This window comes from Streptomyces sp. NPDC059895, assembly GCF_042731035.1.
Classification (GTDB): Bacteria; Actinomycetota; Actinomycetes; order Streptomycetales; family Streptomycetaceae; genus Streptomyces.
In genome coordinates, this window is sequence record NZ_JBHWKO010000003.1 from 112958 (window position 1) to 170628 (window position 57671).

Consider the following 57671-nt stretch of genomic DNA (forward strand, 5'->3'; position numbering starts at 1 on the left):
CCGGCTCGCCCGGATGGCGAAGCTGGTGGAGGACGCGCAGAACGGCAAGGCCGAGGTGCAGCGCCTCGCCGACCGCGTCGCCGGGATCTTCGTCCCCGTGGTGCTGCTGCTGGCGTCCGCCACCTTCGGCGCCTGGCTCGGCCTCACCGGCGACACCGTCGCCGCGTTCACGGCGGCCGTCGCGGTCCTGATCATCGCCTGCCCGTGCGCCCTCGGTCTGGCCACCCCGACCGCGCTGCTGGTCGGCACGGGCCGGGGCGCGCAGCTCGGCATCCTCATCAAGGGCCCCGAGGTGCTGGAGAGCACCCGCCGCGTCGACACCGTCGTCCTCGACAAGACGGGCACCGTCACCACCGGCCGGATGACCCTCCAGGAGGTGCACACCGCCGACGGCACCGACGAGAAGGAGCTGCTGCGGCTCGCGGGCGCCCTGGAGCACGCCTCCGAGCATCCGGTCGCCCGCGCGGTGGCCGCGGGCGCCGAGGAGCGCACCGGGCGGCTGCCGGCGGTCGAGCACTTCGAGAACGTGCCCGGACGCGGCGTGCGCGGACGGGTGGAGGGCCGTGAGGTGGCCGTGGGGCGGCTCGCCGAGCACACCGGCGAGCCGCTGCCGCCCGAGCTGGCCCGCGCCAAGGAGGAGGCCGAGCGGGACGGCCGTACCGCGGTCGTCGTCGGGTGGGACGGGGCGGTGCGCGGCCTGCTGGCCGTGGCCGACGCGGTCAAGGAGACCAGCGCCGAGGCGGTGCGCGAGCTGCGCGCGCTGGGGCTCGACCCGGTGCTGCTGACCGGCGACAACCGGGCGGTGGCCGAGGCGGTGGCCGCCCGGGTCGGCATCGACGAGGTGGTCGCCGAGGTGCTGCCCGAGGACAAGGTCGCCGTCGTACGGCGGCTCCAGGGCGAGGGACGGGTCGTCGCGATGGTCGGCGACGGGGTCAACGACGCGGCCGCGCTCGCCACCGCCGACCTCGGCCTGGCCCTGGGGACGGGGACCGACGCGGCGATCGAGGCGGGCGACCTGACGCTGGTGCGCGGGGATCTGCGGGCGGCCGCGGACGCCATCCGGCTGTCCCGGCGGACCCTGTCGACGATCAAGGGCAATCTGGTGTGGGCCTTCGGGTACAACGTGGCCGCGCTGCCGCTGGCCGCCGCGGGCCTGCTGAACCCGATGCTCGCCGGCGCCGCGATGGCCCTCTCGTCGGTCTTCGTGGTGACGAACAGTCTGCGGTTGCGGACGTTCCGCTGACACGCGGTGAGGGGCGCCGGAAGTTACCGCCGGTTAGGCGAAGGTGAAACAACAACTCCCCTGGAGTCCGGAGCGTGCCTCACATAAGCTCTTCACAAGGCTCGCGCATCATCCTTACGCCCGGGCCTCGATCGCTGTATCCGGACGCGTGCGTATCCGACGGGACATATGCGCGAGACACAGATCACAGTGACGTGAACGTAACCATCGAAGGGGTTCGACGGTCTAAGTTGACGATGTCAGCAAGCGTCTTGGGGGGCGCGAACTGGCATCTGGGGATGTCTTGGGGGACCTCCTCAGAGATGCGTTGCCGGGGCACGTACACCGGGAAGCTTTGAGCGGCCCTCCCGGCGTGCGTTGTCCCGGCAGATCGCACACGGCGGGAGGACGGCGGGCCCGCCCGTCATCGCTCACCACCCGCCGGCTCGACACAACCGCATATGGCATCAGCGAATTCAGGCGCTGTGTCCTCACAGACGCCCGGCCGGATCCCGTGGGGGGAATCCGCACCGGGACATGGGAAGGCGCCCTGGTCGTCGGCCCGTGGGGGGACCGGCGCACCAGGGCGCCTTCTCTCATGCCTTGTGCTCGAGCTGTGGTGCCTTGTGCTCGAGCTGTCGCGCCTTGTGCCCAGTGGCGTGAGCCCCGTCAGCAGTGGCGTGAGCCCCGCGACAGGGGGCGCCGAACGGCCGGCGCCCCCACCCGGGCAGGGGTCAGCGCTCCTCGACCGGGACGAAGTCGCGCTCGACCACGCCCGTGTAGATCTGGCGGGGGCGGCCGATGCGGGAGCCCGGCTCCTTGATCATCTCGTGCCACTGGGCGATCCAGCCCGGCAGGCGGCCGAGGGCGAACAGGACCGTGAACATCTCGGTCGGGAAGCCCATGGCCCGGTAGATCAGGCCGGTGTAGAAGTCGACGTTCGGGTAGAGGTTGCGCTGGACGAAGTACTCGTCGGAGAGCGCGTGCTCCTCCAGCTTCAGCGCGATGTCCAGCAGCTCGTCGGACTTGCCGAGGGCGGACAGCACGTCGTGCGCGGCAGCCTTGATGATCTTGGCGCGCGGGTCGAAGGACTTGTACACCCGGTGGCCGAAGCCCATCAGGCGGACGCCGTCCTCCTTGTTCTTCACCTTGCGGATGAAGGAGTCGACGTCACCGCCGTTGGCCTGGATGCCCTCGAGCATCTCCAGCACCGACTGGTTGGCGCCACCGTGCAGCGGGCCCCACAGGGCGTTGATGCCGGCGGAGATCGAGGCGAACATGTTCGCCTGCGAGGAGCCCACCAGACGCACGGTGGAGGTCGAACAGTTCTGCTCGTGGTCGGCGTGCAGGATGAGCAGCTTGTCCAGGGCGGAGACGACGACCGGGTCGAGCTCGTACTCCTGGGCCGGGACCGAGAAGGTCATGCGCAGGAAGTTCTCGACGTAGCCGAGGTCGTTGCGCGGGTAGACGAACGGGTGACCGATCGACTTCTTGTACGCGTACGCGGCGATCGTCGGAAGCTTGGCGAGCAGCCGGATCGTCGAGAGGTTGCGCTGCTTCTCGTCGAACGGGTTGTGGCTGTCCTGGTAGAAGGTGGACAGCGCGGAGACGACCGAGGACAGCATGGCCATCGGGTGGGCGTCGCGCGGGAAGCCGCGGTAGAAGTTCTTGACGTCCTCGTGCAGCAGGGTGTGCTGCGTGATGTCGTTCTTGAAGACGCTCAGCTCGTCGACGGTCGGCAGCTCGCCGTTGATGAGCAGGTAGGCGACCTCCAGGAAGGTGGAGCGCTCCGCCAGCTGCTCGATCGGGTACCCGCGGTACCGGAGGATGCCCTGCTCGCCGTCCAGGTAGGTGATCGCGGATTTATAGGCGGCGGTGTTGCCGTACCCGCTGTCCAGGGTCACGAGACCGGTCTGGGCGCGGAGCTTCCCGATGTCGAAGCCCTTGTCGCCGACGGTGCTGTCGATCACCGGGTAGGTGTACTCGCCGTCGCCGTACCGCACTACTACAGAGTTGTCGCTCACGTCATCCCTCACCGACGTTGTGCCTCTTCTTCGAGGTTGCCCTGACTGTCTCTACCATCCCCCATTTGGCGCAGGAGAGTGCACTCGGGGTCGACCATTGGGCTTGTCGGCGGCACTGAGTGCCGCCAGCCTGCTCATCCTGCCGCCTTCATCACGGTTGCGGAAGTGCTCTGTGACCTTCACGACTCATTTGATCGATCATTTTTTACGATGCCGCGGGCGCCGGAGGCCGAAGGGGAGTTCAGGAGCCCGAGAGGCGGAAGTCGAGAGCCGTGCAGCGCCGCCCCGCGGACACCGTGCGCACCGCCTGCCCGATCGCCTTGCGTGAGCCCACGAGGACCACCAGCCTCTTCGCGCGGGTCACCGCCGTATACAGGAGATTGCGCTGGAGCATCATCCACGCGCCCGTCGTGACGGGAATCACCACGGCGGGATACTCACTGCCCTGCGAGCGGTGGATCGTCACCGCGTACGCGTGGGCCAGTTCGTCCAGTTCGTCGAACTCGTACGGCACCTCCTCGTCCTCGTCGGTCAGCACCGTCAGACGCTGGTCGACCGGATCGAGCGAGGTGACCACGCCCACGGTGCCGTTGAAGACGCCGTTCTTCCCCTTGTCGTAATTGTTGCGGATCTGGGTCACCTTGTCGCCGACGCGGAAGACGCGGCCGCCGAACCGCTTCTCGGGCAGGTCGGGGCGGCCGGGGGTGACGGCCTGCTGGAGGAGCCCGTTGAGGGTGCCGGCTCCGGCGGGGCCGCGGTGCATGGGGGCGAGGACCTGGACGTCCCGGCGCGGGTCCAGGCCGAACTTCGCCGGGATCCGCCGGGCGGCGACGTCGACGGTGAGCCGGCCGGCCGCCTCCGTGTCCTCCTCCACGAAGAGGAAGAAGTCCCTCATGCCGTCGGTAACCGGGTGCTGCCCGGCGTTGATCCGGTGGGCGTTCGTCACCACGCCCGACTGCTGGGCCTGGCGGAACACGCGGGTGAGGCGGACCGCGGGGACCGGGCTGCCGTCGGCGAGCAGGTCGCGCAGGACCTCGCCCGCGCCGACGCTGGGCAACTGGTCCACGTCACCGACGAAGAGCAGATGGGCGCCGGGGGGCACGGCCTTGACGAGCTTGTTGGCCAGCAGCAGGTCCAGCATGGACGCCTCGTCCACGACGACCAGGTCGGCGTCGAGCGGGCGGTCGCGGTCGTAGGCCGCGTCGCCGCCGGGCTTCAGCTCCAGCAGGCGGTGGACGGTCGAGGCCTCGGCGCCGGTCAGTTCGGCCAGCCGCTTGGCGGCCCGGCCGGTGGGGGCCGCCAGGACGACCTTGGCCTTCCGGGCGCGGGCCAGCTCCACGATCGAGCGGACCGTGAAGGACTTGCCGCAGCCGGGGCCTCCGGTGAGCACGGCGACCTTCTCGGTGAGCGCCAGCCGGACGGCGGCCTCCTGCTCGGGCGCGAGGTCGGCGCCGGTACGGCCCTTCAGCCAGGCCAGCGCCTTGTCCCAGGCCACGTCGCGGAAGCCCGGCATACGGTCCTCGCCGGTGCGCAGCAGTCGGGTCACCTGGGCGGCGAGGGAGAGTTCGGCGCGGTGGAAGGGGACCAGGTAGACGGCCGTGACCGGCTCCCCGCCGTCCGGTCCGGGCACCTTCTCCCGTACGACGCCGGGGTCCTCGCCCTCCTCCGGGGGCGCCGCGAGGTCGGCGAGGCACTCGATGACGAGCCCGGTGTCCACCTGGAGCAGCTTGACCGCGTCGGCGATCAGCCGCTCCTCGGGCAGATAGCAGTGCCCCTGGTCGGCGGACTGCGACAGGGCGTACTGGAGGCCGGCCTTGACGCGCTCGGGGCTGTCATGCGGGATGCCGACGGATCGGGCGATCCGGTCGGCGGTGAGGAAGCCGATGCCCCAGACGTCGGCCGCCAGCCGGTACGGCTGGTTCTTGACGACCGAGATCGAGGCGTCGCCGTACTTCTTGTAGATGCGCACCGCGATGGACGTCGACACCTCGACGGTCTGGAGGAAGAGCATGACCTCCTTGATCGCCTTCTGTTCCTCCCAGGCGTCGGCGATCTTCTTCGTGCGCTTGGGGCCGAGGCCGGGGACCTCGATCAGCCGCTTCGGCTCCTCCTCGATGATGGTGAGGGTGTCCACGCCGAAGTGCTGGGTGATGCGGTCGGCGAAGACCGGGCCGATGCCCTTGACCAGGCCCGAGCCGAGGTAGCGGCGGATGCCCTGGACGGTGGCGGGCAGGACCGTCGTGTAGTTCTCCACCGTGAACTGCTTGCCGTACTGCGGGTGGGATCCCCAGCGGCCCTCCATGCGCAGGGACTCGCCGACCTGGGCGCCGAGCAGCGCGCCGACCACCGTGAGGAGGTCGGCGGCGCCTCTGCCGGTGTCGACCCTGGCGACCGTGTAGCCGTTCTCCTCGTTGGCGTAGGTGATCCGCTCCAGGACGCCTTCGAGCACCGCGAGCCGCCGCTCCCCCGCCTGCGCGGAGGTCCCCGCCTGATCGGTCATGCCCCGACGCTACAGCGGGGGTCTGACATCACGATCCGGCCCCGGGGTCTTGGGCGCCCAGGAGTCGTTCCCCACGCCGGAGGAGGTCGAGGCCCGGTGAAAGAAGGCCGGGTCTGCTGGAGCGGCACTTCACCCGGTTGGCGTACGTCTCCCACGAAGAACCGAAGGTGCTGTCGGCGGGCGCACGGCTGGTGGTCCGCACGGGCGAGGCACGGGCGAGGCACGGCCGGACGCGCAGGTGCTGATGCGGTGCGGGGTGTTCTTCCGAATCGCTGACCTGCTGAAACGCGCGGAATGCTTCGAGGGGCCCGGTCCGTCGACCAGGCCCCTCGGCTTGCCCCCTCCAACTGTCGAAACCCCCCGAGATCCCCCCGGATCCCCCTCCAAGAGTCCCGACGCCCTGTACGACACGCGGGGGCCGGGAAGGGTTGCACGGCTTCAGGAAATTTCCCGACGGGCGATATGCCCGACATGTGACTCATGATGTGGTCGTCCCCTCCCCCTCCCCCCGAGGAGTACGACCATGTCCGAGACGACCGAGCGCGAGATCGGCCCGATCGGGATCGGCGATCCGCTCGCCGCACCCACCCACCCGATCGACGTCCCCGAGCACGACGTGTGGGACCAGGACATCGACAAGGGCTTCGCCTGGGTCTTCTACGCCGGTGACGATCGCCGCCTCACCCGGCCGGTGATCATCGCCGACGGCTTCAACCACGGCAGGAGCGAACTCGACAAGCTCTACCAGTTCCTGGACGGCGAGGACTATCCCTTCCTCACCGAACTCCGCCGCAGCGGCCGGGACGTGATCCTGCTCGGCTTCGACGAGCGCACCGCGTCCATCCTCGAGAACTCGAAGGCGGCCGAGGCCACCATCCGCAAGGCCATCGAACGCCGCGACGGGAACGAGCGGCTGGTCGTCGGCGGCTTCAGCATGGGCGGGCTCATCACCCGCTACACGCTCGCCCGGATGGAGACCGACTTCCCAGAGGACGAGCACCAGACGGGCGTGTACTTCTCGTTCGACACCCCGCACCGGGGCGCCACCATCCCCGTGGGCGTCCAGGCGTTCTCGTACCTGCTGTACCCGTTCGGCCAGAACGAGTTCGCGCTCCAGATGAACAGCCCGGCGGCGCGGGAGATGCTCTGGCAGCACTACGACAACGCCACGGGGAAGATCGACGTGGCCCCGGAGCGCAAGGAACTGCTGGACGAGCTCGACCGGGTCGGCAACTGGCCGCAGATCCCGCGGCGGATCGGTGTGGCCAACGGCCGGGCCGACGGCGTCGGACTGCCCTCCGTCAAACCCGGCGACGTCGCGCTGCGGCTGCTGACGCTCTTCGGCGGCACCACCTTCTACACCCAGGCCCAGGGCGACGCGACGTCCGCCTTCCTGCGCCGGCACATCCCGCCGGTCGAGAAGACGATCACGACCGAGGGCTTCCCGGAGCTGGACGGCGCTCCGGGCGGCACCCTCCCGACGTACGGGATCCTCGACGAGGCGATCAGGGAGAAGAAGGGCAAGACCGAGCTGCACCACCCGGAGATCTGTTTCGTGCCCTCGGTCAGCGCGGTCGACATCCGCGACTTCGCCAACCAGCGGGACCTGTACGCGCCGGTCGACGAACTGAACCCGTCCGACAGCGGGTTGCACAAGTTCCTCTGCTCGCCGACCACGACACCGCACACCCTCCCGACCGAGGAGCTGTGCACCTGGCTGCTGCGGGAGTTCGACGCCTGACCCCTCTCGGCAACGCCGTCCGCCCGCTCACCCGAGGCGGACGGCGTCCCCCGGGTCGGCACACTCCCCGCCGCCCCGTACCTCCGCCTCCGGGGCCGCGCCGCCCACCCCCAGCCGTGCTCCCCGGCTCTCCGCGACCCGCCTGACGTCCCGCAGGGACTCCGTGAGCCGGCGGGCAAGATACGTCAGTTCGCCGCTGGACACCCCGTGCTCCGCCAGGAGCGCGTCGGCGTGGTGGAGGAGCTCGTCGGCCATGCGGAGCTGGATGCCCTCGATCTCGTCGGCGAGGCGCGAGACACGGCCCGTGCCGTCGCCGACGACGTAGCAGGGTTTGCCTTCGGGGGTCGGCCAGGGCAGCAGCCGTGCGTCCTTCACTCTCCGCCCCCTTCACGGGGAAGGAACAGGGAGCCGACCCCCACTCCGAGCGGCCTGGCCGGTGGGGTCGGAGGGCAGGCGGGCGGAGGTGGTTCCACCCGGCGGCACCTGGACCGCAGGGCGAGGAACATCCGGAACGGCCTGAGTGACCTGGCGAACACAGACATCAACCTGCCTTCTTTCGGTTGCGCTCTGTTGTGAATACCTCACAGAGTGCGGTCGCCCGCCGCTACGCTTCCAGTGCCTGAGGATTGACAGAACGCACGTCAAGTTGGGGGTCGGCAGGATGACGAAGCCTCGAACGCCCCGCACGCAGCGGGAGAAGTACGGCGAGGAACTGAGGCTGCGGCGGACCACCGCGGGCCTCACCCAGGAGGAACTCGGCGACCAGGTCGTGTGCTCGCCCACACTGATCAGCCACTTCGAGGCCGGGAGACGGCTGCCGAAGCCGGATGACGCACAGCGGATCGACCGGGCGCTGGGGACGGACGGGTTCTTCGTGCGCTGGCTGGAAGACCTGGAGTCGAAGTACGCGGACCACTTCGCGGCCGCGGCCGAGCTGGAGCAACAGGCCACGCTGATCCAGCAGTTCGCGCTCTCGCTGGTACCGGGCGTGTTCCAGACGGACGGCTACGCGCGCGCCGTGTTCCGCGCGTACCGGCCGAACCACACGTCGGAGGAACTTGACGAAGCCGTCGTCATCCGAACAAAGCGTGCCCGGATTCTCGACGGGCCGTTGAACCCGGTCGTCTGGACGCTGCTCGACGAATCCGTGCTGCGGCGCTGTGTGGGCGGTCCGGAGGTCATGGCCGAGCAGTTGCACAAGATCGCGGATACGGCCGAGGCGGGGCGGGTGCGGCTGCATGTGCTTCCGTACGGCGTCGGAGCACACGCGCTTCAACAGAGTTACCTCACGCTCATGAGCTTCGAGGACGCCGCCCCGGTGGCCTACGTCGAAGCCTTTCTCACCGGCCACTTGATGGATGACCCGGCACTGGTGGCAGCCAGCCAGACCGCCTACGCTCTAGCGCTGGGCGATGCTTTGTCGCACCAGGAGTCAGTGGCCCTCGTCAGAGCAGCAGCGGAGGAACACACACATGGTCAGCAGTGAGCACACGGTCTCCGACTCGTCCACGCTCACCGGGTGGTACAAGTCCAGCTACAGCGGCGGCGACCAGGGTGATTGCCTGGAAGTCGCCCGCGGCCACGCCGACGTGCCCGTCCGTGACAGCAAGGCACCCAGTGGTCCGGTGCTGGTCTTCTCGGCGGGCGGCTGGGCCGCGTTCGTCGAGGCCGTGCGGGACGGGCGGGTCAGTAGCTGAGGCCCCGGAAGTGCAGGAACGCGGCCCGCAGTTCGGCATCGAGGAGGAGGCCGAGGACCTCCTCCTCCCCCGCGAACAAGGCATCGGCCGCCGGATGGCCGGACTGGTGGAACATGGCGACCAGTACATCGACGAGGGGGCGGTTCCAGGAGACCTGGACGATCTCCTTCGCCTTGTCGCGTTGCCCCTTGTCCATGGCCAGGCGCCACAGCTCGATGGAGTGCCTGGCCGTCGCGTAGGCGTCCCTGCGTCCCTTGACCAGGACCGCTCTCGCGTTGAGGCCGAACACCTCGATGCAGGCCCGTCCCCGGTCGGTCAGGCCCCGGTACGTTCCGAGCGGGAGCACCAGCCGTAGGTGGTCCAAGGGGTCCTCGGCTGTCGGGTCCACGAGCAGAGGGCTGCCGTCGGCTCCGGTGGGGAAGAGGTTCCGCTTCTGGTTGCTGTTGCAGAACGAGCAGGCGAGCAGATGGTTGAGCCAGTCGAAGGTACGCAGCGGAGCGAGGCTCTTCGGCTCGAAGTGGTCGATGTCGGTGCCCTGGCCGTCACCGCAGTACATGCAGCGTTCGCGGCCGGGAGCCATCTCCGCAAGCCCGGCGACGAGGGCGGGGCGGACCTGCCGGCGGTTCGCCCAGAGTTCCTTCGCCCTGTCCTTGCGTTCCTTGTCCGTGGCCTGCTGCCGGATGTCGTCGGTGTAGCCCTTCAGCAGCTCCGTCGTGACCGACGACAGGAGCGCACGCCGAAGCCGGATCACTCCTCTTCGGCCTTCGGGCCATCGGCGATCTCCTCCGCGATCCGGTGGAAGTGCGCATTCATCTCGTCCAGACGGGCCGACGGCGAGCTGGCGAGCCGCTCCTTCAGTTCCCGGTAGCGGGCGAGCGACTCGGAGGACGCGGCGCCGTCGTAGATCTCCGCCTCCAGCTCCACGAACTCGGCCCTCGTCTGCTCGGCCCGCTCGGAGTAGGGGGTGTCGAGACCGAACAGGTCGGAGAGAACGGCGTCGTCGCCACTGCCGTACACCACCCGGTCGTAGAGGTCCTGATCGATGACCTCGGGTGGGCGCTCATCGTCCACGCCGGGCATACGGATCAGGCCGCCGGGATCCGCAGCCTGGCAGATGTAGGGGCTGTGCGTGGTGACGATGAACTGGATGCGGGGGAAGTGGGCGGTCAGCCAGGGGCCGATACGGCGCTGCCAGGAGACGTGCAGATGGATGTCGATCTCGTCGATGATGACGACGCCGGGTGTCATCAGCGTCAGCAGACCGTCTCTGACCTCCAAGAGGTCGGACTCCCACAGGTCGGCGCCGAACGCGTCGTGCAACTGCTTGAGGATGTCGACGACAAGGGCCGCCACCGTGCGGAATCCGTCGCTCATCTCCCGCAGCGGGAAGCGGCTGCCGTGCCGCTCCACCCACATGCCGTCGGAGTCGACGTCGACGATCCGGTACCCGTCCGGCAGCAGTCCGTCCCCGAGGAGGGCCAGCGCGAACCTCTTCAGCCCGGCCGCACCCAGTCGGCCTTCCAGCGCGCGCAGATGCTGCTCGATCAGCCAGGCGACACCCTCGGCGAGCGAGGCGTCCTCGTGGAAGAGGCTCGCATGCCGGGCCACGGGCCCGGACGTCAGCATCAGCCGCTGCACCTCGCCGGAGCCACCGGCCATGCGCCGGAACGGCCCGTAGGCAGCACTGAACCAGCCCGCCGGATTGTCCGCCCACGGGCCACGACGGGCGATGCTGGTCTGAGCCTTGGTGTACCTGATCTCGTGCAGCCCGGGGAGGACACCCCTGCGGGTGGGAACCTTGCCCGCCATCCCGTCGCGGGGCGTGGTCCAGCGGAGTCCGGCCCGGACCACGCCGGCGGGCGGGCGGCCCTGCGAGAACCGGTCGTGCTTCGCGTCCCGGGTGATCTCGACCTCGACCTGACCCGCGACGCTCTGCTCCGTCACCCAGTTCTCGAACCCCGGTACCAGGCCTCGTGCCACCGCGGGCCCGCTGAGCGCGAGTGCCATGGCCCGCAGCAACGTCGTCTTGCCCGAGCCGTTGCGACCGGCGAGCACCGTCCACCCTGCGTGGCTGCCGTCAGGACGGGTCAGGGTGAGGTCGACCTCGCGGGGGCCGTGGAAGAACTTGATGTCCTTCACGGTGATCCGGCTGACGTACATGGGCGTGGCATCCGTTCGTTCGGGTGTCGCGCCCGATCCTACGGCCGTGGCCTGCCCGTGCGTGGCGGGGCCGGGCAGGCCGCGGCCGTTGAGGACGCCCTCCAGGAGGGGGTGGTCCAGTCGGCGAGCTGGAAGGTGTGGATGCGGCCGCCGACGCCCGCCCGCGCGATCTGCTCGGGGGCCCGGTCCGTCGACCGGGCCCCCTCGGGCTCTCCCCTCCGTGCCGGACCTCCCGTGATCCCCCCAGATCCATCTTCGAGAGCCCCGACACCCAGTACGACTCGCGTCGGCCGGACGGGTCGTACGGTCTCCCGGGATTTTTTCTCCGCACCCCGACGGGTGCGCCGCGCGGCCGGGATGTTGGAGAATCGCCGCAGGTGACGGGGGCCGCCGGGCCCGCCGTCCCGCCCCGAGGACGCCTGCCCCACCCCGGATCGGACGGGGTGGGGCAGGTTCACGCCGGGGCGGCGCGGGGCTCAACGCCGGTCTCGGCGCCGGGCGTTGGTTCAGCGGACGGTGACGGAGACCGCCTTGGACGCGGTCTTGCCGTTCACGACGCGCAGGGTCTGCACGCCCTTCTTGGTGAACTTGTCGGTGAGCTTGTAGGCGCTCTTGCTGACCGTGGCGGTCTTGGCGACGGCGACCCACTTGGTGCCCTGCTTGGTCTGGAGCGTGACCTTGCTGCCGTCCTTCAGGCCGGTGGTCTTGCCGGAGAGGGTGACGACCTGGCCGACCTTGACCTGGGGGGCGCTCGCCTGGAGCGTGATGGTGGGGGTGGCGGCCTTCGGGGCGGCCACGGCGGCGCCGGCGCCCGCGGCGACCAGCGCGGCGGACACCACGGAGACGGTGGCGAGACGTGCGTTCATAGCAAACTCCTTGGTTTTCATCTGTTTCTCGAGAGGAATTAGAGAACCATCCAGCAAATCCCTCTCTCAGCTTCCTCTCATGGAAGAGCAAGCCGAATCCACGCATTTCCGAGCGCGTGGCTCTTCCCTGCGGTGGACCCGATCCTACAGACACGACCAGCGGAGATACGGTTCCCGGAGGCCCGGATAAACTCGAATAGACAGCTGAATCACAGGTAAGTTTCTCGTTACACGCACTCTGATCTGCGGTAATAAGGAACACCTGTGTAAAGGCGACTCTCACCTTCGGATCCGGGCATGGAACCGCCCCGCCCGGACGACGCTTGCGGGGCGAGGCGGGGCGGAACGTGCGGAGGTCTGGCCGGGCCCTCGTCGGTGGACAGCCGGTCGTCGTACGCGAACGCCGTAGGCGTCAGGGACGAGGGTTCGCCGTGCCCGTCGCGGGCTTGAGGTGGTTCCTGAGGGTCTGGAGTGCCTTCCACGACTCGGGGTCGGTTCCGTCCCCGAGGGGGTAGTGGAGCGCCGGACGGGCGGGTGAGCCGAGTTGGCGCGGCCGGGTCGCGAGGGGTGGGCGGCCGGCCCGGGAGAGGCCGGTCTCGCCCGCGTCGCGTGGCCCCAGGGTGAAGGAGACCGGGAGGGGCGGTCCCTCCAGGTGCGGCGGCAGGGTCAGGTCGGCGCGGGCGGCGCGGACGGTGGTGAGCATCGTCGCCAGGCCGTGTTCCGTGACGAGGGTCGCGGCGAGGGACTCCAGGGCGTCCAACGGCATGTCCTGCGGCCGGTCGTAGCCGAGCGTGAGGGTGACCTCCTCGGCGACGCCTGCCGTCGTGCGGGTGACGCGGTGCGTGGCGATGGCCGGACGGTCGGGGCCGCCCACGGCGAGGAGCCGGGTGGGGGCGGGGGCGCGGTCGCGGGCGAGGTCGGTCAACCGGTGCGGGGACCACGGTAGATTGATCGGCTCGGCGGTGCCCCAGCCGACGGGCGGAGCGCCGGTGAGATGTCGCCACGCCGCTTCCAGTGAGCGGCCGAGGACGAGCCGCTCGTCGGGCGCGTGCACCGTACGGAACGAGACGGTGAGCTGCCGCTGCGGGGTGGACGCGGCTCCTGCGGCGAAGGCGTCGGCATGGGGGTCGCCGGTCGGCAGGAACGTACCGCTGCGCCAGGCCAGTCGCACTCCGGACAGACCGTCGTAGTAACCGCCCTGCGGATCCTGTACCACCCAGCGGTTGGGCATCCCGCCCAGTGCGGCGCGCAGGGGCAGGGTGAGGCGGACGTGCGGCGGCGTGACGAGGTGGAGGGCGCGGTTCGACTGTGCCGTGGTGCGCAGGACGTCGGAGAGCCAGGCCGTGAGCGGGAGGAGCGGGCGGTCGGAGAGGACTACGGCTGTCGAGTCGGTCAGGACGTCGACGACCGGGAAGTCCTGGGTGCCGGGTGACTCGTCGGGGACGGTGACTCGGGTTGTATGGGCTGTTCCGGGTGGCCAGGTCGTTCCGCCGAGAAGCGTGGTCAGGCGTCCGCACACGGATCCCGCCAGCGGCTCCGCCTCGGGGGTCGCCGTGGAGGCGCGTACCTCTGTCCACCAGTACGGCGCCTGGGGAGCGGCGCTCTCGACCCCCAGAAGACGCTCCGCCTCACCTGACACATGGACGAGCAGCGGAGCCTCCACCGACACCAGCGGGCGCCCAGCAGTCGTGCGCAGATGGATGACGGCGCCCTCATCGGTGGCGGTCAGTTCCAGGTCGGGGCCGCCGGCGTGCAGAGCGGCCAGCAATGACGCCTGGTCTGGCATTTTCGGGGTGAGGGCGATGACGTCCTTGGTCATGCGGGGGCCTCCGTCGTGTCAGGCGTCGTGGACGACAGTTTTCCGGCTGTCAAGGCCGGCCGGTCAGGTCAGGGCCCATGCCGTTCTCGTCCGCATCCGGATCCGCGACGCCTTCGACGGTCGCCATACCGAAATACGTCCGCTCGCCCGGCTCAGGAGGCGTTCCGAACATGGCGGTGAGGTCTTTCAGCGCGGCAGTCAGTCGCGGTGCGTTCCTCAGGTGGATCTCCGGATGAGGACGGCCAGCAAAGTCGTAGCGACCCCAGATGTCGTGGTGCACGGAGAGCTCGGCCGACAAACCGGTGGGAGCGGTGGAGAAGGAAAGGTCGACGAGTCGGTACTCGTTCCGGGGCCGGTCTTCCGCGTCGATCCAGGTTCCCGTACCGAGCACGCTGACGTCCGAGATGTCAGCGGTGAGGTGAGCGGCGGGACGACTGCCCCTCACACGTGCCGGGAGACCTGGATCGCCGAGTGACCGCGCGGCAAGATCGAGGGTGGTCGTGACACCTGTGGTCCCGGTACCTGCGACGCTCCAGACGTACGACAGGCGAACCGGGACGAGAAGCTCGTGCCGGATCAGCACTTCACTCGTCCGAGCCGCCAGCGAGAGAGCCGACTCCAGGCCCGGTGCGCCGAAGTCGTACAGATCCCAGAACCACGAAGCGCACTCCCGGGGTGCGCGCATCAAAGTCGACATGGCATTTTCTGCGGAACCCGAGATTCAGTTGAGAACGTGAACAGACGCGCCGCGATTATTGAGCCACGATTCAAGCGCAGCCCCTTCCAGCCTTCGACGTGAACCCGCCACGTCAACGTACGCCGGCCCGTACAGGGTCCCGGAGAGACCTGTCACGACGGTACTCTCATCCAGAATCACTTCAAAAGATGTGTTCTGCACCGAGGCATCTCCCAGATCGGCTCCCTCAAGAGAGACGTTGAGCAGGGATGCGCCATGGAGACATGCAGCGCGAAAGGAAGCCGAGCGTGCGTTGACATCAGCCAGTTCGGCGCTTCCGAGATCCGATTCGAACAGCACAGCGGCCTGCATACTCGCCCCATCCAGCACAGCCTTCACAAGGGAGGCCCGGCTGAAGTCAGCTCGGTCAAGCACCGCATGCTCCAATCGGGCACGGTACAGGTCGGCACCGACCAGAACGGCGTCAGTGAGGCGACTTCCGATGAAGAGCCCCATGGCCAGGTCAGCCTCGGTGAGATCAGCGCCGGCGGCATCAAGACCGGAGAGATCGACCGTCGTGTCCTCCTGACCGCTCCAGGCGCTCAGCTCCGCAGCGGCATCGGGGGCAGACGGCATCACACGCACGCTACGGCGCACATCACGGATACCAGACAACTCGATCACTCCAACCGTGCTCGTCGATGATCGCCTTGACATCATCGATCGCCGCTTGATTCGCATTACGCATATCGAGAATGACGACACGCTGCTTGGTCTCGATCTGATCGGCGAGCTTCCGGACCCAGGTTCCGTTGTTCGCCGGATCGTACGCCCCCTTGAACGGAAGCGACTTGTCGCGAACATTATTCAAAGGCGGCCAGTCAGAGTGCACGCCCTTTATGTCGTAGAAGATTCCCGTACTCGGCGAGTAAAGATCTCCCTGATTCGCTCCGGGCGGTCTTTGGATATCCGAAGGAACCTTGCCCGAATCGCGCAGATCGAGAGCAACCCGCGCCTCGTCCATCTCCGATGGTTTGACCTTCCCCTTGTGATCGGGGTCCTGCTTCATCTCATCGAAGTCGTCGCGATAGCGCTCGGCAAGCTCATGAAGATGTTCGTCATGGAGCGTACGCTCCCCTGGAGTCATCTCTGCGGGCGGTGCGGCACCGTCCCCGTGCCCGGTGCCGTGTCCATTCGGCGTGTGGTCTACAGAGGATGCCGTGTCGTGGCCACCGCCTGTTGCGTTGCTGCCCGCGGAACTTCTTCCCGGACTTTGACCAGTGGCGTCACCGGTCTCGCCAGAGTGGTGGGAGCTCCCACCCCCCGTACCTGAGGCATGGTGACCGTCCGCACCGGTAGCTTCTGTCCTGGCGTGCGCATGGACCGGTTGGGAGTCTCTGCCCGACACGGCTCCGTTTTCCACGGCGGAGCGGTCGTCCGCCGAGAGTTCATGCGTCGCCTCCCCGGCATGCTGGCGAAGGCTGCCATCGGCATCCAGGACATGGCCGTCCTCGGTCAGATAGACGATGTCGCCCTTGGCGTCAACGTAAGGGATTGCGTTGTCCGGGATCTCCGGAGAGCGGAGGGCGTCCGCCCGTTCCAGGAGGTCGAGCGTGGTGCCGGAGTGGAGGTTCTTCAGGGTGCGGAAGGTGTCGCCGACCTTGCCGAGGGCGAAGGTGCCCGCCTTGCCGACGTAGGTCATCGGGTCGACGGCCCGGCCGATCCTGCCCGCTGTCGACAGGGCGCGGGCTGCCGCGGACGTCTTGGCGGCGCCGGATGCCGCCGCGCCCGTGCCCTCGGTGCCCAGGGCCGTCAGTACGTTGAAGGTGACGGCACCGGCGGCGCGGGACGGGTTGGTCTTCCAGGTGTCCCAGGCGACAAGGCCCTTGACGGTCTGCTTGTAGGCGGTGCGGGAGTCCCGCAGCCAGGAGGGGAGCTTCTCCTCCGGCAGCAGCCACCAGGTGCCGAGGGTGGCGCTGGTCAGGGCCGACGCCGTGGCGAGCTGGGCCAGGCTCTTCCATGCCTCGCCCGCCGCGTCCGAGCCGTCCGCGCCGAACAGGGTCCCCACTCCGTGCACGGTGGCCATCACGCCGTCGGTCCAGAAGCCGTCCCAGACCTGTCCGGCCTCGTGGGTCAGCCACTCCCAGCCCTCGTACTCCCGCTCCGCCGGGGCGCCCCACGGCGTCTCCGGCGCGTGGTCCAGGTCGTCGGCGCGGTAGCCGTACATGTGCTCGCCGTGCGAGCCGTCGTCGACGGTGGTCTTCGAGCCGCCGACCAAGGCGGTGATCTTGTTGTGGCAGGCGCGTTCGGCGGCCTGGAAGGCGGCGACCGTGTGGTTGACGTCCCGCCAGAGTTCGTTGTTGCGGTCGACCTTGTCCTGGTCCTCGCGCCAGTCGTCGTCCCCGGACAACGACTGGACGAACGCCGTGGCGTCCACCTTGAGCGTCGCCAACCGGTCTATGAGGGGCTGGACCTCGGCGCTGTAGTCGGACAGCGCCGAGGCCACCTTCTCCAGGTCGTCGGCGAACGCGTCCGCCTTCGCCTTCACCGGCTGCGTGGAGGACAGCAGATCGCCGGCCTCCGGGGCCCGGTAGACGGCGGACAGGCCCTGGAAGGTGGTGTGCACGTCCGCGCCGGACGCCCGGAACTGGGCCGCGTTCGCGGTCAGCAACATCACGTCGGTGTCCAGGGTGGACAGGTCCCCGATGAAGTGCGGTATTCCGGACGGGTCGATCAGCGTTGCCCCGTCGCTCACTTACCGGCCCCCGGCAGGTCGACCTTCGGCTCCTTGGCCGCTTCCCGTTGTGCCGTGGCCGCCATCGCCAGGTCGCCCTCGACATAGTGCCCGGTGGCCTCCGCGGCGCCGTTGAGGGACTTGGCCGCGCGTTCCGCCAAGTACAGAAGATCATGGCTCCAGTGCTGGAGGAACTCGCCCAGTGCCGCCCCCACCAGCCCGGCCGTGCTGCTGTACGGCCCGTACTGGCTGGTGATCGTCCCCGCCGCCGAGGCCGCCTCCTCCAGGTTCCCCTGCATCGCCTGGCCCGTGTCCGACAGGTTCTTCGCCGCCGTGCCCGTGTTCTGAAGCACGCCGCGCACCCCGACGACGTCGATGTCCCAGCCCGTCACACCGCTCCCCGTTGCCTGTGATGCCCGCCGCACGTCGAACGTATTATCGCATGAGCGGTTGCAAAGTGATGGAACGTCAGGCGGCCGCCGGATGTTTTGCGCCATCCGGCGGCCGTCCGTGTTCCCGGGGATCCGGAGTCAGAGAACGTGCTGGGTGAACCTCTCCGCCGTTTCCGCCAGTACCTCGCGGCCCTCCCGGGCCCACAGCCCCTCGTTGAACAGTTCGACCTCGATCGCGCCCGTGTACCCGGCCGCCTCCACGTACGCCTTCCACTCGCGCATGTCGATCGCGCCGTCGCCGATCTGGCCGCGGCCGTTGAGGACGCCCTCCGGGAGGGGGGTGGTCCAGTCGGCGAGCTGGAAGGTGTGGATGCGGCCGCCGGCGCCCGCCCGCGCGATCTGCTCGGGAGCGGCGTCGTCCCACCAGATGTGGTACGTGTCCACGGTCACGCCGACCTGTTGCGCGGGGAAGCGTTCCGCGAGGTCCAGGGCCTGGGCGAGGGTGGAGACCACGCAGCGGTCGGAGGCGAACATGGGGTGGAGGGGCTCGATGGCCAGCTTCACGCCGTGTTCCTCCGCGTACGGGCCCAGCTCGGCCAGCGCGTCGGCGATGCGCTCGCGCGCCGCGCGCAGGTCCTTCGAACCGGCCGGGAGGCCGCCCGAGACCAGGACCAGCACCTCGGTGCCGAGGGTCGCCGCCTCGTCGACCGCCCGGCGGTTGTCCTCCAGCGCCCTGGCCCGCTCCTCCGGGTCGATCGCCGTGAGGAAGCCGCCGCGGCACAGCGTCGTCACCGTCAGGCCCGCGTCGCGGACCAGCTTCGCGGTCTCCTCCACGCCGAACGCCTGCACCGGCTCGCGCCACAGGCCGACGTTGCCGACGCCCAGGTCGCGGCAGGCGTCGACCAGTTCGGGCAGGGACAGCTGCTTCACCGTCATCTGGTTGATGGAGAAGCGGGACAGGTCCGGGTCGCTCACTGGGTCACTCCGTACAGGGCGAGCAGGGTCTTCATCCGCTCCTCGGCCAGCTTCGGGTCGGGGAACAGGCCCAGGCCGTCGGCGAGTTCGTAGGCGCGGGCGAAGTGCGGGAGGGAGCGGGCCGACTGGAGGCCGCCGACCATCGTGAAGTGGCTCTGGTGGCCCGCCAGCCAGGCCAGGAAGACCACGCCCGTCTTGTAGAAGCGGGTGGGCGCCTGGAACAGGTGGCGGGAGAGCTCGACGGTGGGGTCCAGCAGCTCCCGGAAGCCGGCCGTGTTCCCCGTGTCGAGGACGCGGACCGCTTCGGCCGCCAGGGGGCCCAGCGGGTCGAAGATGCCGAGCAGGGCGTGGCTGAAGCCCTTCTCGTCGCCCGCGATCAGCTCGGGGTAGTTGAAGTCGTCGCCGGTGTAGCAGCGGACCCCGTCGGGCAGCCGACGGCGCAGGTCGATCTCGCGCTGCGCGTCCAGGAGGGAGACCTTGATGCCGTCGACCTTGTCCGGGTGCGCGGCGATGACCTCCAGGAAGGTGTCGGTGGCCGCGTCGAGGTCGCTCGACCCCCAGTAGCCCTCCAGGGCCGGGTCGAACATGGGACCGAGCCAGTGCAGGACGACCGGCTCGGAGGCCTGGCGCAGGAGGTGGCCGTAGACGTCCAGGTAGTCCTCGGGGCCGTTCGCCGTCGCGGCCAGCGCGCGGGAGGCCATGAGGATCGCCTGGGCACCCGACGCCTCGACGAGGGCGAGCTGCTCCTCGTAGGCGGAGCGGACCTCGGCGAGGGTGCCGGAGACGATCTGGTCGGTGCCCACGCCGCAGGCGATGCGGCCGCCGACGGCCTTCGCCTCGGCGGCGCTGCGGCGGATCAGCTCGGCCGCGCCCGCCCAGTCCAGGCCCATGCCGCGCTGGGCGGTGTCCATCGCCTCGGCGACGCCGAGTCCGTGGGACCACAGGTGGCGGCGGAAGGCGAGGGTGGCGTCCCAGTCGACGGCGGCGGCCGAGTCGGGGGTCGTGTCCGCGAAGGGGTCGGCGACGACATGGGCCGCCGAGAAGACCGTGCGGGAGGTGAAGGGGGCGCCCGTGGTGAGGGCGAGCGGCTCGGTACGGGGCTCGTACGTGCGCAGGGCCCCCGTGGCGTCGGGGAGTCGGATGGTCACAGCGCGATCTCCGGGACGTCGAGGCGGCGGCCCTCGGCGGAGGACTTCAGGCCCAGCTCGGCGAGCTGGACGCCCCGGGCGCCGGCCAGCAGGTCCCAGTGGTAGGGGGCGCCGGCGTAGACGTGCTTGAGGAACAGCTCCCACTGGGCCTTGAAGCCGTTGTCGAACTCGCCGTTGTCGGGGACCTCCTGCCACTGGTCGCGGAAGACCTCGGTGGCGGGGATGTCCGGGTTCCAGACCGGCTTGGGGGTGGCGCTGCGGTGCTGGACGCGGCAGTTGCGCAGGCCGGCGACGGCGGAGCCCTCGGTGCCGTCCACCTGGAACTCGACGAGTTCGTCGCGGTTGACGCGCACGGCCCAGGAGGAGTTGATCTGGGCGATCGCGCCGCCCTCCAGCTCGAAGATGCCGTAGGCGGCGTCGTCGGCGGTGGCGTCGTAGGGCTTGCCGTTCTCGTCCCAGCGCTGCGGGACGTGCGTGGCGGTGAGGGCCTGGACGGACTTCACACGGCCGAACAGCTCGTGCAGGACGTACTCCCAGTGCGGGAACATGTCGACGACGATGCCGCCGCCGTCCTCCGCGCGGTAGTTCCAGGAGGGGCGCTGGGCGTCCTGCCAGTCGCCCTCGAAGACCCAGTAGCCGAACTCGCCGCGCACGGAGAGGATCCGGCCGAAGAAGCCGCCGTCGATGAGCCGCTTCAGCTTGAGCAGGCCCGGCAGGAACAGCTTGTCCTGGACGACGCCGTGCTTGACGCCGGCCTCGTCCGCCAGCCGGGCGAGCTCCAGGGCTCCCTCCAGGCCGGTCGCGGTGGGCTTCTCGGTGTAGATGTGCTTGCCGGCCGCGATCGCCTTCCTGATCGCCTCCTCGCGGGCGGAGGTCACCTGGGCGTCGAAGTAGATGTCCACCGTCCCGTCGGCGAGGACCGCGTCCAGGTCCGTCGAGACGTGCTCCAGGCCGTGCCGTTCGGCGAGCGCCCGCAGCGCGTGCTCGCGGCGGCCGACCAGGACCGGCTCCGGCCACAGCACGGTGCCGTCGCCGAGGTCGAGGCCGCCCTGTTCACGGATGGCCAGGAGGGAGCGGACCAGGTGCTGGCGGTAGCCCATGCGTCCGGTCACGCCGTTCATGGCGATACGCACCGTCTTGCGTGTCACGTCGGTCCCTTCGTAGGCGTCGTACGCAGCGTTCGTGGGCGCTCGTACGCGGTTGTGCGCGCCGCGTCCGCCTCGTCACTGATCAGCGTCACAGCAAGCGCTTTCTATCTAGTGAGAAGCTAGCCTCTGAGCAGTGGTCCGGACAAGACCGTGTCCATCCCGAGTTGTTCGAGGAAGCGAACGGCGGAGGTCCACGGCCTTAAGGTCTGCTCGACCCGCCGCGTCCCGCTCGGAACCGTGGCCGCGGCCGGCCTGTCTACCAGGACGTACGACGACGTACGACGAGATGTGCGACCGGAGGACGACGAGATGACGGTGACCCTGGCGGACGTGGCGGCCCGAGCGCAGGTCTCCCCCGCGACGGTGTCGCGCGTACTGAACGGCAACTACCCCGTGGCCGCGTCCACCCGCGAGCGGGTGCTGCGGGCGGTGGACGAACTGGACTACGTACTCAACGGTCCCGCCAGCGCGCTGGCCGCGGCCACGTCCGACCTGGTCGGCATCCTGGTCAACGACATCGCCGACCCCTTCTTCGGGATCATGGCGAGCGCGATCCAGTCGGAGATCGGGGGACCGGGCGGCAGAGCCGGCGGTGAACGGCTCGCGGTGGTGTGCAACACCGGGGGCTCACCGGAGCGGGAGCTGACGTACCTGACCCTGTTGCAGCGGCAGCGGGCCGCGGCCGTGGTGCTCACCGGCGGCGCCGTGGAGGACGAGCCGCACGTGTCGGCGGTGGCGGCGAAGCTGCGCAGGCTGGAGGAGGCGGGCACGCGGGTGGTGCTGTGCGGGCGCCCGCCCGCGCCCGACACCGGTGCGATCGCGCTGACCTTCGACAACCGGGGCGGCGGACGGGAGCTGACCGAGCATCTCCTCGGGCTCGGGCACCGCCGGCTCGGCTACATCGCCGGCCCCGAGGAGCGGACCACCACCCGGCACCGGCTGGAGGGCCACCGCGCGGCGCTGGCGGCCGCCGGCATCGAGGAGGACCCGCGCTGGACCGTCCACGGCCGCTACGACCGGCGGGCCGGCTACGAGGCGACCCTGGAACTGCTGCGCCGGGACCCGTCCCTGACGGCGGTCGTCGCGGCGAACGACTCCGTCGCGCTGGGCGCCTGCGCGGCGCTGCGGGAGTCGGGGCTGCGCATCCCGGAGGACGTCTCCGTGGCCGGCTTCGACGACCTCCCCTTCAGCATCGACGTGGTGCCCGCCCTCACGACGGTGCGGCTGCCGCTGGCGGAGGCGGGGGCACGGGCCGGGCGCATCGCCATGGGGCGGGAGGAACCGCCGCCCGGGGGGATCGCCACGGTCCGGGGGGAGTTGATGGTGCGGGGGTCTTCCGGGGGGCCTCGGGAGTAGGGGGCTTGGGGGTTCGGGGGTTCGGGGGTCGGGGGTTCGGGGGTTCGGGGGCGGGAGATCAGGGGCTCGGGGCTCCGGGGGCGGGAGATCAGGAACTCGGGGGCTCGGGGGGCGGGAGATCAAGGGCTCGGGGCTCCGGGAGCGGGAGATCAGGAACTCGGGGGCTCGGGGGGCGGGAGATCAGAGGCTCGGGGGGCGGGAACTCGGAGCCTCGGAGGCGGGGGATCGGGCCCGGGCGCCTCGGGCGGTGGCGGGCGGTCCCGGTCCCGTCCCGTGCGGACGGGGTGCCGGGCGAGGGCTGATCTGATCGACGATCTGATCGACGATCTGATCGACGAGTCGGTGCTCGTGCTCCTGGGGATACCCGTGGTGCCCGGCGGCGGCGAGTAGGGTCCCCGGGTATGAAGCTCGCGTTCTCCACCCTCGGTGTTCCCGGTCTGCCGCTCCCCGACGTGCTGCGGCTCGCGTCCGCGCACGGCTACCACGGCGTCGAACTGCGCGCCCACCCGGAGGAGCCGGTGCACGCCGGCCTGTCCCCGGCGCAACGGGCCGAAGCCGCCGCCCTGTTCCGGGCGGCCGGCGTGGAGGTCCTGGGACTGGCCGGGTACGCGCGCGTGGCCGCGCCCGGTGAGGACGGGCCCGTGATCGAGGAGGTGCGCGAGCTCGTCGGCCTCGCCCACGACCTCGGCGCGCCCTTCGTCCGCGTCTTCCCGGGTGCCGGCGCGGAGCAGTCCCCCGCCGAGGCGGACGCCGTCGCCGCCCGGCGCCTCGGGACCGCCGCCGAGTACGCCGCCGACCTCGGCGTCCGCATCCTGCTGGAGACCCACGACTCCCATCGCACCGGTGCCGCCGCGACGCGCGTCCTCGGTCTCGTCGGGCATCGGCAGGCCGGTGCGCTGTGGGACGTGATGCACACCTGGCTCGGCGGCGAGCAGCCGCTCGACACGTACGCGGCACTCGCGCCGTACCTCGGATACGTGCAGGTCAAGGACATCGCCTCGACCGAGGACACCACCCCGCTGGCACTGGGCGCGGGGGTGCTGCCGCTCGCCGAGTGCGTGGAGGTCCTCACGCGGCACGGGTGGGACGGGTGGCTGTGCTGGGAGTACGAGAAGCGGTGGTACGAGACCGCCGAGCCGTTGGAGGGGCTGCTGGACGCCGGGCGCGAACACCTCGGGCGGCTGCTGAACGAGTCGGCGTGAGCGCGGGGCGGCCGTGACCGGCGGTAGGGCGGCCGTGATCGGCGCAGGACGGCCGTGACCGGCGGCAGGGCGGCCGTGATCGGCGCAGGACGGCCGTGACCGGCGGCAGGGCGGCCGTGACCGGCGGAGGACGGCGATGAGCGGCGGACGAGCCGGCCGTGGTGGGCCGGCGGGCCCGTAATCGGCTGGCGGACCGGCCCGATCGCGGGTTAGCGTCCGCGCCGTGAGACAACCCGCCGCGCAACCCGCCGTGTCCTCGGCGTCATGAGTCTCGGCCGGACTCTCCTCGACGTCCGCCCGATCCGTACCTCCCCCGTCTTCCGGCGGCTGCTGATCGGGCGCACGGTGTCCACGCTCGGCGGCTTCATGACCATGGTCACCGTCATGTACCAGGTGTGGGAGACGACCCACAGCGCGGTCTGGAGCGGTGCCGTCGGGCTGGCGCAGGCGGTGCCGATGGTCGGCTTCGGGCTGTTCGCCGGGGCGTGGGCCGACCGGGCCGACCGGCGCCGCGTCTACCTGCTGGCCACCGTCGGGCAGGCGGTGTGCTCGCTGCTGCTGGCGGTGCAGGGCTTCACCGGGCACGTTCCGTTGGCCGGCGTGCTGGGGCTGGTCGCGGTGCAGTCGTCGTTCGGGGCGATCGGCGCGCCGGCGGCGGGGGTCTTCGTGCCGCGGCTGCTGCCCGAGGACCAGGTGGCCGCCGGTCTGGCCCTGAACCAGGTCACCGGCCAGGCGATGATGCTGCTCGGCCCGGCCGTCGCCGGCGTGGTGCTCGGCTGGTGGGGCATCGGCGTCTGCTACCTGCTGGACGCCCTGAGCTTCGGCCTGGCCTTCTACGGCGCCTTCGGGCTGCCCGCGCTGCCGCCCGAGGGCGAGCTGTCCCGGTCCGGACTGCACGGCGTCCTGGACGGCCTGCGGTTCCTGACCGGGCACCGGGTGGTGCGGGGCGCGCTGCTCACGGACCTGGCCGCGACCGTGCTGGCGATGCCCGCCGGCCTCTTCCCCCTGGTGAACGCCGAACGCTTCGGCGGTGACCCGCACACCCTGGGCCTGTTCCTGTCGGCGCTCGCGGTGGGCGGGGTGGCCGCGACCGCGTTCTCCGGGCCGGTCACCCGGCTCGCCCGCCCGGGGCCGGTGATGCTGTGCGCCTCCGGCACGTGGGGGGCGGCCCTCGCCCTGTTCGGTGTGACGACGAACGCGTGGGCGGGCCTCGGGACGCTGGTCCTGGCCGGTGCGGCGGACGCGGTGGCCGTCCTGTCCCGGACGACGATCGTCCAGACCCGCACCCCGGACGCGCTGCTGGGCCGGGTGACGGCGGCCGAGACGATCGTCGGCCAGGCGGGACCGCACCTGGGCAACCTGCGCGCCGGCGTCGTGGCCGGCCGGACCTCGGGCGCGACCGCCCTGGTGACGGGCGGACTGCTGTGCCTGCTGGCGGTGGCGTGGGTGGCGGCGACGACACCGCAGCTGCGGAACCGGCGGGGGGCGCGGGGGCGTGCTCCGGCGCCCGGGGGACCGGGGCCGGAGGAGACGTCGGGAGCCTAGCCAGGTCCTGGGTTCAGGGGGCTCGCCCACGTCTCCGTCACGCCTCCGCCGTGCGCGTCCTGAACTTCGTGTCCTCGTCCAGGCACCACTCCAGCACCGCCGGCCAGGAGCCGTACCCGGCGTCCAGGTCGAGGTGGGCGGCGCCGGGCAGCGGTTCCGCGGTCAGGGCGAGGAGGTCGCCGTAGGCGGACTGGGCGCCCTCCGGGCAGTACGGGTCGTCGTCGCCGGCGACCAGGCGGGCCGGGGTGGGGAGGGTGAGGGTGTCGAGCGGGGGGAGGGCGAACCCGGCGACCTCCGGGTGGCGGGCGAGGACGGAGGCGGACGGGGGCGCCACCAGCAGGACGCGGTCGACGGCGCCGGTTCCCGGCAGGCCGCGGGCCACGGCGTGCAGCCAGAGCACGGCCGAGAGGCTGTGGGCGATCACGACCCGTTCGCCCCGGGGATCGAGTCCGCCGAGGTGCCGGGCCAGGCTGTCCAGCCAGACCTCCAGGACGGGGTCGTCCGCGTCGGGCAGTTGCGGATAGGTGACGGCGTGGCCGTGTTCGGTCAGCCGGTCGGCGAGCCAGTGCTGCCAGTGGTCCCGGGGGCGGTGGTTCTGCCAGCCGTGGAGGATGAGGTACGAGCGCGCGGTCTCGGTCATGGGCTGCATGATTCCCAGGACCCGCGGCCGAGGTCCAGCCGGTCTCCGCACGGGGGCGTTCGGCAGCCGCGGGACACGGCGGACGGGGGTGCGGCGCGGGGCGAACGGGAGGAGCCGCCGGTAGGCCGACCGTGACCGGAACGCACCGGCGTGCCCGCGAGGACCGGCCCCTCCCACGGGGAACTCACCCGGCGATGTCCTTGCGCACCTGTGCGAACGCCTCGTGGAAACCGGGGAACGTCTTGCGGACGCACCCCGGGTCGTCGAACGAGATACCGGGCGCGCGCAGGCCGGTGACCGCGAAGGACATCACGATGCGGTGGTCGCCGTAGGACGTGATCTCCGTGCCGGGCGCGACCGGACCGGGCTGGATCTCGATCCAGTCGGGGCCCGTGGTCACGGCCACGCCCAGCCGCCGGAGGTTCTCGGCGCAGGCGTCCAGGCGGTCGCACTCCTTCACGCGCGTGTTGGCCACGTCTTCGATCCGGACGGGACCGGACGCGAAGGGGGCGATCGCGGCCAGGGTCGGCATGGTGTCGGAGATGTCCCGCATGGCGACGGTGAGGCCGTTCAGCCCGCCGGTGCCCTTCACCGTCGTGCGGTCGGCCCCGACGGTGACCTGCGCGCCCATCCGCCGCAGGACGTCCACGAAGCCGAGGTCGCCCTGGAGGGCCCCCTTGCCGAGACCGGGCACGGTGACCTCGCCGCCCGGCGTCATGGCGGCCGCCGCGAAGAAGTAGCTCGCCGTCGAGGCGTCCGGCTCGATGGCGTACGTCGTCGCGCGGTAGCCGCCCGGCGGTACGACGAAGACGTCCCCCTCGCGGGCGACCTCCACCCCGAACGCCCGCATCATCGCGATCGTGATCTCGACGTACGGCGCCGACACCAGGTCGGTGACCCTGATGCGCAGGCCGGTGCGGGTCAGCGGGCCGAGCAGGAGCAGGGCGGTCAGGTACTGGGAGGACTGGCCGGCGTCCAGGACGACGTCCCCGCCCTCCACGCCGGCCGCCGCGACGGTCAGCGGGTGGTGGCCCTCCGCCTCCTCGTGCCGCAGGTCGACCCCCAGGTCGCGCAGGGCGCGGGTGAGCGGCAGCAGGGGCCTGCGGCGCATCTGGGGGGAGGCGTCGAAGCGGTAGGTGCCGTGGCCGGCGGCGGCGAGGGTGGGCAGGAAACGGGCGGTGGTGGCGCCGTCACGGCAGTAGACGTCGGCCTCCGCGACCGCCGGGCCCTCGGGGCGGCCGTCGACCCGCCAGGCGTCCGGGGCGCGTCCCACGCGGTAGCCGAGCCGGGTCAGGCCCTCGGCGAAGCCCTCCGTGTCGTCGGAGCGCAGGGGCCGCTGGAGGGTGGTGACACCGTCGGCCGCCGCCGCGAGGAACAGGGCACGGGCGGTGATGGACTTGGAACCGGGAATGTCGACGAGGGCCATGCCCGCCATGATCCCGCGCCCGCGCCACGCCCTGCGGGCGCGTCCACGGGGTGGACGACGTGTCCGGCGCCCCGCCCGGCCGGGTGGGGAGCGGCCGTCACCACCGCCGCGTCACCGCCGCCCCACTTCCGCGGCACTCGCCACCGGCGCCCCGGTCCCGTCGGCCCCGACCGGCCCCTCACCCCCGGCCCCGTCGGCCCCGACCGGCCCCTCACCCCCTGCCCCCCCTGCCCCGTCGGCCCCGTCGGCCCCGACCGGCCCGTCGCCCCCCGCCCCGTCGGCCCCGTCGGCCCCGACCGGCCCGTCGCCCCCGGCTCCCTCCGCCCCTCCGGGGCCACGGCCCCGCCCGGCCGGTGCCAGTGACGTCAGTGCCACGCCGCCCACCAGCAGCGTCGCCGCGCACCAGCGCAGGCCGGTCACCGGCTCGTCGAGGAACAGGGCGGCCGAGGACATGCCGAAGACGGGGACGAGGAGGGAGAAGGGGGCCACCGTCGAGGCCGGGTGGCGGTGGGGCTGGCTGCTCCACCGCCACCCGTCCCGCACCTGTCGGTGCACCTCGTCGCCAAGGGCGTCGTGGACCTGGCCGTGGCGCACGACTGGGACATCGCGCCGCTGCCCGCCCCGGCGGGCGTCGAGCAGGCCGTGATCGGGGACGACCTGTGCGACCTGATCGTCCCCGAGGACCATCCCTTCGCCGGACGGACGGCCGTACGGCGGGAGGAGCTGGGCGGCGAGCGGTGGATCTGCCAGCCGCCGGGCCGGGTCTGCCACGACTGGCTGGTGCGCACCCTGCGCGCGGCCGGGCACGAACCGGACCTGGTCCACCAGGCCGAGGAGAACCCGACCCTGGTCGCCCTGGTCGCCGCCGGCCTCGGCGTCGCCCTCGTCCCCCGGCTCGGACGCGGCCCGCTGCCGCCCGGCGCCGTCGGGGTGCCGCTCGACCCGATGCCCGTACGGCGGCTGTACGCGCTGTGGCGCGCCGGCGCGGCACGGCGGCCGGCGATCGCGGAGACGGTCCGGGTGCTCCGGGAGCGGTGGCCGGAGGTGTCGGCGCACGGGCAGTGAGAGCGCACGGGCGGTGGGCCCGAAGCCGCCGGCGCGGTCCGGGAGGCCACCCCACCGGCCCCGTCCGTCCCTCCCCGTCGCTCCCGCCCCGACTTCCCGGGATCCCGGTGCGAACGGGAACCCCGGCCGCCCCCCGCTCGTCCAACCCGCAAGCTGTCGGAGAGTCACCTCGGTGCGGTGTCGGCCCTCGCTGCTGGCTGCGATCGCTGACCACCCTCTCCGCCGTACCGCGGCCGGCAGCACGCCGCCATCGGCGCGCCCCCCTCCAATGCGCCGATGGCGGCCCCTCGGGCGGGTACCGTGCGCCACCGGAACCGTTTCCGGAAGGAGCGCCCATGCCCTCCAGACGCATGCCCTCCAGACGTACCGTCCTCGCCGCCACCGCCGGTCTCACCGCGGCCCTCACCGCGAGCGGGACCGCCCACGCGGACGACCGCCGCCTGCGCGCCCTGGTCTCCCGGATGACCCTGGAGGAGAAGGTCGGCCAGGTCTTCGTCAGCCGCGTGCACGGCCACTCGGCGACCGCCCCCGACCAGGCCGACGCCGACGCCAACCTCAGGGAGCTGGGCGTCCGGACGGCGGCCGAGCTGGTCGCCCGTTACCGCGTCGGCGGGATCATCTACTTCACCTGGGCGCACAACACCCGCGACCCCCGGCAGATCGCCGCCCTCTCCGACGGCATCCAGCGGGCCGCGCTGGAGCAGCCGCGCGGGCTGCCGGTGCTGGTCTCCACCGACCAGGAGCACGGGATCGTGTGCCGCATCGGCAGGCCCGCCACTCTCTTCCCGGGCGCGATGGCGATCGGAGCGGGTGAGCGGGGACGCGAGGCGCTCCCCCGGGCGGACGCCGACACGGCACGGACGGACGCCGGTGCGGCACGGACGGACGCCGGTGCGGCACGGACGGACGCCGGTCCGGCACGGACGGACGCCGGTCCGGCACGGACGGACGCCGGTCCGGCACGGACGGACGCCGACACCGCACGGACGGACGCCGGTGCGGGCGCCGACGCCCGTGCCCTCGGCCGCCTCGCGGGACGTGAGCTGCGGGCCATGGGCGTCCACCAGAACTACTCCCCCGTCGCCGACGTGAACGTCGACCCGGCCAACCCGGTCATCGGCGTCCGCTCCTTCGGCGCCGATCCGCAGGCGGTGGCCGCGCTGACGGCGGCGGAGATCGACGGCTACCGGTCGGCCGGGGTCGCGGCGACCGCCAAGCACTTCCCCGGGCACGGCGACACCGCCGTCGACAGTCACCACGGCTTCCCCGTCATCACCCACTCCCGCCAGATGTGGGAGGAGCTGGACGCGGTGCCGTTCCGGGCGGCGATCGCGGCCGGCGTGGACGCGGTCATGACCGCGCACATCCTGCACCCGGCCCTCGACGACTCGGGCGACCCGGCCACCCTCTCCCCCGCGGTCGTCACCGGCCTGCTCCGTGAGCGGCTCGGCTTCGACGGGGTCGTGGTCACCGACGCGCTCGACATGGCGGGCGTCCGCACGAAGTACGGCGACGACCGGGTGCCCGTGCTCGCGCTGAAGGCGGGCGTCGACCAGCTCCTCAACCCGCCCGACCTGGACGTCGCCTGGAACGCCGTCCTGAGGGCCGTACGGGAGGGGGAGCTGACCGAGGAGCGGCTGGAGGAGTCGGTCCTGCGGATCCTGCGCCTGAAGGACAGGCTCGGCCTGCTCACCGACCCGTACACCGACCCGGACGTCGTCGCGCGCACCGTCGGCGCGCCCGCCCACCTCGCGGCGGCCGACCGCATCGCCGAGCGGACGACGACCCTGCTCGTCAACGACGGCCCGCTGCTGCCCCTCTCCCCGGGGACCCACCCCCGGATCCTGGTCACCGGCGCCGATCCGGCCTCCCCCTCGGGCACCACGGGCCCGCCCACCGCCGTCCTCGCCGCCGCCCTCACCGGCCTCGGCTTCACGGCGACCGCCCTGTCCACGGGCACGGCCCCGTCCGACGCGGCCGTCGAACGGGCCGTGTCGGCGGCGGGCGGCGCGGACGCGGTGGTGGTGGGGACGTACGACGTCACCGCGACGAGCCCGCAGCGGACGCTGGTGGAGCGGCTGCTGGCGACCGGGCGGCCGGTGGTGGCCGTGGCGCTCCGCAACCCGTACGACGTGGCCCACCTGCCCTCCGTACGGGCCTGGCTGGCCGCCTACTCGTGGACCGACGTCGAACTGCGGGCCGCCGCCCGGGTGATCGCGGGAGCCGTGCGGCCGTGCGGGGCGCTGCCGGTGCCGGTGCGGCGGGCGGACGATCCGGCGCGGGTGCTGTATCCGATCGGCCACGGCCTGACGTACCCGCCCCACGCCTGACACCGGGCGGCACACCGGCCGTACCCGGCCCACGCCTGACACGGGCGGCACACCGGCCGTACCCGGCCCCGGACGGTGTCCGCCGCGCTCCCTGCCCCCCGGCGGACACCCGTCGTGTGAACGCCTGATGTCGTCCGGGCCCGAGACGGGGGCGGTGAGCGCGGGCGCGGCCGTAAGGTGGGCCGATGCGTGCGGGGATCGGGCTCAGGGAGGTGGCGCAGCGCGCCGGGGTGTCCATGCGGACCGTCTCCAACGTGGTCCGCGGCACCGGGCGTTTCTCCGAGGCCACGCAGGTGCGGGTGCTGCGGGCGGTCGAGGAGCTGGGCTACCGGCCCAACACCGCCGCTCGGCGGCTGCGCACCGGCCGCAGCGGGGTGCTGCTGCTCGCCGTGCCCGAGCTGACCATGCCGTACTTCGCCGAGCTCGCCGGGCATCTGCTGCGGGAGGCGGCCGAGCACGGCTGCATACTGCTGGTGGAGGCCACCGGGGGCGATCCGGAGGTCGAGCTGGAGATCGCGCTCGGCCGGACCGATCCGCTGGTGGACGGGGTGATCCTCAGCCCGCTCGCGCTGGACGACCGGGCCGCCGCCCGGGCCGGAACGACCGCGCCGGTCGTGCTGCTCGGCGAACGGGTGCACGACCTGCCCTGCCCGCACGTCACCATCGACAACACCGGCGCGGCCCGGGCGGCGACGGTCCACCTGCTGGCCCGCGGGCGCCGCCGGATCGCGGTGATCGGCCGCCAGACCGTGCCGCACGCGGCGACCTCGGCGACCCGCATGGCCGGCTACCGGCAGGCTTTGGAGCAGGCCGGCCTGCGCTACGACGAGGAACTCGCGCCGCCCGTCGCCGCCTACCACCGGGCCGACGGCGCCGCCGCGACCCGCCTCCTGCTCGACCTGCCCGAGCCGCCCGACGCGGTGTTCTGCTTCGCCGACGCCCTCGCCCAGGGCGTCCTGCACGCCGCGCGGGAACGGGGACTGACCGTGCCGGACGACCTCGCGGTCGTCGGGTTCGACGATGTCGAGGAGGCCCGCTACACCGCTCCCCCGCTCACCACCGTCGCCCCGGACAAGCCGGAGCTGGCCCGGCTGGCGGTGTCCGCGCTGCTGGACCGGATCGGGGGCCGGGCGGCGCCGCCGGTGCTGCCGGCCGGGCACCGGCTGGTCGTACGGGACAGCTCCTAGAACCGCGCGTACGGTCTAGCCCCGTACCGCCCCCGCCGTCAGCCCCGACACGAAGTGGCGTTGGAGCAGGACGTACACCACGACCACCGGGGCCGAGGCGATGACGACGCCGGCGAACAGCAGCGGGTACTGGGTGAGGAACTCGCCCTGGAAGTCCAGCAGGGCCAGCGGGAGCGTGCGGTGCTCCGCGGAGCGGACGAACAGCAGCGGGTAGAGCAGGTCGTTCCAGTCCATGACGAACAGGAAGATGGCGGTGGTGGCGAGGGCGGGGCGGGTGAGGGGCAGGGCGATCGAGCGGAAGGCCCTCAAGGGGCCCGCGCCGTCCAGTTCGGCCGCCTCGTACAGCTCCTGGGGGATCGAGCGCAGGAAGCCGCCCAGGATGAACACGGCCGTCGGCAGGGTCATCGTCGTGTCCACCAGGACCAGGCCGAGCAGGCTGTCGGTGAGGCCGAGGCGGTCGAAGAGGACGTACTGCGGGACGATCGCCGCCTGCGCCGGGACGGCCAGGCCCGCCACCAGCACACCGAAGACGATCCAGCCGGCGCGGCCCGGCACCCGCGCGCAGAAGAACGCGGCCGGGCTCGCCACGGCGAGGGTCAGCGCGACCGCGCCCGCCGTGACGGCCAGGCTGTTGACGAAGGCCGGTCCGAGGCCGCCCTCGTCGACCGCGCGGCGGTAGTTGTCGAGGGTCGGCGAGGACGGCGGCGACAGCGGGGAGTCGAAGAGCTGCGGCAGGGTCTTGAAGGTGCCGAACAGCACGACCAGCAGCGGGAGGACGACGGCGCCGGCGCCCAGGGTGAGGACGGCGATCCGCAGGGTCTTGGTCATGTGGCCCTCCGCAGCGTCCGCCGCTGCACCCAGGTGAGCAACGCGATCAGCGCCATGAACACCAGGGACTGGGCGGCCGCGTAGCCGAACTGGTTGTTGGAGAAGGTCGTGTAGACCCGGGTGGAGAGCAGGTCGAGGGCGGGTCCGGGAGGGTTGCCGCCCAGGCCCAGCACCAGGTCGAAGGCCTTGAAGGACTGCACGGTGGTGTAGGCGACGACGATGCCCGTGGCGGGCGCCACCAACGGCCAGGTCACGTACCGGAAGCGGGCCCAGCGGCCGGCCCCGTCCAGCTCGGCCGCCTCGTACAGCTCCCGCGGGATCGCCTGGAGCCCGGCGACGAAGACGACCATCATCTGGCCCGCGTGGAACCAGACCTGGGTGAGCGCCAGCCAGAACACGGCGGTGTCCGGGTCGCCCAGGTACACGGACTGCCAGGAGTCCAGCCCGACCGCTCTGAGCGCCGAGTTGAGCAGCCCGCCGTCCGGGTCGTACACGAACCGCCACACGAAGGCCACCGCCACCGAGGACAGCACGGTGGGCAGGAAGAACAGCGCCCTCAGCAGGGTCGACGCCTTCGTCGTGCGGACCAGGTACAGGGCCAGGAGCAGCGCCAGGGCCGTCTGGGCGAGGACGACGGTGACCGTCAGCTTGAGGTTGTTCTCGGCCGCGTTGCGGAACACGTCGTCGCCGGTGGCGAGTTCGGTGAAGTTGCGCAGGCCCACGTCGTGGTAGCCGGCGCTGTAGCCGTCCCAGTCCGTCAGCGCGTACTGCACCGCCTGGACGGTGGGGTAGGCGAAGAAGAACAGGTAGAGGGCGAGCGCGGGCACCGGGAAGAACCACAGTGCCCGCGCCGCGCGCCGGCTACGACCGCTTCTGGTCGATGACACGCTGGGCCTCCTCGGCCGCCTGGGCCGGCTTCTTGCCGCCGACGACCGCGACGGTCGTGTTCTCGACCGCCGTGCGGATGTCGAGGTTCAGGAACTGGAAGCGCGGGGCGAGCAGGGTCTTCCGGGTCAGCCAGGGCGCGACGGCCTTGAGGTCGGTGTTGGTGTACTCGACGCCCTGGACGGTGACGTGCTGGCCGGTGCCGTTGGCGTAGGTGCCGGCGTTGGCCGGGTCGCTGAGGAACTCCAGGAAGGCGTAGGCGGCCGGCTGCACCGTGGACGCGCTGTTCACCCCGAGGACGAAGGTGGTGTTGAAGACGCCCTCGTACTTCGCCTGCGCGGCCGTGGTGGTGATCGGGGCGACGAGGTCGAAGGGGAACGTCGCGCCGAGCGCGCGCACCCCGGCCATCTGGAAGGAGCCGGTGGCCAGCAGACCCGCCCTGCCCTGGGCGAAGAGCTGGGCGACGGCGTCGGTGGTGGAGCCGGTGGCGCGGGCCTGGAGGTACGGGGTCAGCTCGGCGTACTGCTCCAGCGTCTTGACGAACCAGTCGTCGGTGACCTTGTACGCGCCCGACTCGATCTTCGCGAAGGCGTCGTCGGAGGGCGCGTTGTTCATGACCATGGTGTTGAGCAGCTGGCCCGCGTTGGCCGAGTCGCCGCCCGGCCAGGCGAGCGGGGTGTAGCCCTTGGCCTTCAGGTCGTCCAGGAGCTGGAGGAAGCCGTCCCAGTCCTTCGGGGCGCTGCCGTGGCCGGCCTTGTCGAGGGCGTCGGTGTTGGCGAGCGGCATGTTGAAGACGAGCTGGTAGGGCAGCCCGTACTGGACGCCCTGGGCGGCGCCCGGTCCGATCAGGCTCGCCTGGTAGCGGGCGAGGACACCGGTGCCGGTCAGCGGGGCGTACACGCCCGCCTTGACCATCTGTTCGAACTGGGCGCCCCGGAACGCGGTGAACAGGTCTCCGGTCTTCGATCCCTGGATGCGGCGCAGGGCGGTGGACTGGTAGTCGGCGGACGGGGAGATGTCCTGCTCGACGCCCGCGTCCGGGTACTTCTTCACGAACGCCTCGATCAGGCCGGCGAGGACCGCCTTGTCCTCGGCCCGCCAGTGGGCGAAGGAGACGGTGCCCTTCGGGGTGCCGGAGGTGGCGAGGGCGGAGGGGGAGGCGCTGGAGGCCGTGGATCCGGAGCCCGAGCCCGGTCCGGCGCACGCGGCGGCGGCGAGGCCGAGTCCGGCGGCGCCGAACAGGCGGAGGGCGGCTCTTCTGTCGAGGTACGAGGGCATGGCGGGGTCCTTGCGTCGGGGTGAACGGGGATCAGGCGGCGACGAGGTGACGGCTGAGCAGCGGGCGGACGCACTCGCCGAAGCGGATCGCCTCCTCCAGGTGCGGCTGGCCGGAGAGGATGAAGTGCTCGATGCCGAGGGAGGCGTACTCCTCGATGCGCTCGGCGACCTGCTCGTGGCTGCCGACCAGGGCGGTGCCGGCGCCGGGGCGGACCAGGCCGAAGCCGGCCCACAGGTTGGGGTGGATCTCCAGGCGGTCGGTGCGGCCGCCGCTGAGCGCGGCCATCGCGCGCTGCCCGGCCGACTCGGAGGCGGCGAACCGCTCGTGCGCGGCGCTGATCGCCGCCGGGTCGAGGGTCTCCAGGATGCGGTCGGCCTCCGCCCACGCCTCCTTGGCGGTGTCCCGGCTGATGACGTGCAGCCGGATCCCGTACGACAGCTCCCGGCCCTGGGCGGCGGCGAGTTCACGCACCCGGGCGATCTTCCTCGCGACCGCCGCCGGGGGTTCGCCCCAGGTGAGGTACGTGTCCGCGTGGCGGGCGGCGACGGGCAGCGCGGCGTCCGACGACCCGCCGAAGAAGACGGGCGGGCGGGTCAGCGGCGGCCGGCGCAGACGTCCGCCCGCGACCCGGTAGTGGGCGCCCTCGAAGTCGTACGGCTCGCCCGTCCACGCGGTGCGCAGCAGGTGGAGGAACTCGTCGGTGCGGGCGTAGCGCTCGTCGTGGCCGAGGAAGTCGCCGTAGGCGCGCTGCTCGTCGGCGTCGGAGCCGGTGACGATGTTCAACAACAGGCGTCCGCCGGACAGGCGTTGGTAGGTGGCGGCCATCTGGGCGGCGAGCGGCGGGGCGATGACGCCGGGGCGGAAGGCGACCAGGAACTTCAGACGGGTGGTCTGGGGGACGAGGGCGGCGGTGGTGAGCCAGGAGTCCTCGCAGTCGCTGCCGGTCGGGGTCAGGACGGCCTCGAACCCGGCGGACTCGGCGGCCCGCGCGACCTGGGCGAGGTAGTCGAGTGTGGGCGGGCGGGCCGTGGAGCGGGACTGGAGGGAGTCGCGGGCGGTCACGCCGACGACGGTGCGGTCGTCGCCGGTGGTGGGCAGGAACCAGTGCGTACGCACGGTCATGGAGCTCTCCAGCGGGAGAAGGTGCAACGTTGCATCACGCCGACGGGAGGACGTCCCGGGCGCGGCTCAGCACAGGAGGGAGGAGAAGGAGGAGGAAGGGAAAGGCGCCGGTGGGAGGGCGCGCGGGTCAGCTACACAGCGCGGTGGCGACCCTGAGCAGGTCGACGTGCGCGCGCTTCACGAGCTCGACACCGGATTCCATGGGCCGGGACTATACACACCGTCGGCCGATGACACGACGGCCGACCGGCATGCGAGCCGGCCGGCCGTCGTGGGCAGTCGTCGTGGGCAGTGGTCGCGGTCAGCGGTCGTGGTCAGCGGTCGTGGTCAGCGGGAGGTCACGGCCGCAGCGCGGGCTCGCGTTCCACGTCCCGCGCGTCCAGCTTCGCGTCGAACGCCGCCAGCGGCTGGGCCCGTTCGACGGCGGAGGGCGAGACGCCGGCCCACTCCAGGATGCGGGCGGTGGCGAGGGCCTTCTCCTCGGGGACGAGGCCGGCGACGTTCGCGCCGTGGTTCATGCCGGGCGCCGTGAGGACGTACGAGTCCTCGGCGCCCTTGCCGAGACGGAACGGCTCGGCGCCCCACGGGTCGTTCTGGCCGTAGACGAAGAGCATGTGGCGGGCGTTGTGCCGCACCCAGGTGTCGACGTCGCGCATCGCCCGCGGCTGGAAGCTCATCGGGATGTCGCGGGGGACGAAGGCGCGCGGGGGCTGGTAGCCGTAGCGGATGTACTCCTTCTCGATGTGCGGGAAGTGGATGGTGGGGGCGCCGAGTTGGGTGCCCGCCTGGTAGTAGTACGGCGTGTACGGCGACAGGCCCTGGTCGGTGTAGAAGGAGAACCCGGAGATCGTGTCGATCGAGGTCCAGATCTCGTCGTCGGTCGCGCGCCCGGCGTCCGCCGGGATCGTGTCGCAGTCCGACAGCAGGCTGTACTGCCAGAAGCCCCAGACGTAGTCGAGGACGACGGCCTCGTAGGCGCGGTCGAGGCTGCCGACGGTTGCGAAGGTGAAGCCCTCGGCCGCGGCGTACGCGGCGTACCTGCGCTCCAGGGGTTCGCGGCGCACGAGTGCCTCGCGCTGCACGGCCTCGAGGCGGTCGCGGCACTCCTCGGTGCCGACGCCGGCGAAGAAGCGGTCGTAGGCCGAGTCCTCGGTGTCGACGACGTCGTTGGGGGCGACGTACGCGACGACGCCGTCCATGTCGTCGGGGTAGAAGCGCTCGTAGTAGGTGGCGGTCATGCCGCCCTTGGAGCCGCCCGTGGAGATCCAGTTCTCGGGGTAGACGCTCTTCAGCGCCCGGAAGACGCGGTGCTGGTCGCTCGCGGCCTGCCAGATGTCCAGCTTGGACCAGTCGGCGGGGTCGGGGCGGGAGGGGGTGAAGAAGCGGTACTCCATGGAGACCTGGTTGCCGTCCACGATCTGGGTGGGCTCGCGGCGGCTGGGCGTGGTGGAGACGTGGTAGCCGCCGGTGTAGAAGACCGTCGGGCGGCTGACGTCCTTGTGCAGCACGGTGATCCGCTGCTGGAAGGTGCCCGCGGAGGGGCGCCGGTGGTCGATCGGCTGGGTGTAGGTCAGGACGAAGTAGCGGTAGCCGGGGTACGGCTTCTCCTCGGTCAGGCTCATGCCCGGTACGGAGAGCAGCCGGTCCTTGATGTCCGTGGCGTCCGGCACGGCGGCGGTGGCCGCCCCGGCCGTGCCGCTCAGCGTGCCGATGAGCACGGTGAGCGCCAGCAGCCATCTCAGCGCGATGCGCATGCGCGTACACCCTTCCCTGTGAGACAGATGTGCGCCGGAAGCTATCGGAGCAACACCCTTCACACCAGAGGGGGTTGACGCGTGCGCCGGTCAGCGCGTCAGTACGTCAGCGCTTCAGTACGTCAGCGCGTCAGTACGTCAGCACAGGAGCCAGCCCGAGCCGACCGAGGCGCGCCCGGCCGAGCCGTGCGGACGCACGGCGTACGCCGGATGGTCGCGGACCCGGGCGCCGTCAGAGCGCCGTGCCGACGGGCTCCCCCACGAAGGTCCGCCACAGCCGCGCGTACCGGCCGCCCCGGGCCAGCAGTTCCTCGTGCGTGCCGTCCTCGGCGATCCGGCCGCGGTCCATCACCACCACCCGGTCGGCGCGGGCCGCGGTGGTCAGGCGGTGGGCGACGACGAGGGTCGTGCGGCGGCCCGCGAGGCGGTCGGTGGCCTGGTTGACCTGGGCCTCGGTCGCCAGGTCCAGGGCGGCCGTGGCCTCGTCCAGCAGCAGGACGTCGGGGTCGACGAGTTCGGCGCGGGCCAGCGCGATCAGCTGGCGCTGCCCCGCCGAGAGGTTGCGGCCCCGCTCGGCGACCTCGTGGAGGTAGCCGCCCTCCAGCGTCGCGATCATCTCGTGCGCGCCGACCGCGCGGGCGGCCGCCTCCACCTCGGCGTCGGTGGCGTCGGGGCGGCCGTAGGCGATGGCGTCGCGGACGGTGCCGGGGAAGAGGTACGCCTCCTGCGGGACGACGCCCAGGCGGTGGCGGTACGACGTGAGGTCGAGGCGGCGCAGGTCACGGCCGTCGACCAGCACCCGCCCGGAGGCGGGGTCGTAGAAGCGGGCCACCAGCTTCACCAGGGTCGACTTGCCCGCGCCGGTCTCCCCCACGAACGCGACGGTCTGACCGGCGGGGATCCGCAGCTCGATCCCGGTCAGCGCCTCCTCGGGCCCGTCGGCGGAGCCGTACCGGAAGTGCACGTCCTCGAAGACGATCTCGCCGCGCAGGGAGGTGACCTCCAGCGGGTCGTCGGCGGACCGCGTGGACGTCGGCACCCGCAGCAGCTCCTGGATGCGGCCCAGCGAGACCGTGGCCTGCTGGTAGCCGTCGAAGACCTGGGAGAGCTGCTGGACGGGGGCGAAGAACAGGTCGATGTACAGCAGGTACGCCACCAGCGCGCCCGTCGTCAGGGTCGCCGCGTCGACCCGGCCCGCGCCCGCGATCAGGACGCCCGCCGCGGCCAGCGACGACAGGAACTGCACGAACGGGAAGTAGACCGAGATCAGCCGCTGGCCCCGGATCCGTGCCCTGCGGTAGCTGTCGCTGCGCTCGGCGAACCGGCGCCCGCCGTCCCGCTCGCGCCGGAAGGCCTGCACGATCCGCAGCCCGGCCACCGACTCCTGGAGGTCGGCGTTGACCGCCGAGACCCGTTCCCGGGCGAGTTCGTACGCCTTCACGCTGGCCCGGCGGAAGAAGTACGTGGCGACGACGAGCGGGGGCAGCGTCGCGAAGACGACGAGGGCGAGCTGGAGGTCGATCACCAGCAGGGCGGCCATGATGCCGAAGAAGGTGACGACCGAGACGAACGCGGTGACCAGGCCGGTCTGGAGGAACGTCGACAGCGCGTCGACGTCCGTCGTCATCCGCGTCATGATCCGGCCGGTCAGCTCCCGCTCGTAGTAGTCGAGGCCGAGCCGCTGGAGCTGGGCGAAGATCTTCAGGCGCAGCGTGTACAGGACCCGTTCGCCGGTGCGGCCGGTCATCCGGATCTCGCCGGTCTGCGCGGCCCACTGCACCAGGACGGCGAGCAGCGCCAGCAGGGACGCCGCCCAGACGGCGGCCGTCGCCGCGCGGGTGACGCCGTCGTCGATGCCGTGCCGGATCATCACCGGCAGCAGCAGGCCCATGCCCGCGTCGACGGCGACGAGGCCGAGGCTGACCAGGAGGGGCCGGCCGAAGCCGCGCAGGAGGCGGCGCAGGCCGTAGGAGTCCTCGGGGGTGACCGCGCGGAGCTCGTCGACGTCGGGGGTGTCGGTCGCGGGCGGGAGGGCGTCGACCCGGGCGAGGAGCTCCGGGGTGGCCGGTGTGCCGGACAGGGCCGTGTCCTTCGGCGCGCGGTCGCCGGTCCACAGGCGGGGGGTGACGCCGCGCTCGGCGTCGAACTCGGCGTCCAGCTCGTCCCGGACGGAGGTGTCCTCGCGGGGCGCGGCGGGCCGGGCGTGTCCGGGCGAGACGCCGCCCAGCTCGTCGGGGTCGGTGAGGAGGCGGCGGTAGAGCGCCGACCGCTCCTGGAGCTCCTCGTGGGTGCCGAGGTCGGCGAGCCGGCCGCCGTCCAGGACGGCGATGCGGTCGGCGAGGTTGAGGGTGGAGCGGCGGTGGGCGATCAGGAGGGTGGTGCGGCCCTCCATGACGCGGGCGAGGGCCTCGTGGATCTCGTGTTCGACGCGGGCGTCGACCGCCGAGGTCGCGTCGTCGAGGACGAGCAGGCGCGGGTCGGTGAGGAGGGCCCGGGCGAGGGCGATGCGCTGGCGCTGGCCGCCGGAGAGGGTCAGGCCCTGCTCGCCGACCTCGGTGGCGTAGCCCTCGGGCAGCTCGGCGATGAACCGGTCGGCCTGGGCGGCGCGGGCCGCCGCCTCGATCTCCTCGTCGGTGGCGTCGGGGCGGCCGTAGGCGATGTTGGCGCGGACGGTGTCCGAGAAGAGGAACGAGTCCTCGGGCACGAGGCCGATCGCGGCCCGCAGGGAGTCGAGGGTGAGCTCGCGGACGTCGTGGCCGCCGACGAGGACGGCGCCCTTGCCCACGTCGTAGAAGCGCGGCAGGAGCAGGGAGACCGTGGACTTGCCGGAGCCGGAGGCGCCGACCAGGGCGAGGGTCTCGCCGGCGCGGATCTCGAAGGTGAGCCCCTCCAGGACCGGGCCGGAGGCGCCCTCGTAGGCGAAGGAGACGTCGTCGAACTCGACGGTCGCGGGGGCGTCGGCCGGCAGTTCCTTGGTGCCGTCCCTCAGCGAGGGCTCGGTGTCGATCAGCTCCAGGACGCGTTCGGTGCCGGCGCGGGCCTGCTGGCCGACGGTGAGGACCATGGCGAGCATGCGGACCGGGCCGACGAGCTGGGCGAGGTAGGTGGAGAAGGCGACGAACGTGCCGAGCGTGACGTGCCCGCGGACGGCGAGCCAGCCGCCGAGCGCGAGCATCGCGACCTGGCCGAGGGCGGGCACGGCCTGGAGGGCCGGGGTGTAGCGGGCGTTCAGCCGGATCGTGCGCAGACGGCCCGCGAAGAGCCGGCGGCCGACCTCCCGCAGCTTCCCGGTCTCCTGCTCCTCCTGCCCGAACCCCTTCACCACCCGGACCCCGGTGACCGCGCCGTCGACCACGCCCGCGACGGCGGCGGCCTGGGCCTGCGCGTACCAGGTGGCGGGGTGGAGTCTGGTCCGGCTGCGGCGGGCGATCCACCACAGGGCGGGGGCTACGGCGAGCGCGACCAGGGTGAGCGGCGGGGACAGCCACGCCATGATCACCAGGGAGATCAGGAAGAGCAGGACGTTCCCGATGGTCATCGGGAGCATGAAGAGCAGGCCCTGGATGAGCTGGAGGTCGCTGGTGGCGCGGCCGACGACCTGGCCGGTGGACAGCTCGTCCTGACGGCGCCCGTCGAGCCGGGTGATCGTCCCGTACATGTCGGTGCGCAGGTCGTGCTGGACGTCGAGGGCGAGCCGTCCGCCGTAGAAGCGGCGGACGTAGGTGAGGGCGTAGACGGCCAGGGCCGCGCCGATCAGGGCACCGGCCCAGGGGGCCATGGCGCGGCTGTGGTCGCCGATCACGTCATCGATGATCACCTTGGTGAACAGCGGCACCACGGCCATGACGGCCATGCCGGCGAGGGAGGAGCCCAGGGCGAGGACGACGTCCGCCGGATGGCGCCAGGCGTAACCGGCCAGTCGTCGTGCCCATCCCCGTTGCGCCGCCACGCCGGTGCCTTCCGTTCGTCCTGATCTTCCAGAAGGCACCAACGTGGACGGAAGCGGATTTCATCCCTCCGCAACAATTCGGGGGGACGGGAACCGGGGGAGGTCGGGTCGGGGTGGGGTCAGACCCGTACCCGCAGGGAGTAGAAGCGGGTCGTCTGCACCGGGTTCTGGTTGTCGTCGCTCACCAGCAGGACCTTCAGGGCGCCGCCGCTCCGGCCGGTGACGACCATGCCCTCGATGTTGTCGAGGAGCGGGTTCGGCTGCGGCTGCTTCGCCGTCGCCCCCAGGGTCGGGCAGGTCACGAGGTCGGCGAGGAGGGTCTTGGAGACCGGGCGCACGCCGTCCTGGCCGGTCACGTTCTCGATGCCGCTGGTGTCGGTCGCCCGGCGCGGGTCGGCCAGGTACAGGCGGACGGTGTTGCCGACGCCCGAGGTGAAGCCGCGCTCCAGGACGAGGAGGCGGCCGTCGGGGATCGCCTGGACCTCCGGGACGCCGAGGCCGGCGTCGGCGCGGTAGGCGTACTGGGCGGCGAGCCGGAAGCCCGTGGAGGTGCGCTTCCAGGTCTGGAAGCGGACGGTGTCCGTGCCGTCGCCGGAGAGCGGGTACTCCATCGACGCCAGCAGGGTGCGGCCGCCGGGCAGCAGGGTCAGGCCCTCGAAGGTGCCGTTGGAGACGGCGCGGCCGGCCGGGGCGACCCGGAGGGAGTCCGGGACGGGCAGGCGGTCGAGGATCTTCCCCGTGGCGCTGTAGCGGCGTACGGACGGCTCGGTCTCCGAGGTGATCAGCAGCGTGCCGTCGCGGTCGACGACCAGGCCCTCGGAGTCGAGCGCGGCACCGCTCTCGTCGGCGAGCGCGACGGCCGACTCCGGCGCGAGCGTCCTCGCGTCCAGGCCGAGGAGCGCGGAGCGGTCGGAGAGGGCGGCCAGCGTGCCCTTCCCGTCCACCGCGAGCGCGGAGAGGTTGCCGACGTAGGTGCCCTGGTAGGTCGTCTTGTCGAGCGCGTCGGAGAAGCCGTCGAGGGTGACGGCGGGGGAGCAGGCGTGGGCGGCACCCGTGGGCCCGGCGCTGCCGGTGCCCGACGAGTGGGCGTTCGCGGGCCCGGCGGCGGAGAGGCAGGTGGCGGCCGCCAGGCCGGCGGTGAGGGTGGCGAGTACGGTTCGCAGGCGCATGGCCGTCACCGTAGGACGGGTGGGTGACGGGGGGTGGGACGGGCCGTTAATGATCGCCGTGTGCGGGGCGGGTTGCCGTGTGCGGGACGGGTCCCCGTGTGCGGGGCGGGTTCAGGAGGCCGCCAGGTCCTTGTGGATGACCTTGGCGACGCCCTGGATGGTGGTGATGCCGTAGTTCATCGTGCTGTTGCCGTGGGTGAGGACGGTGATGTGGTAGTCGTGGCCGCCGCCCTTGAAGGTGCCGACGCTGTGCACCCGCCAGCCGTGCGTGGCCCGCGACAGCCAGCCGTTCTTGACGTGCCAGGTGACCCCGGCGGGCCTCCCGTAGGGGGTTCCCCAGCGCTGCGCGGAGACGACCTGGCCCATCAGCTTGTTGACGTAGGCGCGCGAGGCGTCGGTCAGGACCGTGTTCTTGGCGGTGAGCAGCTTGAGCAGCTTCTGCTCGTCGGTGACGGTGATCTGCGTCAGGCCCCAGTAGCCGTTGGCGCCCGGCTTGGTCTGCGTCATCTTCGCGGCGGTGAGGAAGTTCTTGATCTTCGTCAGGCCGAGCTGCTTCCACAGGGTGGAGGTGGAGGCGTTGTCCGACTTGGTGATCATGGCCGTGGCGAGGGTCTTCTCACGGCTGGTCAGCGCCCTGCCGTGCTTCTGCGCGTCCCACAGCAGCGCGGCGAGGACGGTGACCTTGACCACGCTCGCCGAGTCGTAGGCGGTCGAGGCGCGCAGGGTGCAGGTCGTGTTGGTGCTGCGGTCGTAGAGGCCGACGGCGACCGTGCCCTTGCGGTTCGCGAGGGCGGCCGTGATGTCCTTCTTCAGTTTGGCGGCCAGCCCGGCCTTGGCCGAGGTGCAGCTGACGGTGGGGGTGGCGGCCGCGGCGGGAGCGGCGGCCAGGACGGATATGAGGATGCCGGTGCCGAGCGCTGTGGCGACCAGTCCTCTCCTGCCTGCGGGAGTCCGGTGAGTCATGCCAGGTTGACTCACACGGGTGAGCGAGAGTTGTACTCACGTTCCCGGGATCACATTCGGGGACCGGGGCTGGACCGGTTGCCGAAGCATGGGGAGGGCGTTACCGAGGCCTGTGCCGCTTCACAGGTGACGGCCAGCTTCGGCACAGCGGCCACTCACACCCGGCGGCCAGCATGCGGAGGGTGACATCTGCCACCGATCCCCTTCCCCACCCGACCGGGTCCGCCGGGTCCGCCGGGGCCACCGGATCCGCCGAGTCCTCCGCTGAACCCCCCGCCGCGCCGGCCGCGCCCGACGCGCCCGCCGCGGCCACCGGCGCGCCGTCGTCGTCGACGGCTCCCGCGGCGTCACCACCGGACCGGGCCCCGCGCTGGTCGCTGCCCGCGCTGATCGCGATCATGGCCTTGGCGGCGGTGCTCTACTCCTGGAACCTCTCCGGCTCCGGCCTCAACAGCTTCTACAGCGCCGCCGTGCTGAGCGGCACGCAGAGCTGGAAGGCGTGGTTCTTCGGCTCGCTGGACGCGGGGAACTTCCTGACCGTCGACAAGCCGCCGTTCGCCCTGATGGTGATGGGCCTGTCCTGTCGGGTGTTCGGCTTCGGGACCTGGCAGATGATGCTGCCGATGATCCTGGTGGCCCTCGGGACGATCTGGATCCTGCACGACTCCGTGAAGCGGGTCTGGGGCCACGGCGCGGCGACGGTCGCCGCGCTGGTCCTCGCGCTCACCCCGATCACGGTCGCCATCAACCGGGACAACAACCCCGACACGCTGCTGGTGTTCCTGATGGCGGCCGGCGTGGCGCTCGCCCTGCGGGCGGCGCACGGCGGCAAGGTGCTGCCGCTGCTGGGCTCGGCGGCCTGCTTCGGCCTCGCCTTCAACACCAAGATGCTCCAGGGCTGGATCCCGCTGCCCGCCGTCTTCGCGGTGTACCTGTACGCGGCGAAGCCCCGCCTGGTGAAGCGGATCGTCAACCTGCTGCTCGCGGGCGTGGCGCTCGCGGTCAGCAGCTTCTGGTGGGCGGCGGCGGTCTCCCTGGTGCCGGCCTCCGAGCGGCCCTACATCGGCGGCTCGACCGACGGCAGCGCCTGGGACCTGATCATGGGCTACAACGGCCTCGGCCGGGTCCTCGGCGGCGAGGGCAACGGCGGGGGCGGCGGCGGAGGCGGCGGCTTCTCCGGGACCGCCGGCATCGGCCGGATGTTCAACGACGTGCTCGGCGGCCAGATCTCCTGGCTGCTGCCCTTCGCGGGCATCGCCCTGGTGGCCGGCCTCGTCCTGTGCGGGCGCCGCGCGCCGCGCACCGACCTCACCCGGGCCGCGCTGCTGCTGTGGGGCGGCTGGACGATCCTGCACTACCTGACCTTCAGCATGGCCGAGGGCACCATGCACCCGTACTACACGACCGCGCTCGCCCCCGGCATCGCGGCCCTGTGCGGGGGCGGCGGCGCGATGCTGCTGCGCGCGTTCCGCGCCGACAAGCGGTGGGCGTGGGTGCTGCCGCTCGCCCTCGTCGTCACCGCGGTCTGGGCGATCGTGCTGCTGCGCCGGGCCGACGGCTGGAACACCTGGCTGTGGCCGGCGATCGGCGTGGTGATGGCGCTCGCCGTCGCGGGTCTGCTGGTCTTCCGCTTCCGTCCCGGCGGCCGGCTGCGGCTGCTGGCCGCCTCCGTGGCGGCGGCGGTCGTCGCGGCGGTGGCGGGTCCGGCGGCGTACGCCTGGTCGGTGCCGTCCGGCTCCGGCGGCGGCATGAGCGGGACGAACCCGACGGCCGGTCCCACGACGGGCAGCGGCGGCTTCGGTGGCGGCGGTGGCGGTGGCGGTGGCGGCCGGGGCGGTTTCCCGGGCGGCGGCACGCAGCAGGACGGGCAGAACGGTCAGGCCGGCGGCCAGGCCGAGGGCGGCTTCCCCGGCGGCGGCGAGATGCCGGGCGGTGGCCAGATGCCGGGCGGCAGCGGTGAGATGCCGGGCGGCGGCACGCCCCCGAACGGCACCGCCGGGAACGGCACCGCCGACGACGGCACCTCCGGCAACGGCACCTCCGGCGGCACACAGCCCGGCGGCGACACGGGCGGCGGTCCCGGCGGAGGCATGGGCGGCGGTGGCGGGATGGGCGGCGAGACGAGCAGCGAGCTCATCTCGTACCTGAAGAAGCACCAGGACGGCGCCACCTGGCTGCTGGCGGTGTCCGGTTCGCAGAGCGCCGCGCAGCTCATCCTCAGCAGCGGGGAACCGGTCATCTCCATGTGGGGCTGGACCGGCAGCGACAAGGCGATGACGCTGGCCCGGCTGAAGGAACTGGTGAAGAGCGGCGAGCTGCACTACATCCAGGTCGGCGGCCAGGGCATGGGCGGCGGGAGCGGCGACGCCGGCCTCAGCTCCGAGGTGACGGAGTGGGTGCAGAAGAACGGGACGGCGGTCGAGGAGAGCGAGTACAACTCCTCCTCGTCCGGCTCCGAGACCTCCTCCTCCGCATCCGGCTCCGGTTCCGAGACCTCCTCCGGTTCGTCCGCGCAGAGCGGCGATTCCGCGAGCGGCCAGTCGACGTCGACGATCTACCGGCTGGACCCCTCGAACGTCGGCTGACGTCCCGTCACATTCGCCACGACGGCCCCCGACCCACCGGTCGGGGGCCGTTCCCGTGCCCCGACCCGGCGTCAACTCGCGTAGACACCTCCCGACTTGCCGGTTCACGTCACCGAATAGACATGTCAGATTCATTGCCTTCGCCGCATGTGCATGTCACTCTCCCGAGTGCCGCCTCCAATCCACACGCGTAGATCGGACACCCCACATGCTGGCGACGACACGCATACGCCGATGGAAGTCCGTGGCACTGGCCACCGCCACCGTCCTGATCGGTCTCACCGCGCCCGCGGTGACCGCGACCCCCGCCGCGGCGACCACGACGGCGTACGACTCGACGTACTACAAGAACGCGATCGGCAAGACGGGCACCAGCCTGAAGTCGGCCCTGCACACGATCATCACCCCCCAGACGAAGCTGTCCTACTCCGCTCTCTGGGAAGCGCTGAAGGTCACCGACCAGGACCCGGCCAACAGCAGCAACGTCAAGCTGCTGTACTCCGGCATCTCGCGCAGCAAGACGCTGAACGGCGGCAACAGCGGCAACTGGAACCGGGAGCACGTCTGGGCCCAGTCGCACGGGGACTTCGGCACCTCCGCCGGCCCCGGCACCGACCTGCACCACATCCGCCCCGAGGACGTGACGGTCAACGCCATCCGCGGCAACCTGGACTTCGACAACGGCGGCAGCACCTTCACCAACAGCGGCGGCAGCCTCGTCGACTCCAACTCCTTCGAGCCCCGCGACGCCGTCAAGGGTGACGTCGCCCGCATGATCCTCTACATGGCCGTCCGCTACGAGGGTGACGACGGCTGGCCGAACCTGGAGCCCAACGACCTCGTCACCAACGGCAGCGTCCCGTACCACGGCCGCCTGTCGGTGCTGAAGCAGTGGAACGACGAGGACCCGCCGGACTCCTTCGAGGAGAACCGCAACCAGGTCATCTACGACACCTACCAGCACAACCGGAACCCGTTCATCGACCACCCGGAGTGGGTCGAGGCGATCTGGTAGGCGCCATGAGACCGGCTGGACTCCCCACGGACGAAGGGGAGTCCAGCCCGTCCTCAGGGTCTCGCCTCGGATCCGTCCGAGGCGCCAGGCAATCGACTCAGGCCTCGAATCCGTACTCCAGCACGTACGCCGCCGAGTCCAGCACCATCTCGTTCACCTCGACGGCAGCGCCGTCCGCGTCGAAAGCGGTACGGGCGATCAGCACGACGGGGACGCCGGGCGGCAGGGCGAGCCGTTCGGCCTCGTCCCTGCCCGGCATGCGAGAGCGGATCTCCTCCCGGAAGCGGACCGGCCTGCGGCCCAACTCCTCCAGTCTCGCGTAGACACCGCCGGGGCCGGTGTCCGGCTGAGTGATCGCCGTACCGGAGACGAGGTCGGCGGACAGGTACGACGTGGAGAGGAGGACCGGTTTGCCATCGAGGGTGTAGCGGCGCCGACGGACACAAACCCTCTGGCCCTCCGCCAGGTCCAGGACCGCCGCAACGACAGGTGTGGCAACCTCCTCGCCGACCTCTACCGCGTCGATGACGAGTTCACGGCCGGCGGCATCGGCCTCCCAGACGGACCGGCCCTCACCCCACTGGGCATGGGCGAGACGTTCGACACCCCGCCGCCGGATCGGCTTGAAGTCCCGGACGAACACTCCGGCACCCTTGCGCGCCTCGACGATCCCTTCCGCCCGGAGGACCCCGAGAGCCTGCCGGGCCGTCATACGCGCCACGCCGTACGTCGCCATGAGGTCGTTCTCGCCGGGGAGCCGCTCACCGGGGCCGTACTCGCCGGCCTCGATCGCCGCGCGCATGTCGGCGGCGATGCGCTGGTACTTGGGCTGACGCCCCGATCCCCGGCTGCTCATCCAAGCCTCTCCTCTGATCATCTCTAGGCATCCTAGGCATCGATCCTCAGCCTCTACAGCCGGACGGCGACTCCATCCGGGCAATTTCGCTCACATCTCTAGAGAGGCGGGTAATTCTCGGAAGACGGGTGCTTCACTCATCTCTAGAGATGAGTGGAACCCACCTTGCCGAAGGTGCCCTGGAGGTCCTCATGCCAGTCCCCGCCATGCCACAGCAGCCCGCACGTCCCGGCGTCGCGGAGGTTCGGTGGCGGCTGCCGCAGAACCCTCGCAGCGCGAGGCGGGCCCGAGACCTGCTGCGCGATCAGCTCACGGAGTGGGAGGTCGACGGCGAAGTCGCCGGCACGGGGCCGAGCTGCTGCTCACCGAGCTGGTCACGAACTCGCTCCGGCACGCCGGGGTTCCGGCCGGAGGGGAGATCGGCGTACGCCTCGCTCGGTACGACTCCCGCCTACGGGGGGAGGTCGCCGACGGCGACAACGCCCAGCCGGTGCCGAGGACGGTCACCGACGAGGACGAAGGCGGCCGCGGGCTCTTCCTCGTCGCCTCCCTCGCCCGGCGGTGGGGGTGCTGCCCCGGTCTGCACGGCGTCGGGAAGGCGACATGGGCCGAACTTCAGCTCCCGCGCCCCCGGGAAAGCACCCCTCACCCCGCATGCGTCGGTGCGAACAGCCGCAGCACCGCCGGCAGCACCACCACCGACGGACCGGCCGACGCCAGCGCCTTCGCCAGGTCGGCCTCCAGGGTCTGCGGTGTCGTGCGGACACCGGGGACCCCGAACGACTCGGCCAGGGCCACATAGTCGGGGCGGGTCGGTTCCGTCGCCGCCGCCCGGACGGAGGGGTCCGTCAGGGACGCGCCGGGGCCGCCGTCGTCCACGACGATCCAGGTGACGTTCAGGCCGTACTGCCGGGCCGTCGCCAGTTCGGCGACCGAGTACAGGGCGCCGCCGGCGCCCGACACCGCCAGCACCGGGCGGGTCGGGTCCGCCACCGCCGCGCCGAGGGCCGCAGGGAAGGCGTAGCCGGGACCGCCGGCCCCCTGGGCGGAGTGCATGTGGTTGGGGCCCTTGGCGTCCAAGGCCGACCACGCCCAGGACGTCAGGACGGTCAGGTCCCAGAAGGACGGGGAGTCGGCGGGCAGCGCCGCGCGCACCGACGCCAGCACCTCCTGCTCCAGGGTGAGGTCCTGGGCGGCGATGCGGTCGGCGACCCTGGCGAGCAGGGCGCGCACCCGCTCGGGGGCCGCGGGGTCCTCGCGCTCGGTGACCGTCTCCAGCAGCGCCTGCAACGCCAGGCGGGCGTCCGCGTGGATACCCAGGGCCGGATGGTTGGACTCCAGCTTGCCGAGGTCCGCCTCGATCTGGACGATCCGGCCCCGGGGCCGGAAGGTGTGGTGGTTGGACGACAGCTCGCCCAGCCCGGAGCCGACCACCAGCAGGACGTCCGCGTCCTCCAGGAAGTCCGTCGTGTGGCGGTCCTCCAGCCAGGACCGCAGCGACAGCGGATGCGTCCAGGGGAACGCGCCCTTGCCGCCGAACGTCGTCACCACCGGCGCCCGCAGCAGCTCCGCGAGCCGGCGCAGTTTCTTCGCGGCGTCCGCCCGGACCACTCCCCCGCCCGCGACGATCGCCGGGCGGGCGGCCCTGGACAGCAGGTCGGCGGCGACCGCCGTGAGCTCGGGGCGCGGCGCCAGTTCCTCCGGGGTCGCGTCCACGCCCGTCACCACCGGGATCGGCGTCGGCGCCCGCAGGACGTCCTGCGGGATCTCCACCCACACCGGGCCGTGCGGTGCCGTCAGCGCCGATCTCCAGGCCTCCGCGATCGCGGAGGGGATCTGGGACTGGGTGCGCGCGGTGTGGACCGACTTGACCACCCCCCGGAACGAGGCCGCCTGGTCGGGGAGCTCGTGGAGGTAGCCGTGGCGCCCGCCGCCGAGCCCCGCCGCCGGGATCTGGCTGCTGATCCCCAGCACGGGAGCCGAGGCCGACGCCGCCTCCTGGAGAGCGGCGAGCGACGTCAGCGCGCCCGGCCCCGCCGACAGCAGCAGCGGTGCCGCCTCACCGGTGACACGGCCGTAGGCGTCCGCCGCGAAGGCGGCGTTGTTCTCCGCCCGCAGGCCGACGTACCGCAGGTCCGAGCGGTGCAGGGCGTCGGACAGGCCGGGGGCGGGCCGGCCGGGCAGGCCGAAGACGGTCGTCGCGCCGAGCCCGGCCAGGGTCTCCACGACCAGGTCCCCGCCGGTGCGGCCGGGGGGAGGGTTCAGGGCGGCCTCCGCCTGGGCGGCGGTCGGACGAAGCACCAGGTCGTGGTCGTGGGTCACTGCGCGCGGGCCTCCGCAATCCGACGGGACATGATCGTGGTCAGTTCGTACGCCGTGTGGGACGCGGCCACCGACGTGATCTCCGCGTGATCGTACGCGGGGGCGACCTCGACGACGTCGGCGCGTCGCCTCCGTCGCCTCCGTCGCCTCCGTCGCCGCCGTCCTGCTCTCCCTCCTGACCGGCGAGCACCGGAGCGGCACAGGAGCGGCCCGCTCGTCGGCCCTGGGGCGTCTGCCGCTGGGGCCGCGCCGGAAGCGGTCGCGCCGCCGCTCGGCGGGGAGCGGTGGCACGGGCCGCGGCGCGCCGGACGCCGTGGCCGCCTCCGGGCCGGGCACGGCCCTCGGCCGACCGCCGCCGGCCGACCTCGCCGACGGCGTCGTACGGGTCCTCCTCCCCGCCGGCCGGGAGCGGGCCGCGCGTGCCGGGGCGGGTGGGACGACGGTGCCGGACCGGGGCGGACGGGGCGGGTGACCCGCGTCCCAGCGTCCGGAACAGCGGGTACGCCCACAGACGGCTGCCCCACAATGGACTCCATGCCGATACCCGGGACACCCAGCCGCGCCGAGCTCGTCGACCACCTCGTCAGGACCCGTATCGCGGGCGCTGTCGCCACCCCGCGCGAGAACAACCTCTCCCACTACCGTCAGCTGGCGAACGGTGTCCGCAACTTCTGGCTCGGCCTGGAGCTCGGCGACCGCTGGACCGACGAGCAGGACGTGCTCGCGGTGATGGCGGAGCGGGTCGGCGTCAACGACGACCCCGAGTACCGCTACGGCCAGGACACCATCGACCCGGATCTGACGGTCGACGCCCTGGACCGGCTGGCGGGGCGGCTGCGCAAGGCGGCCGAGGACCGGCAGCGGGTGCTGTTCGCCACCGGCCACCCGGGGGGCCTGCTCGACGTCCACCGTGCCACCGCCGCCGCCCTGCGCGCGGCCGGCTGCGAGATCGTCGTCATCCCGGACGGGCTGCAGACCGACGAGGGGTACGTCATGCAGTTCGCGGACGTGGCGGTGCTGGAGCACGGCGCCACCCTGTGGCACACCCATTCGGGCGAGCCGATGCGGGCGATCCTGACCGCCCTGGAGCGCCAGGGCCGCCCGCTGCCCGACCTGGTCGTCGCCGACCACGGCTGGGCGGGCTACGCCGGACAGCACGGCGTGGACTCCGTCGGGTACGCCGACTGCAACGACCCGGCCCTGTTCATCGCCGAGGCGGAGGGCACCGTCCAGGTCACGGTCCCGCTCGACGACCACGTGGTCAGCCCGCGCCACTACGACCCGATGACGGCGTATCTGCTGGCGGAGGCGGGCCTGGCGTAGCCGGTCGGGCAAGGCAGAGGACCGGTCCGGTACATCGCGACGGCGCGATGCGCGGTCCCTTCGGGAGCCCCGCATCGCGCCGTCGCGGGTGTCGGATCAGTGCCTGCCTCCGTTGCCGTGACCGCCGCCGCCGCCACCGTGGCCGCCGTCGCCGCCACGTCCGCCGCCGCCGTCGCCGCCACGTCCGCCGTTGCCGTGGTCACCGTTGCCGCCACGGCCGTTGTCGTGGTCGCCGCGGCCGTTGTCGTGGTCGCCACGCCCGTTGTCGTGGTCGCCGTTGCCGCCCCAGTAGTCGTCATCGTCGTGGTCGTGGCCGCCGTAGCCGCCATGGCCGTAGTCGTCGTCGCAGTCGTGCCACCACGAGTCGTCGTCGCAGTAGTGACTGTGGCTGTAGCCGTCGTGGGAGTTCGCGGAAGCGGTGCCCGCTGTGCCCACCGCGATACCACCGGCCATGAGCAGCCCTGCGGCGGACGCCGCAGCAAGACGCTTGGCGCGTTGTACTCGCATGAGGATTACCTTTCGCTCCATCGTCTCCCGCGTTCCTCCCAGGGGGGAAGGGCGGGAATGGATGGCCGCAGCCGCAAACGAAGTTGCGACAGGGTCTTCCGGTGTCACCGCACAGGGAGCACGGGCTCGGCCGCCGACGCCTTCAGGCCGCCCGTCGGTACTCGCGGGCGATCGCTGTGGCCTTGGTCCGCTCGGGTCGGGAACCGGCGGGCCGGGCGTGCCGTGCATGCGGCATTCACTCATTGAGACTAATCCCGCCCCGGCGCATCGGCATCTCGGACGATCTGGCGGGGCGGGAGCGCCGGCCCGTCACCGCGGGACCCGGACCACGCCCTCCTGGATCACCGAGACGGCGAGCCGTCCGTCGCGCGTGTAGATGCGGCCCTGCCCCAGGCCGCGGCCGCCGTACGCCGACGGCGACTCCTGGTCGTACAGCAGCCACTCGTCGGCGCGGAACGGGCGGTGGAACCACATGGCGTGGTCGAGGGAGGCGCCGACGACGTCGCCGACCGCCCAGCCGCCGCGGCCGTGCGCGAGGAGGATGGAGTCCAGGAGCGTCATGTCGGAGACGTACGTGGCCAGGACGACGTGCAGGAGCGGTTCGTCGACGGCGCCGCCGAGCTTGCCGTTGGTGCGGAACCACACCTGCGAGCGCGGCTCGCGCGGCTCGCCGAACCGGCCGAACGGCGGCTCGTCGACATAGCGCAGGTCGATCGCCCGGCGGGCCTCCAGGAACTTCCCGACGACGGCCGGGTCCAGATGGGCGTAGCCGCGCAGCCGGTCCTCCGAGGTGGGCAGGGTCGCCGGGTCGGGCGCGGGCGGCATCACGGCCTGGTGGTCGAGGCCGTCCTCGTACGTCTGGAAGGACGCCGACAGGGTGAAGACCGGGCGGCCGTGCTGGACCGCGACCGCGCGGCGGGTGGTGAACGAGCGGCCGTCGCGGATGCGCTCGACGTTGTAGACGATGGGCGCGCCCGGGTCGCCGGCGCGCAGGAAGTACGCGTGCAGGGAGTGGGCGTGCCGGTCCGGGGGGACCGTACGCCCGGCGGCGACCAACGCCTGGGCCGCGACCTGGCCGCCGAAGACGCGCGGGACGACGGCGGAACGGGACTGGCCGCGGAAGATGTTCTCCTCGATCTGCTCGAGGTCGAGCAGATCGAGGAGATCGTGCAGTGCCTGGCTCATGCGGAGATGTCTACCGGTCGGCGGGTGCGGCCGGGTTACAGGCCCATGTCCTTGGCGATGATCGTCTTCATGATCTCGCTGGTGCCGCCGTAGATGCGGTTGACCCGGTTGTCCGCGTAGAGGCGGGCGATCGGGTACTCGTTCATGTAGCCGTAGCCGCCGTGGAGCTGGAGGCAGCGGTCGATGACGCGGTGCGCGACCTCGGTGCAGAACAGCTTGGCGCTGGCGGCCTCGGCGGGGCTCAGCTCGCCCGCGTCCAGGGCCTCGAGCGCGCGGTCGGCGACCGCCTCGGCGGCGTCGACCTCGGCCTGGCAGGCGGCGAGCTCGAACTTGGTGTTCTGGAAGTGCGCGACCGGCTTGCCGAAGACGGTGCGGTCCTGCACGTACTGCTTGGCGAACCGGACGGCGGCCTTGGCCTGCGCGTAGGCGCCGAAGGCGATGCCCCAGCGCTCGGAGGGCAGGTTGGCGCCGAGGTAGTAGAAGCCCTTGTTCTCCTCGCCGAGGAGGTCCTCGGTGGGCACCTTGACGTCGACGAACGCCAGCTCGGCGGTGTCGGAGGTCTTCAGGCCGAGCTTGTCCAGCTTGCGGCCGACGGAGTAGCCCTCGGACTTGGTGTCCACCGCGAAGAGGGAGATGCCGTAGCGGCGGTCCTCGGGGGTGGGGGCGGCGGTGCGGGCGCAGACGATCACCTTGTCGGCGTGGACGCCGCCGGTGATGAAGGTCTTCGCGCCGTTGAGGACGTAGTGCGTGCCGTCCTCGCTCAGCTTGGCGGTGGTCTTCATGCCCGCGAGGTCGGAGCCGGTGCCCGGCTCGGTCATCGCGATCGCCCACATCTCCTCGCCGGAGACGAACTTCGGGAGGAAACGCTTCTTCTGCTCGTCGGTGGCGAGCATCTTGATGTACGGCAGGGCGAGCAGGACGTGGACGCCGGAGCCGCCGAAGGTGACGCCCGCGCGGGCGGTCTCCTCGTACTGGATCGCCTCGAACTTGTGGGACTCCAGACCGGCGCCGCCGTACTCCTCCGGCACGTTGATGCCGAAGACGCCCAGCTCGGCGAGCTTGTAGTAGAACTCGCGGGGCGCCTGGCCGGCGGCGAACCACTCGTCGTACACCGGTACGACCTCGGCCTCGACGAAGGCGCGCAAGGTCTCCCGGAACGCCTCGTGATCCTCGTTGAACACCGTACGGCGCACGCCGCCACCTCCACGTACCTCGGCATGTCTAAGCGCTTGCTCAGAGCACACGGTACCGATGGGCAGGGATCGCCGTCCAGACCGCCGGCCCACTTCCCGCCGTAACGCTCGTCACGCTCCTGACGCTCGTCAGCCTCGCCATGCCCCTGACGCCCGTGACGACGGGCGACCCGGCGGCAGCGCCGCATACCCGCCCGCCCAGCTCGCGCCTCACCCGCCCGGCGACACCGCCGCCGCGAACGCGCCCCGGGCCATCCGGTGCAGCAGCGCCGCCGTGGCCCCGCGGCCGGGCAGGGAGCCGGACCGGCCGAGGTGCGGAGTGGAGTTCAGCAGGCCGAACACCGAGTGCACCGCCGACCGGGCCGTCGGTTCCGTCAGGCCGGGGTACGCCTCGCGGACCACGCCGACCCACAGCTCCACGTACTGCCGTTGCAGCTGGCGCACCAGTTTGCGGTCGCTGTCGCGGAGGCGGTCCAGCTCCCGGTCGTGCAGGGTGATGAGGGGCCGGTCGTCGATCGCGAAGTCGATGTGGCCCTCGATGAGGGAGTCGAGAAGCACCTCGGGGCCGACGCCGTCGGCCTCCTGGACCCGGCGCCGGGCGCCGCTGAGGAGCCGGCCGCTGATGCCGACCAGGAGCTCCGCCAGCATCGCGTCCTTGCCGGGGAAGTGCCGGTAGAGACCGGGGCCGCTGATGCCGACGGCGGCGCCTATCTCGTCCACGCCGACGCCGTGGAACCCGCGCTCGGCGAAGAGGCGCGCGGCCTCCTTGAGGATCTGCTCGCGTCGGGTGGGGGCGTCGGTTCTGGTGGCCATGGCGGCAATTGTAGACAGGGCGGTTAGCGGTCGTTAACCTGGGGTGACATGCGTTAACGCTCATTAACAAGGTGAGGGGACCGCAGGATGGAGCAGGCACCGGAGCTGACGAGTGATGGGGGTGCCCCCGCGCGAGTCCTTTCGAGCGTGGGGGAAGACCCCGCGTCGGAGGCCTGGCGGGCCAACGAGGAGGCCCATCTCGCCCTCGTGGAGGAGCTGCGCGGCAAGCTCGCCGCGGCCCGGCTCGGGGGCGGCGAGGCGGCGCGGGCCCGGCACACCGCGCGCGGCAAGCTGCTGCCGCGGGACCGGGTCGACACCCTCCTGGACCCGGGGTCGCCCTTCCTGGAGCTGGCGCCGCTCGCCGCCGACGGGATGTACGAGGGGCAGGCCCCGGCGGCCGGGGTGATCGCCGGGATCGGGCGGGTCTCCGGGCGGGAGTGCGTCGTCGTCGCCAACGACGCCACCGTCAAGGGCGGCACGTACTACCCGATGACCGTGAAGAAGCACCTGCGGGCGCAGGAGGTGGCGCTGGAGAACCGGCTGCCGTGCGTCTACCTCGTCGACTCCGGCGGCGCCTTCCTGCCGATGCAGGACGAGGTCTTCCCCGACCGCGAGCACTTCGGGCGGATCTTCTACCACCAGGCCCGGATGTCCGGCGCCGGGATCCCGCAGATCGCCGCCGTGCTCGGCTCGTGCACGGCGGGCGGGGCGTACGTCCCGGCGATGAGCGACGAGGCGGTCATCGTGCGGAACCAGGGGACGATCTTCCTCGGCGGACCGCCGCTGGTGAAGGCCGCCACCGGTGAGGTCGTCACCGCGGAGGAGCTGGGCGGGGGCGAGGTGCACTCCCGTACCTCCGGCGTCACCGACCACCTCGCCGAGGACGACGCGCACGCCCTGCGGATCGTGCGGACGATCGTCTCCACCCTCCCGGCCCGCGGGCCGCTCCCCTGGGAGGTGCGGCCCGCGGTCGAGCCGAAGGCCGACCCCTACGGGCTGTACGGCGTCGTGCCGGTCGACTCCCGCACCCCCTACGACGTCCGGGAGATCGTCGCGCGGGTCGTCGACGGCTCCCGTTTCGCCGAGTTCAAGGCCGAGTTCGGGCAGACCCTGGTCACCGGCTTCGCCCGGATCCACGGCCACCCGGTCGGGATCGTCGGCAACAACGGCATCCTGTTCTCCGAGTCCGCCCAGAAGGGCGCCCACTTCATCGAGCTGTGCGACCAGCGCGGGATCCCGCTGGTGTTCCTCCAGAACATCTCCGGCTTCATGGTCGGCCGGGACTACGAGGCCGGCGGCATCGCCAAGCACGGCGCCAAGATGGTGACCGCCGTGGCCTGCACGCGCGTGCCCAAGCTGACCGTCGTCGTCGGCGGGTCGTACGGCGCCGGCAACTACTCCATGTGCGGCCGGGCCTACTCCCCCCGCTTCCTGTGGATGTGGCCGAACGCCAAGATCTCCGTCATGGGCGGCGAGCAGGCCGCCTCCGTCCTCGCCACCGTCAAGCGGGACCAGCTTCAGGCGCGCGGCCAGGAGTGGCCGCCGGAGGAGGAAGAGGCCTTCAAGGACCCGATCCGGGAGCGGTACGAGCGTCAGGGCAGCGCCTACTACGCCACCGCCCGGCTCTGGGACGACGGTGTCATCGACCCGCTGGAGACCCGCCAGGTACTCGGCCTGGCCCTGACCGCCTGTGCCCACGCGCCCCTGGGTGAACCCGGGTTCGGCGTCTTCCGGATGTGAGGAGGGACCCTTGTTCGACACCGTGCTCGTGGCCAACCGCGGCGAGATCGCCGTCCGTGTCATCCGCACCCTGCGGTCGCTGGGGGTGCGCTCGGTGGCCGTCTTCTCCGACGCGGACGCCGACGCCCGGCACGTGCGCGACGCCGACACGGCCGTACGGATCGGTCCGGCGCCGGCCGCCGAGAGCTATCTGTCCGTCGAGCGGCTCCTGGAGGCCGCCGCCCGCACCGGCGCCCAGGCCGTCCACCCGGGCTACGGCTTCCTCGCGGAGAACGCCGGCTTCGCGCGCGCGTGCGCCGCGGCGGGGCTCGTGTTCATCGGGCCGCCCGC

Annotated in this window: 45 protein-coding genes and 6 pseudogenes (2 of these 51 running past the window's edge); 17 read left to right on the forward strand and 34 right to left on the reverse strand. The window is 71.9% G+C overall.

Annotated features, from left to right (window positions below):
- Positions 1-1243 carry the 3' portion of a heavy metal translocating P-type ATPase gene (locus ACFV9M_RS04490; RefSeq protein ID WP_385062556.1) on the forward strand. Its footprint begins 1016 nt before the window's first position, so the window shows 1243 of its 2259 coding nt (coding positions 1017-2259); its start codon lies off the left edge, out of view; its stop codon occupies positions 1241-1243.
- 713 nt (positions 1244-1956) lie between these two features.
- Here ACFV9M_RS04490 and ACFV9M_RS04495 read toward each other — a convergent pair.
- Both ACFV9M_RS04495 and ACFV9M_RS04500 read right to left on the reverse strand, forming a co-directional pair.
- Complete coding sequence (locus ACFV9M_RS04495; protein ID WP_385062554.1) at positions 1957-3246, reverse strand: citrate synthase; 1290 nt, start codon at positions 3244-3246, stop codon at positions 1957-1959.
- 241 nt (positions 3247-3487) lie between these two features.
- Positions 3488-5746 carry an ATP-dependent RecD-like DNA helicase gene (locus tag ACFV9M_RS04500; protein WP_385062552.1) on the reverse strand — a complete coding sequence of 753 codons (2259 nt, stop codon included), beginning with the start codon at positions 5744-5746 and terminating at the stop codon, positions 3488-3490.
- 80 nt (positions 5747-5826) lie between these two features.
- Here ACFV9M_RS04500 and ACFV9M_RS04505 point away from each other — a divergent pair.
- Positions 5827-6011 (forward strand): annotated as a pseudogene (locus ACFV9M_RS04505) (D-ribose pyranase); the annotation flags it as partial.
- A gap of 258 nt (positions 6012-6269) precedes the next feature.
- Complete coding sequence (locus ACFV9M_RS04510) at positions 6270-7487, forward strand: esterase/lipase family protein (RefSeq protein WP_385062550.1); 1218 nt, start codon at positions 6270-6272, stop codon at positions 7485-7487.
- 27 nt (positions 7488-7514) lie between these two features.
- Here ACFV9M_RS04510 and ACFV9M_RS04515 read toward each other — a convergent pair whose 3' ends face one another.
- Positions 7515-7862 carry a hypothetical protein gene (locus tag ACFV9M_RS04515; protein WP_385062548.1) on the reverse strand — a complete coding sequence of 116 codons (348 nt, stop codon included), beginning with the start codon at positions 7860-7862 and terminating at the stop codon, positions 7515-7517.
- A 286-nt stretch (positions 7863-8148) separates the two neighbouring features.
- On the opposite strand from ACFV9M_RS04515, the gene ACFV9M_RS04520 reads away from it, so the two are divergent.
- The gene (locus ACFV9M_RS04520; protein WP_385062610.1) at positions 8149-8973 is read left to right on the forward strand and encodes a Scr1 family TA system antitoxin-like transcriptional regulator; all 825 of its coding nucleotides are present in this window, start codon (positions 8149-8151) and stop codon (positions 8971-8973) included.
- Positions 8960-9184 carry a DUF397 domain-containing protein gene (locus ACFV9M_RS04525; RefSeq protein ID WP_385062546.1) on the forward strand — a complete coding sequence of 75 codons (225 nt, stop codon included), beginning with the start codon at positions 8960-8962 and terminating at the stop codon, positions 9182-9184. Before ACFV9M_RS04520 ends, ACFV9M_RS04525 begins: the two co-directional genes overlap by 14 nt.
- Here ACFV9M_RS04525 and ACFV9M_RS04530 read toward each other — a convergent pair.
- From ACFV9M_RS04530 to ACFV9M_RS04585, 12 genes and pseudogenes are all read right to left on the reverse strand, one after another.
- On the reverse strand, positions 9174-9935 hold the full coding sequence (locus ACFV9M_RS04530; protein ID WP_385062544.1) for an HNH endonuclease: 762 nt from the start codon (positions 9933-9935) through the stop codon (positions 9174-9176). The two genes, ACFV9M_RS04525 and ACFV9M_RS04530, sit on opposite strands and share 11 nt — an antisense overlap.
- Positions 9932-11344, reverse strand: a complete 1413-nt coding sequence (locus ACFV9M_RS04535) for an AAA family ATPase (protein WP_385062608.1) — start codon at positions 11342-11344, stop codon at positions 9932-9934. The genes ACFV9M_RS04530 and ACFV9M_RS04535 overlap by 4 nt, the downstream gene beginning before the upstream one ends.
- Before the next feature lie 69 nt (positions 11345-11413).
- Positions 11414-11532: pseudogene (locus ACFV9M_RS04540) on the reverse strand (sugar phosphate isomerase/epimerase); the annotation flags it as partial.
- A gap of 318 nt (positions 11533-11850) precedes the next feature.
- Positions 11851-12210: a hypothetical protein gene (locus ACFV9M_RS04545; RefSeq protein ID WP_385062543.1), complete on the reverse strand. Its 360-nt coding sequence runs from the start codon at positions 12208-12210 to the stop codon at positions 11851-11853.
- Positions 12211-12622: 412 nt separating this feature from the next.
- Positions 12623-14029: a DUF6177 family protein gene (locus ACFV9M_RS04550; protein ID WP_385062541.1), complete on the reverse strand. Its 1407-nt coding sequence runs from the start codon at positions 14027-14029 to the stop codon at positions 12623-12625.
- Between the two features lie 49 nt (positions 14030-14078).
- Complete coding sequence (locus ACFV9M_RS04555) at positions 14079-14726, reverse strand: hypothetical protein (protein WP_385062539.1); 648 nt, start codon at positions 14724-14726, stop codon at positions 14079-14081.
- A gap of 24 nt (positions 14727-14750) precedes the next feature.
- On the reverse strand, positions 14751-15389 hold the full coding sequence (locus ACFV9M_RS04560) for a pentapeptide repeat-containing protein (RefSeq protein WP_385062537.1): 639 nt from the start codon (positions 15387-15389) through the stop codon (positions 14751-14753).
- Positions 15364-17460: a hypothetical protein gene (locus ACFV9M_RS04565; RefSeq protein WP_385062535.1), complete on the reverse strand. Its 2097-nt coding sequence runs from the start codon at positions 17458-17460 to the stop codon at positions 15364-15366. The genes ACFV9M_RS04560 and ACFV9M_RS04565 overlap by 26 nt, the downstream gene beginning before the upstream one ends.
- Positions 17457-17831: a DUF6507 family protein gene (locus ACFV9M_RS04570; RefSeq protein ID WP_385062533.1), complete on the reverse strand. Its 375-nt coding sequence runs from the start codon at positions 17829-17831 to the stop codon at positions 17457-17459. The genes ACFV9M_RS04565 and ACFV9M_RS04570 overlap by 4 nt, the downstream gene beginning before the upstream one ends.
- 138 nt (positions 17832-17969) lie before the next feature.
- Positions 17970-18767 (reverse strand): sugar phosphate isomerase/epimerase family protein, encoded by a 798-nt coding sequence (locus tag ACFV9M_RS04575; protein ID WP_385062607.1) that lies wholly within the window; start codon positions 18765-18767, stop codon positions 17970-17972.
- A gap of 35 nt (positions 18768-18802) precedes the next feature.
- Positions 18803-19954, reverse strand: coding sequence for a dihydrodipicolinate synthase family protein (locus tag ACFV9M_RS04580; protein WP_385062531.1), 1152 nt, complete (start codon positions 19952-19954; stop codon positions 18803-18805).
- Positions 19951-21102, reverse strand: coding sequence for a Gfo/Idh/MocA family protein (locus ACFV9M_RS04585; protein WP_385062530.1), 1152 nt, complete (start codon positions 21100-21102; stop codon positions 19951-19953). The genes ACFV9M_RS04580 and ACFV9M_RS04585 overlap by 4 nt, the downstream gene beginning before the upstream one ends.
- Before the next feature lie 309 nt (positions 21103-21411).
- On the opposite strand from ACFV9M_RS04585, the gene ACFV9M_RS04590 reads away from it, so the two are divergent.
- From ACFV9M_RS04590 to ACFV9M_RS04600, 3 genes are all read left to right on the forward strand, one after another.
- Positions 21412-22458, forward strand: coding sequence for a LacI family DNA-binding transcriptional regulator (locus ACFV9M_RS04590; RefSeq protein WP_385062528.1), 1047 nt, complete (start codon positions 21412-21414; stop codon positions 22456-22458).
- Between the two features lie 401 nt (positions 22459-22859).
- Entirely contained in the window at positions 22860-23660 is an 801-nt protein-coding gene (locus ACFV9M_RS04595; RefSeq protein ID WP_385062526.1) for a sugar phosphate isomerase/epimerase family protein, read from the forward strand.
- 264 nt (positions 23661-23924) lie between these two features.
- Positions 23925-25205: an MFS transporter gene (locus ACFV9M_RS04600; RefSeq protein ID WP_385062524.1), complete on the forward strand. Its 1281-nt coding sequence runs from the start codon at positions 23925-23927 to the stop codon at positions 25203-25205.
- 37 nt (positions 25206-25242) lie between these two features.
- Here the strand turns inward: ACFV9M_RS04600 and ACFV9M_RS04605 are convergent, their stop codons facing one another.
- The 3 genes and pseudogenes from ACFV9M_RS04605 to ACFV9M_RS04615 all read right to left on the reverse strand — a co-directional run.
- Entirely contained in the window at positions 25243-25845 is a 603-nt protein-coding gene (locus ACFV9M_RS04605) for an RBBP9/YdeN family alpha/beta hydrolase (RefSeq protein WP_385062522.1), read from the reverse strand.
- A 184-nt stretch (positions 25846-26029) separates the two neighbouring features.
- A complete protein-coding gene (gene aroA / locus ACFV9M_RS04610) occupies positions 26030-27271 on the reverse strand; it encodes a 3-phosphoshikimate 1-carboxyvinyltransferase (RefSeq protein ID WP_385062520.1) in 1242 nt (413 codons plus the stop codon).
- Between the two features lie 111 nt (positions 27272-27382).
- A pseudogene (locus ACFV9M_RS04615) lies at positions 27383-27778 on the reverse strand (EamA family transporter); the annotation flags it as partial.
- A gap of 30 nt (positions 27779-27808) precedes the next feature.
- Here ACFV9M_RS04615 and ACFV9M_RS04620 point away from each other — a divergent pair.
- From ACFV9M_RS04620 to ACFV9M_RS04630, 3 genes and pseudogenes are all read left to right on the forward strand, one after another.
- Positions 27809-28336 (forward strand): annotated as a pseudogene (locus tag ACFV9M_RS04620) (LysR substrate-binding domain-containing protein); the annotation flags it as partial.
- A gap of 335 nt (positions 28337-28671) precedes the next feature.
- Positions 28672-30666, forward strand: coding sequence for a glycoside hydrolase family 3 protein (locus ACFV9M_RS04625; RefSeq protein WP_385062518.1), 1995 nt, complete (start codon positions 28672-28674; stop codon positions 30664-30666).
- A gap of 185 nt (positions 30667-30851) precedes the next feature.
- Entirely contained in the window at positions 30852-31853 is a 1002-nt protein-coding gene (locus ACFV9M_RS04630) for a LacI family DNA-binding transcriptional regulator (RefSeq protein WP_385062516.1), read from the forward strand.
- Between the two features lie 15 nt (positions 31854-31868).
- Here ACFV9M_RS04630 and ACFV9M_RS04635 read toward each other — a convergent pair whose 3' ends face one another.
- The 9 genes from ACFV9M_RS04635 to ACFV9M_RS04675 form a co-directional block, all read right to left on the reverse strand.
- Positions 31869-32681, reverse strand: coding sequence for a carbohydrate ABC transporter permease (locus ACFV9M_RS04635; RefSeq protein WP_385062514.1), 813 nt, complete (start codon positions 32679-32681; stop codon positions 31869-31871).
- On the reverse strand, positions 32678-33568 hold the full coding sequence (locus ACFV9M_RS04640; protein ID WP_385062512.1) for a carbohydrate ABC transporter permease: 891 nt from the start codon (positions 33566-33568) through the stop codon (positions 32678-32680). The genes ACFV9M_RS04635 and ACFV9M_RS04640 overlap by 4 nt, the downstream gene beginning before the upstream one ends.
- On the reverse strand, positions 33543-34844 hold the full coding sequence (locus ACFV9M_RS04645) for an ABC transporter substrate-binding protein (RefSeq protein ID WP_385062510.1): 1302 nt from the start codon (positions 34842-34844) through the stop codon (positions 33543-33545). Before ACFV9M_RS04645 ends, ACFV9M_RS04640 begins: the two co-directional genes overlap by 26 nt.
- 31 nt (positions 34845-34875) lie before the next feature.
- Positions 34876-35967 carry an LLM class flavin-dependent oxidoreductase gene (locus ACFV9M_RS04650; protein WP_385062508.1) on the reverse strand — a complete coding sequence of 364 codons (1092 nt, stop codon included), beginning with the start codon at positions 35965-35967 and terminating at the stop codon, positions 34876-34878.
- 127 nt (positions 35968-36094) lie between these two features.
- Positions 36095-36169, reverse strand: coding sequence for a putative leader peptide (locus tag ACFV9M_RS04655; RefSeq protein WP_385062605.1), 75 nt, complete (start codon positions 36167-36169; stop codon positions 36095-36097).
- 136 nt (positions 36170-36305) lie between these two features.
- Entirely contained in the window at positions 36306-37721 is a 1416-nt protein-coding gene (locus ACFV9M_RS04660; RefSeq protein ID WP_385062506.1) for a S28 family serine protease, read from the reverse strand.
- Between the two features lie 232 nt (positions 37722-37953).
- Complete coding sequence (locus tag ACFV9M_RS04665) at positions 37954-41670, reverse strand: ABC transporter ATP-binding protein (protein ID WP_385062504.1); 3717 nt, start codon at positions 41668-41670, stop codon at positions 37954-37956.
- Between the two features lie 119 nt (positions 41671-41789).
- Positions 41790-42839 (reverse strand): esterase-like activity of phytase family protein, encoded by a 1050-nt coding sequence (locus ACFV9M_RS04670; RefSeq protein ID WP_385062502.1) that lies wholly within the window; start codon positions 42837-42839, stop codon positions 41790-41792.
- A gap of 111 nt (positions 42840-42950) precedes the next feature.
- Positions 42951-43802 (reverse strand): serine hydrolase, encoded by an 852-nt coding sequence (locus tag ACFV9M_RS04675; RefSeq protein ID WP_385062500.1) that lies wholly within the window; start codon positions 43800-43802, stop codon positions 42951-42953.
- A gap of 182 nt (positions 43803-43984) precedes the next feature.
- Between ACFV9M_RS04675 and ACFV9M_RS04680 the strand changes: the two genes are divergently transcribed.
- Together ACFV9M_RS04680 and ACFV9M_RS04685 are read left to right on the forward strand one after the other, a co-directional pair.
- On the forward strand, positions 43985-46387 hold the full coding sequence (locus tag ACFV9M_RS04680) for an ArnT family glycosyltransferase (protein ID WP_385062498.1): 2403 nt from the start codon (positions 43985-43987) through the stop codon (positions 46385-46387).
- Positions 46388-46595: 208 nt separating this feature from the next.
- Positions 46596-47402, forward strand: coding sequence for an endonuclease I family protein (locus ACFV9M_RS04685; protein WP_385062496.1), 807 nt, complete (start codon positions 46596-46598; stop codon positions 47400-47402).
- A 97-nt stretch (positions 47403-47499) separates the two neighbouring features.
- Here ACFV9M_RS04685 and ACFV9M_RS04690 read toward each other — a convergent pair whose 3' ends face one another.
- Positions 47500-48258, reverse strand: a complete 759-nt coding sequence (locus ACFV9M_RS04690) for a GntR family transcriptional regulator (protein ID WP_385062494.1) — start codon at positions 48256-48258, stop codon at positions 47500-47502.
- Between the two features lie 316 nt (positions 48259-48574).
- Between ACFV9M_RS04690 and ACFV9M_RS04695 the strand changes: the two are divergent.
- Positions 48575-48805 (forward strand): annotated as a pseudogene (locus tag ACFV9M_RS04695) (ATP-binding protein); the annotation flags it as partial.
- Positions 48806-48903: 98 nt separating this feature from the next.
- Here the strand turns inward: ACFV9M_RS04695 and ACFV9M_RS04700 are convergent.
- Positions 48904-50580, reverse strand: coding sequence for a thiamine pyrophosphate-binding protein (locus tag ACFV9M_RS04700; protein WP_385062492.1), 1677 nt, complete (start codon positions 50578-50580; stop codon positions 48904-48906).
- Positions 50577-50702: pseudogene (locus ACFV9M_RS04705) on the reverse strand (arginase family protein); the annotation flags it as partial. The gene ACFV9M_RS04700 and the pseudogene ACFV9M_RS04705, both read right to left, overlap by 4 nt.
- Positions 50703-51114: 412 nt before the next feature.
- Between ACFV9M_RS04705 and ACFV9M_RS04710 the strand changes: the two are divergent.
- Positions 51115-51903 carry a phosphatase gene (locus ACFV9M_RS04710; RefSeq protein ID WP_385062490.1) on the forward strand — a complete coding sequence of 263 codons (789 nt, stop codon included), beginning with the start codon at positions 51115-51117 and terminating at the stop codon, positions 51901-51903.
- Positions 51904-51999: 96 nt separating this feature from the next.
- Here the strand turns inward: ACFV9M_RS04710 and ACFV9M_RS04715 are convergent, their stop codons facing one another.
- The 4 genes from ACFV9M_RS04715 to ACFV9M_RS04730 form a co-directional block, all read right to left on the reverse strand.
- Entirely contained in the window at positions 52000-52410 is a 411-nt protein-coding gene (locus ACFV9M_RS04715; RefSeq protein ID WP_385062488.1) for a hypothetical protein, read from the reverse strand.
- 309 nt (positions 52411-52719) lie between these two features.
- Positions 52720-53595 carry an acyl-CoA thioesterase gene (locus tag ACFV9M_RS04720; RefSeq protein WP_385062486.1) on the reverse strand — a complete coding sequence of 292 codons (876 nt, stop codon included), beginning with the start codon at positions 53593-53595 and terminating at the stop codon, positions 52720-52722.
- 35 nt (positions 53596-53630) lie between these two features.
- Positions 53631-54788: an acyl-CoA dehydrogenase family protein gene (locus ACFV9M_RS04725; RefSeq protein ID WP_385062484.1), complete on the reverse strand. Its 1158-nt coding sequence runs from the start codon at positions 54786-54788 to the stop codon at positions 53631-53633.
- A gap of 210 nt (positions 54789-54998) precedes the next feature.
- On the reverse strand, positions 54999-55601 hold the full coding sequence (locus ACFV9M_RS04730; RefSeq protein WP_385062482.1) for a TetR/AcrR family transcriptional regulator: 603 nt from the start codon (positions 55599-55601) through the stop codon (positions 54999-55001).
- 87 nt (positions 55602-55688) lie between these two features.
- Here ACFV9M_RS04730 and ACFV9M_RS04735 point away from each other — a divergent pair, with 87 nt between their 5' ends.
- Entirely contained in the window at positions 55689-57341 is a 1653-nt protein-coding gene (locus tag ACFV9M_RS04735; RefSeq protein WP_385062480.1) for a carboxyl transferase domain-containing protein, read from the forward strand.
- 10 nt (positions 57342-57351) lie between these two features.
- A protein-coding gene (locus ACFV9M_RS04740; RefSeq protein WP_385062478.1) for an acetyl/propionyl/methylcrotonyl-CoA carboxylase subunit alpha crosses the window boundary here: on the forward strand, positions 57352-57671 show its start. The gene runs 1603 nt beyond the window's last position; the window shows 320 of its 1923 coding nt (coding positions 1-320); the start codon lies at positions 57352-57354; its stop codon lies beyond the right edge, outside the window.

Coding starts and splice junctions, on each gene's coding strand:
- ACFV9M_RS04525 (WP_385062546.1), top strand. CDS start 8,960: ATGGTCAGCAGTGAGCACACGGTCTCCGACTCGTCCACGCTCACCGGG.
- ACFV9M_RS04535 (WP_385062608.1), bottom strand. CDS start 11,344: ATGTACGTCAGCCGGATCACCGTGAAGGACATCAAGTTCTTCCACGGC.
- ACFV9M_RS04670 (WP_385062502.1), bottom strand. CDS start 42,839: ATGCGCCTGCGAACCGTACTCGCCACCCTCACCGCCGGCCTGGCGGCC.
- ACFV9M_RS04630 (WP_385062516.1), top strand. CDS start 30,852: ATGCGTGCGGGGATCGGGCTCAGGGAGGTGGCGCAGCGCGCCGGGGTG.
- ACFV9M_RS04685 (WP_385062496.1), top strand. CDS start 46,596: ATGCTGGCGACGACACGCATACGCCGATGGAAGTCCGTGGCACTGGCC.
- ACFV9M_RS04645 (WP_385062510.1), bottom strand. CDS start 34,844: ATGCCCTCGTACCTCGACAGAAGAGCCGCCCTCCGCCTGTTCGGCGCC.
- ACFV9M_RS04510 (WP_385062550.1), top strand. CDS start 6,270: ATGTCCGAGACGACCGAGCGCGAGATCGGCCCGATCGGGATCGGCGAT.
- ACFV9M_RS04590 (WP_385062528.1), top strand. CDS start 21,412: ATGACGGTGACCCTGGCGGACGTGGCGGCCCGAGCGCAGGTCTCCCCC.
- ACFV9M_RS04625 (WP_385062518.1), top strand. CDS start 28,672: ATGCCCTCCAGACGCATGCCCTCCAGACGTACCGTCCTCGCCGCCACC.
- ACFV9M_RS04735 (WP_385062480.1), top strand. CDS start 55,689: ATGGAGCAGGCACCGGAGCTGACGAGTGATGGGGGTGCCCCCGCGCGA.
- ACFV9M_RS04500 (WP_385062552.1), bottom strand. CDS start 5,746: ATGACCGATCAGGCGGGGACCTCCGCGCAGGCGGGGGAGCGGCGGCTC.
- ACFV9M_RS04575 (WP_385062607.1), bottom strand. CDS start 18,767: ATGACGGTGAAGCAGCTGTCCCTGCCCGAACTGGTCGACGCCTGCCGC.
- ACFV9M_RS04730 (WP_385062482.1), bottom strand. CDS start 55,601: ATGGCCACCAGAACCGACGCCCCCACCCGACGCGAGCAGATCCTCAAG.
- ACFV9M_RS04650 (WP_385062508.1), bottom strand. CDS start 35,967: ATGACCGTGCGTACGCACTGGTTCCTGCCCACCACCGGCGACGACCGC.
- ACFV9M_RS04710 (WP_385062490.1), top strand. CDS start 51,115: ATGCCGATACCCGGGACACCCAGCCGCGCCGAGCTCGTCGACCACCTC.
- aroA (WP_385062520.1), bottom strand. CDS start 27,271: ATGGCCCTCGTCGACATTCCCGGTTCCAAGTCCATCACCGCCCGTGCC.
- ACFV9M_RS04600 (WP_385062524.1), top strand. CDS start 23,925: ATGAGTCTCGGCCGGACTCTCCTCGACGTCCGCCCGATCCGTACCTCC.
- ACFV9M_RS04545 (WP_385062543.1), bottom strand. CDS start 12,210: ATGAACGCACGTCTCGCCACCGTCTCCGTGGTGTCCGCCGCGCTGGTC.
- ACFV9M_RS04660 (WP_385062506.1), bottom strand. CDS start 37,721: ATGCGCATCGCGCTGAGATGGCTGCTGGCGCTCACCGTGCTCATCGGC.
- ACFV9M_RS04720 (WP_385062486.1), bottom strand. CDS start 53,595: ATGAGCCAGGCACTGCACGATCTCCTCGATCTGCTCGACCTCGAGCAG.
- ACFV9M_RS04690 (WP_385062494.1), bottom strand. CDS start 48,258: ATGAGCAGCCGGGGATCGGGGCGTCAGCCCAAGTACCAGCGCATCGCC.
- ACFV9M_RS04555 (WP_385062539.1), bottom strand. CDS start 14,726: ATGTCGACTTTGATGCGCGCACCCCGGGAGTGCGCTTCGTGGTTCTGG.
- ACFV9M_RS04520 (WP_385062610.1), top strand. CDS start 8,149: ATGACGAAGCCTCGAACGCCCCGCACGCAGCGGGAGAAGTACGGCGAG.
- ACFV9M_RS04635 (WP_385062514.1), bottom strand. CDS start 32,681: ATGACCAAGACCCTGCGGATCGCCGTCCTCACCCTGGGCGCCGGCGCC.
- ACFV9M_RS04715 (WP_385062488.1), bottom strand. CDS start 52,410: ATGCGAGTACAACGCGCCAAGCGTCTTGCTGCGGCGTCCGCCGCAGGG.
- ACFV9M_RS04675 (WP_385062500.1), bottom strand. CDS start 43,802: ATGACTCACCGGACTCCCGCAGGCAGGAGAGGACTGGTCGCCACAGCG.
- ACFV9M_RS04550 (WP_385062541.1), bottom strand. CDS start 14,029: ATGACCAAGGACGTCATCGCCCTCACCCCGAAAATGCCAGACCAGGCG.
- ACFV9M_RS04595 (WP_385062526.1), top strand. CDS start 22,860: ATGAAGCTCGCGTTCTCCACCCTCGGTGTTCCCGGTCTGCCGCTCCCC.
- ACFV9M_RS04605 (WP_385062522.1), bottom strand. CDS start 25,845: ATGACCGAGACCGCGCGCTCGTACCTCATCCTCCACGGCTGGCAGAAC.